This is a genomic window from Pseudomonas sp. NCCP-436 (assembly GCF_019656335.1).
Classification (GTDB): Bacteria; Pseudomonadota; Gammaproteobacteria; order Pseudomonadales; family Pseudomonadaceae; genus Aquipseudomonas.
In genome coordinates, this window is sequence record NZ_BPLZ01000013.1 from 1 (window position 1) to 54579 (window position 54579).

The 54579-nt window shown below is 61.0% G+C and carries 57 protein-coding genes and 4 tRNA genes (1 of these 61 only partly in view); 44 read left to right on the forward strand and 17 right to left on the reverse strand.

Annotated elements, in window-relative coordinates:
* Both NCCP436_RS17875 and NCCP436_RS13390 read right to left on the reverse strand, forming a co-directional pair.
* The coding region (locus tag NCCP436_RS17875) for a DUF5447 family protein (protein WP_220804595.1) at nt 1-160 on the reverse strand (160 nt) is incomplete at its 3' end.
* A 297-nt stretch (nt 161-457) separates the two neighbouring features.
* Nucleotides 458-673 carry a helix-turn-helix domain-containing protein gene (locus NCCP436_RS13390; protein ID WP_220804596.1) on the reverse strand — a complete coding sequence of 72 codons (216 nt, stop codon included), beginning with the start codon at nt 671-673 and terminating at the stop codon, nt 458-460.
* A gap of 457 nt (nt 674-1130) precedes the next feature.
* Here NCCP436_RS13390 and NCCP436_RS13395 point away from each other — a divergent pair, with 457 nt between their 5' ends.
* Both NCCP436_RS13395 and hda read left to right on the forward strand, forming a co-directional pair.
* Nucleotides 1131-1457 carry a hypothetical protein gene (locus tag NCCP436_RS13395; protein WP_220804499.1) on the forward strand — a complete coding sequence of 109 codons (327 nt, stop codon included), beginning with the start codon at nt 1131-1133 and terminating at the stop codon, nt 1455-1457.
* Between the two features lie 166 nt (nt 1458-1623).
* Nucleotides 1624-2328: a DnaA regulatory inactivator Hda gene (gene hda, locus NCCP436_RS13400; RefSeq protein ID WP_220804500.1), complete on the forward strand. Its 705-nt coding sequence runs from the start codon at nt 1624-1626 to the stop codon at nt 2326-2328.
* 113 nt (nt 2329-2441) lie between these two features.
* Here the strand turns inward: hda and NCCP436_RS13405 are convergent, their stop codons facing one another.
* The 3 genes from NCCP436_RS13405 to arsC are packed head-to-tail and all read right to left on the reverse strand — an operon-like array spanning nt 2442 to nt 3801.
* The gene (locus tag NCCP436_RS13405; protein WP_220804501.1) at nt 2442-2852 is read right to left on the reverse strand and encodes a DUF2069 domain-containing protein; all 411 of its coding nucleotides are present in this window, start codon (nt 2850-2852) and stop codon (nt 2442-2444) included.
* 2 nt (nt 2853-2854) lie between these two features.
* Nucleotides 2855-3451 carry an NAD(P)H:quinone oxidoreductase gene (wrbA, locus tag NCCP436_RS13410; protein WP_220804502.1) on the reverse strand — a complete coding sequence of 199 codons (597 nt, stop codon included), beginning with the start codon at nt 3449-3451 and terminating at the stop codon, nt 2855-2857.
* The gene (gene arsC, locus NCCP436_RS13415; RefSeq protein ID WP_220804503.1) at nt 3448-3801 is read right to left on the reverse strand and encodes an arsenate reductase (glutaredoxin); all 354 of its coding nucleotides are present in this window, start codon (nt 3799-3801) and stop codon (nt 3448-3450) included. Before arsC ends, wrbA begins: the two co-directional genes overlap by 4 nt.
* 123 nt (nt 3802-3924) lie before the next feature.
* On the opposite strand from arsC, the gene NCCP436_RS13420 reads away from it, so the two are divergent.
* Nucleotides 3925-5196: a virulence factor BrkB family protein gene (locus NCCP436_RS13420; RefSeq protein WP_220804504.1), complete on the forward strand. Its 1272-nt coding sequence runs from the start codon at nt 3925-3927 to the stop codon at nt 5194-5196.
* A gap of 424 nt (nt 5197-5620) precedes the next feature.
* Here NCCP436_RS13420 and NCCP436_RS13425 read toward each other — a convergent pair whose 3' ends face one another.
* Together NCCP436_RS13425 and NCCP436_RS13430 are read right to left on the reverse strand one after the other, a co-directional pair.
* The gene (locus NCCP436_RS13425) at nt 5621-6013 is read right to left on the reverse strand and encodes a hypothetical protein (RefSeq protein ID WP_220804505.1); all 393 of its coding nucleotides are present in this window, start codon (nt 6011-6013) and stop codon (nt 5621-5623) included.
* Nucleotides 6014-6136: 123 nt separating this feature from the next.
* A complete protein-coding gene (locus tag NCCP436_RS13430) occupies nt 6137-7546 on the reverse strand; it encodes a PilZ domain-containing protein (protein WP_220804506.1) in 1410 nt (469 codons plus the stop codon).
* A gap of 30 nt (nt 7547-7576) precedes the next feature.
* On the opposite strand from NCCP436_RS13430, the gene NCCP436_RS13435 reads away from it, so the two are divergent.
* From NCCP436_RS13435 to NCCP436_RS13450, 4 genes are all read left to right on the forward strand, one after another.
* Nucleotides 7577-8053 (forward strand): TlpA disulfide reductase family protein, encoded by a 477-nt coding sequence (locus NCCP436_RS13435; protein WP_220804507.1) that lies wholly within the window; start codon nt 7577-7579, stop codon nt 8051-8053.
* A gap of 221 nt (nt 8054-8274) precedes the next feature.
* Nucleotides 8275-9447, forward strand: coding sequence for an MFS transporter (locus NCCP436_RS13440; protein ID WP_220804508.1), 1173 nt, complete (start codon nt 8275-8277; stop codon nt 9445-9447).
* A gap of 110 nt (nt 9448-9557) precedes the next feature.
* On the forward strand, nt 9558-10235 hold the full coding sequence (locus NCCP436_RS13445; RefSeq protein ID WP_220804509.1) for a response regulator transcription factor: 678 nt from the start codon (nt 9558-9560) through the stop codon (nt 10233-10235).
* The gene (locus tag NCCP436_RS13450; RefSeq protein ID WP_220804510.1) at nt 10235-11614 is read left to right on the forward strand and encodes an ATP-binding protein; all 1380 of its coding nucleotides are present in this window, start codon (nt 10235-10237) and stop codon (nt 11612-11614) included. Before NCCP436_RS13445 ends, NCCP436_RS13450 begins: the two co-directional genes overlap by 1 nt.
* Before the next feature lie 65 nt (nt 11615-11679).
* On the opposite strand, the gene NCCP436_RS13455 is transcribed toward NCCP436_RS13450, so the two are convergent.
* A complete protein-coding gene (locus NCCP436_RS13455; RefSeq protein WP_220804511.1) occupies nt 11680-12678 on the reverse strand; it encodes an AraC family transcriptional regulator in 999 nt (332 codons plus the stop codon).
* A 195-nt stretch (nt 12679-12873) separates the two neighbouring features.
* Here NCCP436_RS13455 and NCCP436_RS13460 point away from each other — a divergent pair, with 195 nt between their 5' ends.
* Nucleotides 12874-14055 carry a CaiB/BaiF CoA-transferase family protein gene (locus NCCP436_RS13460; RefSeq protein ID WP_220804512.1) on the forward strand — a complete coding sequence of 394 codons (1182 nt, stop codon included), beginning with the start codon at nt 12874-12876 and terminating at the stop codon, nt 14053-14055.
* A 3-nt stretch (nt 14056-14058) separates the two neighbouring features.
* Here NCCP436_RS13460 and NCCP436_RS13465 read toward each other — a convergent pair whose 3' ends face one another.
* Nucleotides 14059-14553 (reverse strand): SprT family zinc-dependent metalloprotease, encoded by a 495-nt coding sequence (locus NCCP436_RS13465; RefSeq protein ID WP_220804513.1) that lies wholly within the window; start codon nt 14551-14553, stop codon nt 14059-14061.
* A 275-nt stretch (nt 14554-14828) separates the two neighbouring features.
* Here NCCP436_RS13465 and NCCP436_RS13470 point away from each other — a divergent pair, with 275 nt between their 5' ends.
* From NCCP436_RS13470 to NCCP436_RS13575, 22 genes are all read left to right on the forward strand, one after another.
* Nucleotides 14829-16532 (forward strand): amidase, encoded by a 1704-nt coding sequence (locus tag NCCP436_RS13470; protein ID WP_220804514.1) that lies wholly within the window; start codon nt 14829-14831, stop codon nt 16530-16532.
* 485 nt (nt 16533-17017) lie between these two features.
* The gene (locus NCCP436_RS13475) at nt 17018-17791 is read left to right on the forward strand and encodes an ABC transporter substrate-binding protein (RefSeq protein ID WP_220804515.1); all 774 of its coding nucleotides are present in this window, start codon (nt 17018-17020) and stop codon (nt 17789-17791) included.
* Nucleotides 17792-17975: 184 nt separating this feature from the next.
* The gene (locus tag NCCP436_RS13480) at nt 17976-18665 is read left to right on the forward strand and encodes an ABC transporter permease (RefSeq protein ID WP_220804516.1); all 690 of its coding nucleotides are present in this window, start codon (nt 17976-17978) and stop codon (nt 18663-18665) included.
* 10 nt (nt 18666-18675) lie between these two features.
* Entirely contained in the window at nt 18676-19374 is a 699-nt protein-coding gene (locus tag NCCP436_RS13485; RefSeq protein ID WP_220804517.1) for an ABC transporter permease, read from the forward strand.
* A 28-nt stretch (nt 19375-19402) separates the two neighbouring features.
* On the forward strand, nt 19403-20167 hold the full coding sequence (locus NCCP436_RS13490) for an ABC transporter ATP-binding protein (RefSeq protein WP_220804518.1): 765 nt from the start codon (nt 19403-19405) through the stop codon (nt 20165-20167).
* Nucleotides 20168-20256: 89 nt separating this feature from the next.
* Nucleotides 20257-21237, forward strand: a complete 981-nt coding sequence (locus NCCP436_RS13495) for a GlxA family transcriptional regulator (RefSeq protein ID WP_220804519.1) — start codon at nt 20257-20259, stop codon at nt 21235-21237.
* 323 nt (nt 21238-21560) lie between these two features.
* Entirely contained in the window at nt 21561-22781 is a 1221-nt protein-coding gene (locus tag NCCP436_RS13500) for an aspartate aminotransferase family protein (RefSeq protein WP_220804520.1), read from the forward strand.
* 39 nt (nt 22782-22820) lie between these two features.
* Nucleotides 22821-23846 (forward strand): arginine/ornithine succinyltransferase subunit alpha, encoded by a 1026-nt coding sequence (gene aruF, locus NCCP436_RS13505; RefSeq protein ID WP_220804521.1) that lies wholly within the window; start codon nt 22821-22823, stop codon nt 23844-23846.
* An 89-nt stretch (nt 23847-23935) separates the two neighbouring features.
* Nucleotides 23936-24952: an arginine N-succinyltransferase gene (gene astA, locus NCCP436_RS13510; protein ID WP_220804522.1), complete on the forward strand. Its 1017-nt coding sequence runs from the start codon at nt 23936-23938 to the stop codon at nt 24950-24952.
* Nucleotides 24953-25010: 58 nt separating this feature from the next.
* Entirely contained in the window at nt 25011-26474 is a 1464-nt protein-coding gene (gene astD / locus NCCP436_RS13515; RefSeq protein WP_220804523.1) for a succinylglutamate-semialdehyde dehydrogenase, read from the forward strand.
* The gene (gene astB, locus NCCP436_RS13520; RefSeq protein ID WP_220804524.1) at nt 26474-27820 is read left to right on the forward strand and encodes an N-succinylarginine dihydrolase; all 1347 of its coding nucleotides are present in this window, start codon (nt 26474-26476) and stop codon (nt 27818-27820) included. The genes astD and astB overlap by 1 nt, the downstream gene beginning before the upstream one ends.
* 75 nt (nt 27821-27895) lie before the next feature.
* Nucleotides 27896-28174: a topoisomerase II gene (locus tag NCCP436_RS13525; RefSeq protein ID WP_220804525.1), complete on the forward strand. Its 279-nt coding sequence runs from the start codon at nt 27896-27898 to the stop codon at nt 28172-28174.
* A 17-nt stretch (nt 28175-28191) separates the two neighbouring features.
* A complete protein-coding gene (gene astE, locus NCCP436_RS13530) occupies nt 28192-29208 on the forward strand; it encodes a succinylglutamate desuccinylase (RefSeq protein WP_220804526.1) in 1017 nt (338 codons plus the stop codon).
* 92 nt (nt 29209-29300) lie between these two features.
* Nucleotides 29301-30305: a low-specificity L-threonine aldolase gene (ltaE, locus tag NCCP436_RS13535; protein ID WP_220804527.1), complete on the forward strand. Its 1005-nt coding sequence runs from the start codon at nt 29301-29303 to the stop codon at nt 30303-30305.
* Nucleotides 30306-30562: 257 nt separating this feature from the next.
* Nucleotides 30563-33187 carry an alanine--tRNA ligase gene (alaS, locus tag NCCP436_RS13540; RefSeq protein WP_220804528.1) on the forward strand — a complete coding sequence of 875 codons (2625 nt, stop codon included), beginning with the start codon at nt 30563-30565 and terminating at the stop codon, nt 33185-33187.
* 103 nt (nt 33188-33290) lie between these two features.
* Entirely contained in the window at nt 33291-34529 is a 1239-nt protein-coding gene (locus NCCP436_RS13545) for an aspartate kinase (protein ID WP_220804529.1), read from the forward strand.
* A gap of 183 nt (nt 34530-34712) precedes the next feature.
* Nucleotides 34713-34898, forward strand: a complete 186-nt coding sequence (csrA, locus tag NCCP436_RS13550) for a carbon storage regulator CsrA (RefSeq protein WP_220804530.1) — start codon at nt 34713-34715, stop codon at nt 34896-34898.
* A 61-nt stretch (nt 34899-34959) separates the two neighbouring features.
* Nucleotides 34960-35050 (forward strand) — tRNA-Ser (locus NCCP436_RS13555).
* 206 nt (nt 35051-35256) lie between these two features.
* Nucleotides 35257-35333, forward strand: a tRNA-Arg gene (locus tag NCCP436_RS13560).
* Between the two features lie 105 nt (nt 35334-35438).
* Nucleotides 35439-35515, forward strand: a tRNA-Arg gene (locus NCCP436_RS13565).
* Between the two features lie 94 nt (nt 35516-35609).
* Nucleotides 35610-35686 (forward strand) — tRNA-Arg (locus NCCP436_RS13570).
* 113 nt (nt 35687-35799) lie between these two features.
* A complete protein-coding gene (locus tag NCCP436_RS13575) occupies nt 35800-36753 on the forward strand; it encodes a DMT family transporter (RefSeq protein WP_220804597.1) in 954 nt (317 codons plus the stop codon).
* On the opposite strand, the gene NCCP436_RS13580 is transcribed toward NCCP436_RS13575, so the two are convergent.
* The 3 genes from NCCP436_RS13580 to NCCP436_RS13590 form a co-directional block, all read right to left on the reverse strand.
* Complete coding sequence (locus NCCP436_RS13580) at nt 36750-37367, reverse strand: NAD(P)H-dependent oxidoreductase (RefSeq protein ID WP_220804531.1); 618 nt, start codon at nt 37365-37367, stop codon at nt 36750-36752. The genes NCCP436_RS13575 and NCCP436_RS13580 overlap by 4 nt on opposite strands.
* Complete coding sequence (locus NCCP436_RS13585; protein ID WP_220804532.1) at nt 37360-38754, reverse strand: class II fumarate hydratase; 1395 nt, start codon at nt 38752-38754, stop codon at nt 37360-37362. The genes NCCP436_RS13580 and NCCP436_RS13585 overlap by 8 nt, the downstream gene beginning before the upstream one ends.
* 81 nt (nt 38755-38835) lie before the next feature.
* The gene (locus NCCP436_RS13590; RefSeq protein WP_220804533.1) at nt 38836-39846 is read right to left on the reverse strand and encodes a DUF2804 domain-containing protein; all 1011 of its coding nucleotides are present in this window, start codon (nt 39844-39846) and stop codon (nt 38836-38838) included.
* 313 nt (nt 39847-40159) lie between these two features.
* On the opposite strand from NCCP436_RS13590, the gene NCCP436_RS13595 reads away from it, so the two are divergent.
* The 5 genes from NCCP436_RS13595 (at nt 40160) to NCCP436_RS13615 (ending at nt 44482) form a co-directional block, all read left to right on the forward strand.
* Nucleotides 40160-40654 (forward strand): DUF2059 domain-containing protein, encoded by a 495-nt coding sequence (locus NCCP436_RS13595; protein ID WP_220804534.1) that lies wholly within the window; start codon nt 40160-40162, stop codon nt 40652-40654.
* An 11-nt stretch (nt 40655-40665) separates the two neighbouring features.
* Nucleotides 40666-40971: a BolA family transcriptional regulator gene (locus tag NCCP436_RS13600; protein WP_220804535.1), complete on the forward strand. Its 306-nt coding sequence runs from the start codon at nt 40666-40668 to the stop codon at nt 40969-40971.
* Nucleotides 40972-41134: 163 nt separating this feature from the next.
* A complete protein-coding gene (locus NCCP436_RS13605; protein WP_220804536.1) occupies nt 41135-42073 on the forward strand; it encodes a rhodanese-related sulfurtransferase in 939 nt (312 codons plus the stop codon).
* A gap of 2 nt (nt 42074-42075) precedes the next feature.
* Complete coding sequence (locus NCCP436_RS13610) at nt 42076-42708, forward strand: DsbA family protein (protein WP_220804537.1); 633 nt, start codon at nt 42076-42078, stop codon at nt 42706-42708.
* Nucleotides 42701-44482: an ABC transporter ATP-binding protein gene (locus NCCP436_RS13615; RefSeq protein WP_220804538.1), complete on the forward strand. Its 1782-nt coding sequence runs from the start codon at nt 42701-42703 to the stop codon at nt 44480-44482. The genes NCCP436_RS13610 and NCCP436_RS13615 overlap by 8 nt, the downstream gene beginning before the upstream one ends.
* A gap of 253 nt (nt 44483-44735) precedes the next feature.
* On the opposite strand, the gene NCCP436_RS13620 is transcribed toward NCCP436_RS13615, so the two are convergent.
* Complete coding sequence (locus tag NCCP436_RS13620) at nt 44736-45599, reverse strand: LysR family transcriptional regulator (RefSeq protein ID WP_220804539.1); 864 nt, start codon at nt 45597-45599, stop codon at nt 44736-44738.
* Between the two features lie 93 nt (nt 45600-45692).
* On the opposite strand from NCCP436_RS13620, the gene NCCP436_RS13625 reads away from it, so the two are divergent.
* The 8 genes from NCCP436_RS13625 to NCCP436_RS17885 all read left to right on the forward strand — a co-directional run bounded on the left by NCCP436_RS13625 (nt 45693) and on the right by NCCP436_RS17885 (nt 52584).
* The gene (locus NCCP436_RS13625; RefSeq protein ID WP_220804540.1) at nt 45693-46430 is read left to right on the forward strand and encodes a CTP synthase; all 738 of its coding nucleotides are present in this window, start codon (nt 45693-45695) and stop codon (nt 46428-46430) included.
* Nucleotides 46427-46753: an antibiotic biosynthesis monooxygenase gene (locus NCCP436_RS13630; protein WP_220804541.1), complete on the forward strand. Its 327-nt coding sequence runs from the start codon at nt 46427-46429 to the stop codon at nt 46751-46753. The genes NCCP436_RS13625 and NCCP436_RS13630 overlap by 4 nt, the downstream gene beginning before the upstream one ends.
* A 223-nt stretch (nt 46754-46976) precedes the next feature.
* Nucleotides 46977-48059, forward strand: a complete 1083-nt coding sequence (gene hppD / locus NCCP436_RS13635) for a 4-hydroxyphenylpyruvate dioxygenase (RefSeq protein WP_220804542.1) — start codon at nt 46977-46979, stop codon at nt 48057-48059.
* Nucleotides 48060-48063: 4 nt separating this feature from the next.
* Nucleotides 48064-49203, forward strand: coding sequence for a homogentisate 1,2-dioxygenase (locus NCCP436_RS13640; protein ID WP_220804543.1), 1140 nt, complete (start codon nt 48064-48066; stop codon nt 49201-49203).
* 70 nt (nt 49204-49273) lie between these two features.
* Nucleotides 49274-50257 carry a fumarylacetoacetate hydrolase family protein gene (locus NCCP436_RS13645; RefSeq protein WP_220804544.1) on the forward strand — a complete coding sequence of 328 codons (984 nt, stop codon included), beginning with the start codon at nt 49274-49276 and terminating at the stop codon, nt 50255-50257.
* A 64-nt stretch (nt 50258-50321) separates the two neighbouring features.
* Nucleotides 50322-50963, forward strand: a complete 642-nt coding sequence (gene maiA / locus NCCP436_RS13650; RefSeq protein WP_220804545.1) for a maleylacetoacetate isomerase — start codon at nt 50322-50324, stop codon at nt 50961-50963.
* Nucleotides 50964-51227: 264 nt separating this feature from the next.
* Nucleotides 51228-51854, forward strand: a complete 627-nt coding sequence (locus tag NCCP436_RS17880; RefSeq protein ID WP_375709495.1) for a hypothetical protein — start codon at nt 51228-51230, stop codon at nt 51852-51854.
* 25 nt (nt 51855-51879) lie between these two features.
* Nucleotides 51880-52584 (forward strand): methyl-accepting chemotaxis protein, encoded by a 705-nt coding sequence (locus NCCP436_RS17885; RefSeq protein WP_375709496.1) that lies wholly within the window; start codon nt 51880-51882, stop codon nt 52582-52584.
* A gap of 8 nt (nt 52585-52592) precedes the next feature.
* Here the strand turns inward: NCCP436_RS17885 and NCCP436_RS13660 are convergent, their stop codons facing one another.
* Nucleotides 52593-53012, reverse strand: a complete 420-nt coding sequence (locus tag NCCP436_RS13660; protein WP_220804546.1) for a VOC family protein — start codon at nt 53010-53012, stop codon at nt 52593-52595.
* 61 nt (nt 53013-53073) lie between these two features.
* On the opposite strand from NCCP436_RS13660, the gene NCCP436_RS13665 reads away from it, so the two are divergent.
* Nucleotides 53074-53376 (forward strand): putative quinol monooxygenase, encoded by a 303-nt coding sequence (locus tag NCCP436_RS13665; protein WP_220804547.1) that lies wholly within the window; start codon nt 53074-53076, stop codon nt 53374-53376.
* Nucleotides 53377-53422: 46 nt separating this feature from the next.
* Here the strand turns inward: NCCP436_RS13665 and tsaA are convergent, their stop codons facing one another.
* The 3 genes in view from tsaA to NCCP436_RS13680 are tightly spaced (at most 58 nt apart) and all read right to left on the reverse strand, a layout consistent with a single transcriptional unit that may run on beyond the window.
* Nucleotides 53423-54133 (reverse strand): tRNA (N6-threonylcarbamoyladenosine(37)-N6)-methyltransferase TrmO, encoded by a 711-nt coding sequence (tsaA, locus tag NCCP436_RS13670; protein ID WP_220804548.1) that lies wholly within the window; start codon nt 54131-54133, stop codon nt 53423-53425.
* A gap of 10 nt (nt 54134-54143) precedes the next feature.
* Nucleotides 54144-54350 (reverse strand): hypothetical protein, encoded by a 207-nt coding sequence (locus tag NCCP436_RS13675; protein ID WP_220804549.1) that lies wholly within the window; start codon nt 54348-54350, stop codon nt 54144-54146.
* A gap of 58 nt (nt 54351-54408) precedes the next feature.
* Nucleotides 54409-54579, reverse strand: partial view of an RNA pseudouridine synthase gene (locus NCCP436_RS13680; protein WP_220804550.1) — the 3' end only. The gene runs 528 nt beyond the window's last position; only the last 171 of its 699 coding nucleotides appear in the window; its start codon lies beyond the right edge, outside the window; its stop codon occupies nt 54409-54411.

The window sequence follows — 54579 nt, forward strand, 5'->3', positions numbered from 1 at the left end:
GACCATTTACCTTGGACCATTGCGCGGGGCGGCACTCGGTGCATGGTGTGGATCGGGAGATAGCAGGCTTGGGCGGTTCCCAGGTGCGGTTTACCCAGCACACAGAGCAGTCGCAGTTTGCGGCGTGGAGTTGGCGCAGGTACTGGCTCAGGCTTTTCATTGGCCGAGTCCTGCGCAGGTAGCTTTACCGATTGTTTGCGCTCCAACTCAACCCTAAGCGGCATGACAGGGCCAGCATTAGCGGCAGCAGGAAAAGGCTCGCCAGCGTGAAAGCCAGCATTCAAAGCCAGGTCATCCAAAAGGAATTCCTGTTCGCGGGTGATAAGGCCAGCCTCATAGAGCGCCGAAGAGAACCCAAGGCAGCTCCCGACACGCAAACCGTGAGAAAACTGATCACGGAAATCACCTAGCCGAACAGCGGTAAGCAGCGATAGCAGCCGCCGAAGAATTTGAGGATTCATGCCGTCCACTCCTGATCCAGAAGCCACGCACGGAACTGGACGCAATTGATCATCCGGCGCTTGCCGAGCTTGATAGTCGGGAGAACACCGCGCTTAGCCCATGCGCGAGCCGTGTCGCAGGTGACGCCGTTGCGCTCGGCCCATTGCTCTATTAGCTCTACGTCCTTTTGCACCTCGATGAGGCGAGACGGATCGAGGGATTCCAATTCCATTGTCATGGTCATTCCGGCACTATTTGAGTCGTTGAGGTGCGTTCCATCAGGTCAATAATTGACCTGAGGTAATTATTGACGCGACATAGTGTCAGGTCAACTATTGACCTGAAATCGATTGGTGAAATTTGTCTATATGGAAAGCTCAGCCGATAGGGCTAGACTATTAATCAAGAGGGTCGGCCCAAAGAGACTTAGCGCTCTCAGCGGAACCGAGCACAGTCGCTGGCTCAACGTCAGCAAGGGAGCGGTGCGGGTAAGCACCGAAGAAATAGACGTACTGGTGAAAGTATTCCCCCAATACGCGCTATGGCTGGCAGCCGGTGTGATACACCCGGAATGCGGACAAACAAGCCCCGACTACGACGAAGCAAATTCAAAATTGCCCAGTCAAAGCGCGGGATCGAATTAACAAAGAAAGCAGCCGAACGCTGGTTTAGGCAAAGGAGTGCACAGGATGAATAAAGCAGCCGTTATTTTGGCCGCACTGCTATGCAATACCGCAGCAGCAAACAACCTAGACGCCGAAAAGAAGCTATTCAAAGACCCTAAGAGAGACTGGCTACTGATAATTAGCCACGACCCCAATAGAGACGGCATAGCGATAGCCGAATTCGAAAGCCTGGACGACTGCAATACATCATCATTCATCCTACAAGTAATGGCCGAACAAGCAGCAGATTCGCGCGGAGACAGCGAAGGAGCAGACATATACGGGAAGTGCCAGAAGAAAGGAGACACAAGCAGGAAACCGGCAGCGATCCTAAAGACCTACAAGGAATAGTGTCGAAAAAGTGTCGAAAACAAAGACCCAGACCGCCCCTTAATCGACCCAGCTAAATCGCCTAAGCCCTTGAATTGACACAAAATAGACCCGCAGTGACACCCATAGGCGAAGGGTATAAACTTTCCGGTCTTTACGGAGAGACCGGCAGTTCCGAGCCCCCTGCATGAAACCCATCCAGCTTCCTCTGGGGGTGCGTCTGCGCGATGACGCTACCTTCGCCAACTACTATCCGGGCGCCAATGCGGCGGCGTTGGGCTATGTCGAGCGTCTGTGCGAGGCTGATGCCGGTTGGACCGAAAGCCTGATCTACCTCTGGGGTGCGGAAGGTGTCGGGCGTAGTCACCTTCTGCAGGCGGCTTGCCTGCGTTTCGAGCAGCGCGGCGAGGCAGTGGTGTATTTGCCGCTTGGCGAGGTGGTGGAGCATGGTCCGGAGTTGCTCGATAACCTGGAACAGTGCGAGCTGGTGTGCCTTGACGACCTGGATGCAGTGGCAGGGCGCAGTGACTGGGAGGAAGGGCTTTTCCATCTGTTCAATCGCCTGCGTGACAGTGGCCGGCGTCTGTTGCTGGCCGGCACCGTCTCGCCACGTGAGCTGCCGGTCAAACTGCCGGATCTCAAGTCGCGGCTGACTCTGGCGCTGGTCTTCCAGTTGCACGAGCTGTCCGACGAGGACAAGCTGCGCGCTCTGCAGTTGCGCGCCTCGCGTCGGGGGCTGCAGATGAGCGACGAGGTCGGCCGCTTCATCCTGACTCGTGGCGAGCGCAGCATGAGTGCACTGTTCGAGCTATTAGAACGCCTTGATCAGGCCTCCCTGCAGGCGCAGCGCAAGCTGACCATCCCTTTCCTCAAGGAAACCCTGGGCTGGTAACATGCTTCACCTTTTCCTGCTGTGAATCGGTTAGGTGCAACAGGGTATTGCGCCGGCCAGTGCGCCGTGGGAGGCGGTGCTGCCGTTCCGACTGAACAGCAGCGCCAGACGTATCAGGTTTCCCCGGCCTTTTTACGGTCGTACTGGAAGCGCCAGCGGGTATAAAGCAGGGCGCAGCAGAACAGACTGAAGCTAATCAGGGCTTCAAATATACCGAACAGGACGCGCGATGGGTCGATGGCCGCGAGTACGCCCTGGATGAAGTAAATGTTCACTACGAAGCAGGTCCAGGCATGGGCACGGGCATTGCCCAGCAGCAGGCCGGGCGCGAGCAGGGCCAGCGGGGCCAGCTGGATCGCCAGTACCACACCGATGCGTGCGCCGTGCAAGTCGGCGAACAGCAGGTTCCAGCCCAGCAGCAGAGCCAGCAGGGCGAAGAAGCTGAACAGGCTCAGGGCCCGGCTGATTTTCAGGCGGGGCTGTAGCCATTCCAGGCTGGGCAAGGGTTTTTTCGTACGGGCCACGGTCACTGCTCCAGTTTGCCGGCGACTTGTGCCAGGCGCTTGCCCAATGCGCGGCACAGGGCGATTTCGTGTTCGTCCAGCTGGCGTTTACCATCGCTGCCTGCATGGTGGCTGGGGCCGTAGGGCGTGCCACCGCCGCGTGTCTCGAGCAAGGCTGCTTCCGCATAAGGCAGGCCGCAGAGCAGCATGCCATGATGCAACAGTGGCAGCATCATCGACAGCAGGGTGCTTTCCTGGCCACCGTGCAGGCTGGAGGTGGAGGTAAAGACTCCAGCGGGTTTGCCGACCAGTTCACCGGTGAGCCACAGGCTGCTGGTACCGTCAAGGAAGTATTTGAGCGGCGCCGCCATGTTGCCGAAGCGGGTCGGACTACCCAGGGCAAGGCCCGAGCAGTGCTTCAGATCATCCAGCGTCGCGTAGACGGCGCCTTCCTCCGGTACGGCGGGGGCAACCGCCTCGCACTCGGTGGATACCGCCGGCACTGTGCGTAGGCGGGCTTCGAGCCCGCTCATCTCCACGCCGCGGGCGATTTGCCGGGCCATTTGCGCGGTGGCGCCGTGGCGACTGTAGTAGAGCACCAGAATATAGGGTGCGCTCATGCCAGCAGCTCCAGAACCTTCTCCGGCGGCCGGCCGACTACCGCCCTGTCACCAGCGACCAGAATCGGGCGTTCGATCAGCCGTGGGTGGCTGACCATGGCCTCGATCAATTGCGCTTCACTGAGGCTGGTGTCAGCCAGCTCCAGCTCTCGGTATTCGTCCTCGCCTTTGCGCAGCAGTTCGCGGGCGCTGATGCCCAGCTTGCCGAGCAGCGTGCGCAGCTCGTCCGCGTTCGGCGGGGTTTCCAGGTAGCGAATGACGGTTGGCTGCAGGCCGCGGTTTTCGAGCAGCTCCAGCGCGCCGCGGGATTTGGAGCAGCGCGGGTTGTGATAGAGAGTCAGGTCGGTCATGGTGGCTCGCATCCGGCTTGAAGTGGCGGCTATTCTAACCGCCTGGTGCGCCGAAGTAGGTGAATATGGTGCGACTTTTTCACGCGTGATGCGGTCTGTGAGATTGAGGAGTCGGGGAAGCACATGCGCGATCGTCTGAAGGATTTGGTGACATTCTGGCTCGGTCTGTACCAGCGCTTCATGGAGAACCGCGGTGCCGGCAATGCGGCGGCGTTGACCTATACCACGCTGTTTGCCGTAGTGCCTATGATGACGGTGACCTTTGCCATGCTCTCGGCCATTCCCGCCTTTCAGGGGGTGGGAGAGGAGATCCAGGCGTTCATCTTCCGTAACTTCGTACCGTCCACTGGCGCGACGGTTCAGCAGTACCTGCGCGAGTTCACCAGTCAGGCGCGGCAGCTGACTTGGTTTGGCGTCGGCTTGTTGGCGGTCACCGCCTTCCTCATGCTGGTGACCATCGAAAAGACTTTCAACGTGATCTGGCGGGTGCACCAGCAGCGTAGGGGCATGTCCAGCTTCCTGCTCTACTGGGCGATTCTCAGTCTCGGACCAATGTTGCTTGGTGCAGGCTTTGCTGTTAGCACCTACATCACCTCGTTGTCGTTGATCTCCGGTCCGGATGCGCTGGCAGGAGCTCGTCTGTTGCTGGGTTTTTCACCGCTATTTTTCAGCATCGCGGCTTTCACTCTGCTCTATGCAGCAGTTCCCAATACTCGGGTGCCGGTGCGTCATGCACTGCTGGGCGGCCTGTTTGCGGCGATCCTGTTCGAAGTGGCCAAGGCATTGTTCGGCTTGTATGTGCGCCTGTTTCCGGGCTACCACCTGATCTACGGTGCCTTTGCCTCGGTACCGCTGTTTCTGCTGTGGATCTACCTGTCCTGGCTGATCGTGCTGATCGGAGCGGAACTGGTATACGGATTGTCCCAGCCGCGTCACTGGCGTAGGCAGCCGCTGCCTCGAATGCTATTGGTACTGGTGGTTCTACGTCTGCTGCTGCGCTGCCAGCAGAAGGGAGAGGCATTGCAGTATGGTGATCTGCCGCGGCAGGGTTGGCGCCTGCCGGAGGAAGAATGGAGCGCGGTGATGACCTTTCTCGAGGATGAGAATTTTGTCTGCCGAACTGGTCACGAAGGCTGGGTGTTGTGTCGCGACCTGCATCAGTTGTCCCTGCATCAGCTGTTAGAGCGCAGTCCCTGGCCACTGCCGAGCCTGTCGCAGTTGCCTGAGCAGCTTGAGGAACCCTGGTACCCGGCATTGTGTCAGGCGCTGGAGCACATGCAGGTTGAGCGTGAGGCGCTGTTCGGTCAGAGCCTGGCCGATTGGCTGCCGGGCCCGGAGGTGCCGATTGCTGTCGCAGATGATAGGGCGTACAGCCGGGATGAGCTTGACTATTAGCTGACAAAAATTGTCATTTTTAGGCGCTGGTCTGATCGGTCAGGGCAAATGTCCGGAGAGTAAATCCCGGGAATTCGGTCGTTGCAGAGGGTGGCACGTTTCTCGCTAAGTGTTAGTTAGTTGCCATCGCTCTGCCACCAGCTCAGGTCTCGTCAGGGAATCCAGCAGTCATGACGATCGAAAAACGCGTGATCTATCTTCACCAGCGTGCCCCCCAGGAAGCACTGACACGCCTCAATCGCATCACGGGATTGAGCTTTGCGCGCTGGCCTGAGTCACTGCTCGACCAGGTGTCTTCCGAGCAACGTGTCCGGGACGAGGAGCTTGTAGCGCCAGTGTCCTCGTCCGGCTCTGGTGTTTCTTCAGGGTAGAAACGAAAGCCCCGCGAATGACGCGCGGGATCGATACCTCGGCGGGGTGAGCCTCAGGCCAGGGCCTGGCGGCTGTCGTCCGTGGCCTGTTCGACGGCCTGAACAAAGAACTCCTCGACCACTACGCTGTGCGGCGGGACTTCCGAGCGCAGATAGACCTGCATGTCCTCAACTTTCTGGCGTACCGGCAGGCTGGCGATGCCGGACAGCAGGATCTTGCCGTGGGCATTGACCTTGCCATGATCCACACTGACTTCGCGGCGTTTGTCGCCGTCACGGTAGGTCACCAGCAGCGACACCGGCAAGTCGGCCAGGCCCGGGAGTTGCAGCCAGACGGCGATGTTGAATTCGGCCACGCGGCCGTCATAAGAAGTGACTGACAGGCGAGCGCCATTGACGATGCGTGTGGGCACCGAGCCGATCAGTTTGTCTTGCGCTTGAGACATGGTGGAAATCCAGGCTGGGTGAAACGTCAGTGGTAGAAATTATATGCAGGCAATCTTGGAAGAAACTGTGCATTCGACAGCTAGGGCGCGTGATAGGGGTCGCAGTTTCGACTTGCGGGCGACTTAGCTCAGCAGCAGGGGATGGCGGGTCACGGTGGGTGTTTTCAGATTGCTTTCGGGCAGTGACAGTCGGGTGCCGGCACTGTGATCGGCCATCTGCAGCCAGAGTGCTTCGCCAGTAGCGAATTGGTCGTTGGGCAGCCAAAGGCCGTGATGCCAGCCATTTCCCGGCTCTGGGGTGCTCTGCAGAATACCCGGATGGGCCTGGGCAGCGGGTGCCCGCCGCAACCATACCGGACGTGGCAGACCCTTGAGGTAGCGCAGGCCGAGATGCAGACCGGCCTGTCCCTGGTAGCGCCAGCAAATCAGGCCCAGAAACCGGGAACTGCCATTGAGCAGTACCAACTGGCCGATCTGCAAGTCGGCGCCTGCATCCTTGGTATAGAGCAATCGTGCGCCGCCAGGGCTGGCGTCGAGGATGCGCGCTTCGCCTGTCTTCGGCCCGCTGTCCAGCAGGTGGGCATGGATCTCCGTCAGCCCGGCCACCAGGGTGCAGCGCGAGACGCTTTCGGTGCGTTCGTGGCGGCGTTGCTCCCGTCCCTGCCAATGGCGGGAAACCCGCTCCAGCAGTTGTATTTCGTGTTGACTCTGCAGCGGTGCCGGCTCGCCAAGGGCGACCAGCAGGGCGCCCGGCTCGAAACAGCGCAGCGTGCCGGCATCGGTTTCGCCTCCGCCTGCCTCAGCACGGGCCAGAAAGGCGCGATCACTGGTGAGATCGATCAGCAGAGCGTCGTCTTCATCGCCGTTGTCCCAGGGGAGTAGTCTGGCCAGGGCTGCATGGGGAGCCAGGGCTGCAAACAGCTGAGAAATCTCGCCCTCGGCCAGATGGAAGGGGTTGCTCAGAGCCAGTAGCAACATCTGCTGATACAGTCCGCGCAGCGTTCCCGCCGGGCTGGGTTGGAAGGCGGCTGCAACCGGCTCATCCAGACATTGCTGCTGTTCGCCCAGCCAGTACAGCCGGTGGCTGTCGCGCCAGAGTGACGCTGGCGGCTCCTGATAGCACTGGTAATGAAGCAGCAGTTGCCGGGCGAGGAAGTGCAGGGCCATGTAGAAGCACCAGGCCAGGTGCGGAACCGAGGGGCGGCGTCCCTGCAGCACTTGCTGTGCCAGTCGCTTGAAGCCTGTTGCCATTTCTCCGCACAGCCCAAGGAGAGCGTGACAATGACGAGTATCTTCGCTCAGTCGGGCCATGTAGCGGCGATACTCGTCGCAGAGGTTTTGCAGCAGCCGCTGTCTTTCCAGTAAGGTCAGTTGGCTGCGATTGAGCGAAATCAGTAGTTCGAGTAGCAGTTGCAGGCCGTCTTCCGGTCTGCATTGACGAATTACGGAGAGTCGGTTGGCAACCTCGGCTCGGGACAGGTTGCTGTCCTCACAGAGATCAGGCAGTTCAAGACTCAGGGCATCCGGCGTCATATCAATCCCGAATGGACGAGGAACGAGTACATGGGTTTACGGCTCCGGGGTGTCGGCAAGATCATTCTTGGCCTCTGTGTGGTTCTGCTGCTGGACGGATGCAGCGAGGACTTCGGTCCGGATCAGTATGGACGAAAGGTAACGGCATCCAGTCTTGATGGCCAGTGGCTGATCATTAATTATTGGGCTCAGTGGTGTGCTCCGTGCCGCACGGAGATTCCCGAGCTCAATATCCTGAGTGAAGAGCTGCGGGGGGAGCCGGTGAAGGTGATCGGAGTGAACTTCGATGGTCTGCAGGGCGAGGCGTTGCTGCGAGCGGTGAAAGACTTCGATATCCGCTTCACCGTGTTGGCAGAGGATCCGGCCGTACGCTTGGGGTTGCCGCACAACGAGGTGCTACCAGTGACCTACATCGTGGATCAGCAGGGCCGGCTGCGCGAGCGGCTGCTCGGCGAGCAGACGGCGGTCGGTCTGCGTGAGCAACTTCAGCGCTTGCGCAGACCATAGCCTGTGCAGCCAACTGCCCCGTCTGTTTGGTTCAAGTACCGGTGATGTTCCGCCGTTTTTCATGAGCGACTTCTCATTGGCGGCCGCCGTGAAGTTCAGTGATCTGTAGTGGATAAGATCGGTTGTTTTCCGGCGGGTAAATGGTGCTGCTCCGACGAGCAATATCGATAGCGTGCTAATATTTCCCTGTCCTTGCACCATCTGCCGTGAGCCTTCCTCCGATGTCTACTTCCCACCTCAGCCGAGGCAGTGCCGGCTACCGGCGCGCCACTCTGGCGCTGTTCTGTGCCGGTTTTGCCACCTTTGCCATGCTCTATTGCGTGCAGCCACTGCTGCCGCTGCTGGCTGCGCACTTTCGTGTATCCCCGGCCAGCAGTAGCCTGGTGCTGTCACTGACGACCATGAGTCTGGCGCTCTGCCTGCTGGTATCCGGGGCGTTGGCGGAAAGCTGGGGGCGTAAGCCGGTAATGGCAGCAGCACTAGGGCTGGCGGCGCTGTTGGGGATTGTCTGCGCGCTGGTTGAGGAGTGGAGTAGTCTGTTGCTGCTGCGGGCGTTGCTCGGGTTGGCATTGAGTGGATTGCCAGCTCTGGCTATGGCTTATGTCGGTGAGGAGTTCGAGCCGGACGCATTGCCGGCGGCGATGGGGCTGTATATTGGCGGCACGGCGCTGGGTGGTCTGCTCGGTCGCTTGCTGGCTGGCATGCTCAGTGACCTTGGCGGCTGGACGTGGGCGCTTGGCGGTATCGCTGTGCTCGGACTGCTGGCGTTGCTGATATTCCTCTGGCTGCTGCCGCCGTCACGGCATTTCACCGCTCAGCCGTTGTCGCTGCGAGGTCTGTCGCGCAACTTCCTGCTGCATCTGGACAATCCACAACTGCGTGTGCTGTTTGTACTGGCCTTTCTGTTGATGGGAGGCTTCGTTGCGCTGTTCAACTATGTGGGCTTTCGTCTGGCTGGCGAGCCTTTCAACCTCTCGGCCACCACCATCGGCCTGTTGTTCAGTGTATACCTGCTGGGCATCTTCAGCGCCGGATGGGGCGGCCGTCTGGTTCCACGCCTTGGCGCGCGTCCAGTGCTGTATGGCGCTATTGCTCTGATGCTGTTGGGCGTCGCCCTGTGCGCCACGCCCTGGCTGGGGCTGGCAGTGACCGGGCTGGCGCTGTTCACCCTTGGCTTTTTTGCGGCACATGCAGTGGCCAGCGGGCAGATCGGCACTCATGCGAAAAGTGCCAAGGCGCAGGCTTCGGCGTTGTATCTATGCTCTTACTACTTGGGTTCCAGCTTCGTGGGCTACGTTGGCGGCTACGTCTGGGAGCATGCTGGCTGGTTGCCGTTACTGGGTGTGCTGACTTCACTGTTCGTTGTTGCAGCGGCTCTGGTACGGCGTCTGTAAATGCAATTGCCGGCGGTTCAAGCGGGGTTCAGCACGGATTCAGTAGTCTGTTGAAAGACGTATGGCCGATCCGGCCCGCAACCGATAACAGAAGTTGAAGGGGAACAGACATGAAATTGCTGGTGGTGGAGGATGAGGCGCTGCTGCGCCATCATCTGTTCACTCGCCTCAGTGAGAAGGGGCACGTTGTGGATGCCGTGCGTACCGCTGAAGAGGCTCTGTACCGGGCCGAGTCCTTCAACCACGACCTGGCACTGGTTGACCTCGGCCTGCCGGGCATGAGCGGTATCGATCTGATCCGCGAGCTGCGCAGCCAAGAAAAGACCTTTCCGATCCTGATTCTCACTGCGCGTGGTAACTGGCAGGACAAGGTCGAAGGCTTGTCCTGTGGCGCCGATGACTATGTGGTCAAGCCCTTTCAGTTTGAGGAACTGGAGGCACGATTGAACGCCTTGTTGCGGCGTTCTTCGGGCTTTACCAAGTCGACTATCGAAGCTGGGCGCCTGGTGCTGGATCTCAATCGCAAGCAGGCGCAGGTGGATGGCCAGTCGTTGCAGTTGACGGCCTACGAGTACCGGATTCTTGAGTATCTGATGCTGCATCATCAACAGGTGGTGGCTAAGGAGCGACTGATGGAGCAGCTCTACCCGGGTGACGAAGAGCGCGATCCGAACGTGATTGAAGTACTGGTTGGCCGCCTGCGGCGCAAGCTTGAGGCCGTATTGGGGAGTAAACCCATCGAAACGGTACGGGGCCAGGGCTACCTGTTCAACGAGCGCTGCAAGTAATGGGGGGGCGAGCTGTCCTGTGCCGGCTGCGCATTCGCCTGGCTTCCCTGCGACTGCGTCTGATGCTGGTCAGTGCGGGGCTGGCGATGCTGTTCATGCTGCTGTTGATGCCGGTGTTGCAGAGCATGTTCCTCGTGACGCTGGAGCAGACGGTGGAAAAGCGTCTGGCTTCTGATGCCGCCACGCTGATTTCCGCTGCGCGGATTCATAATGACCAGTTGCGTATGCCCGAAAAGATGCCGGCCGAGGAGTTCGATAACCTTGACTCCCACCTGCTGGGTTTCATCTTCGATCATGAGGGCAGGCTGCTCTGGCGTTCGCGATCTTCCCACGACGAGCATGTCTACTATCAGCCGCGTTATGACGGTCGCGGCCACCTGTTTATACGTTTTCGCAATGCTGACGGGCAGGAATACTTCGTCTACGACATCGAGGTGGATCTGCTGCGCGGCGATGCGACGGCACTGAGCATCGTCACCATGCAGCCGACGCGGGAGTACCAGGAGCTTTTCGACGACTTCGCCTGGAAACTGCGTTTCTGGCTGGGTATCGCCTTGCTGGTGCTGCTGGGATTGCTGTGGTTCGGCCTGACCTGGGGATTTCGCAGCCTGCGCGGTCTCAGTGATGAACTGGACGGGATAGAGGCCGGCACCCGTCAAAGGTTGAGTGACGACCACCCGCGTGAGCTGCTGCGTCTGACCAATTCGCTCAACCGTCTGCTGGACAGCGAGCGCCGCCAGCGCGAGCGCTATCGCGACTCCCTGGAAGACCTGGCTCACAGCCTCAAGACCCCGCTTAGTGTGTTGCAGGGGGTGGGCGAGACCCTGACGCTACAGCCGGAGACCCGCGAGCAGGCCCAGTTGATGCAGTCACAGATCGAGCGCATGAGTCAGCAGGTCGGTTATCAGTTGCAGCGAGCCAGTCTGCGCCGCAGCGGACTGGTACGTCATCGTGAGCAGGTACTGCCGTTGCTTGATGGTCTGTGTCGCTCGCTGGACAAGGTATATCGCGACAAGCGCGTGGTGGCGACGCTGGAAGTGCCAGAGCATAGCCAGGTCAGTATGGAGCGTGGTGCGCTGATGGAGCTGCTCGGCAACTTGCTGGAAAATGCCTACCGCCTGTGTCTACGGCAGGTGCGCGTGCGCCTGCAACCATTGGCAGGTGGCTGCCTGCTCACCATCGAGGATGATGGCCCGGGGGTTCCAGTTGATCAGCGCGCACGGGTGTTGAAGCGTGGCGAGCGGCTTGATGAACAGAACCCCGGCCAGGGAATCGGCCTGGCCGTGGTGGAAGACATTGTCGACAGTTACGACGGTGAGCTGAGCCTGGGTGACTCCGAACTGGGAGGCGCCTGCTTCCGTCTACGGCTGTATGACTGATGCCATGGCTCCAGAATCGCGGAGCCTGAGCGTAGGCTGTTGCGAGTATGGCGTGCTGGTTCCGTTCAGCCTTCCTGTGCCCGGTAGGTGCCAGGCGTCAGCCCGGTCCATTTCTTGAAAGCCCGGTGAAAGGCCGACGGTTCGGAGAAGCCTAGCTGTTCGGCGATGACCTGGATTGCCAACTCGTCACGTCCCAGGTGATAGATGGCCAGGTCACGGCGTAGGTGATCCTTCAGTTCCTGGAAGCTGGTGCCTTCCTCGCGCAGGTGCCGGCGCAGTGTTTGTGGGCTCATATGCAGTTGCTGGGCAACCCGCTCCAGATCCGGCCAGGTACGGCAGTCGCGCCCGAGCAGACGGCGGATTTGGCTGGTAAGACTGTTGCCACCGTCCGGTCGAGCCAACAGATCCGCCGGCGAGTGCTGGAGAAACTGCTTGAGCGTGCGTTCGTCCTGCAGCAGCGGCATGGACAGGTAGCGACCGTGGAACAGTAGGCTGGTGCTGCCGGCGGAAAAGCGTCGGACACAGGGGAACAGCAGTTCGTATTCGCGGGCATGAGCCGGCTCGGGATAGGTGAAGGTGGCTTCCTCAAGGTGGATGCGTTGGCCGATCAGCCAGCTGCCGAGACGGTGCCATATCACTAGCAGGCTTTCCTGGAGGAAATGATCCGGATCCCAAAGGGCACTGCCGTCCACGCTCAGACGTGCCCAGTCGCCCTCGTGCTGCAGGCGGATGCCTGGGGCATCCGGAAACAGTCCATAGAACAGGGCGCCGCGGGCGAGCGCCTTCTCCAGGTTGTGGCAGTGGATGATGGCGTGTCCCATCATGGCAAAGGTGCCGCGCTTGCTGGGCTGGCGACCGAAACCCAGGTATTCGTCGTCCAGCGCCTCCCAGAGCAGCTGGATTAGCCGGGCGAACTGTTCGGGGGCAATGCGGGCCCTGGGTTCGTCGAGTATTGCCGCCTGGATGCCGGCTGCGCGCAGGATGGTTTCACAGGGCAGGTTGCGGCGTTGTGCACCACGCAACGCGGCGCGGACGAAATGGCTGGAGATGGTGCGTTCGCGCATGGCCAGACTCGTCGAGGGAGAAGGGCGATGGTAGCCAGTGCCTGCCCTGGACAACAAGATCAGGCCAGACCTGGGCGAAAGGGTCAACCTGGTGTGAGCGCATGGGTCATTGAGGCATCTGCACTGGCGCACCTACCCTGCATGTTGAACCGTCGTCCAGGCGGCCTGCTTCCCATCTGTGCCACAGGAGTCATCATGTCCGGACCGCTGTCCTCTTTGAAGATACTTGACTTCTCCACCCTGCTGCCCGGGCCGTTTGCCTCATTGTTGCTGGCCGATATGGGGGCCGAGGTGCTGCGGGTGGAATCCCCCACCCGTATGGATCTGGTTCGTGTGTTACCTCCACACGAGGGCGGCACTTCCACCAGCCATGCCTACCTCAACCGGAACAAGCGTAGTATCGCCCTCGACCTGAAGCGTCCCGAGGCGGTTGAGATCGTCAGGCAACTGATACTCGACTACGACATCGTGCTGGAGCAGTTTCGCCCGGGTGTGATGGACAGGTTGGGCCTGGGCTACGAGGCGCTCAAGGAGATCAATCCGCGGCTGATTTATGTCTCGATCACTGGCTACGGGCAGAGCGGGCCCTATCGGGAACGCGCCGGCCATGACATCAACTACCTGGCGCTGTCCGGTATTGCCAGTTATACCGGCCGTCGCGATAGCGGACCGCTGCCGCTGGGCGTACAGCTGGCCGACCTGGCCGGCGGCTCGCTACACGGGGTGATCGGTCTGCTGGCTGCAGTAGTGCAGCGTCAGGTCAGCGGTCGCGGGCAGCAGGTCGACGTAAGCATGACAGACTGCGCCTTCAGCCTGCATGGAATGGCCGGTGCCGGCTATCTGGCCGCCGGTGTGGAGCCGGAGATGGAAAATCAGGTGCTCAATGGCGGCAGTTTCTACGACTACTACCGGACTCGCGATGGCCGCTGGTTTTCCGTCGGTAGTCTGGAGCCCCAGTTTATGCAGGCGTTCTGCGCTGCCATCGGCCGACCGGAGCTGGTCGCCCGTGGCCTGTCGCCCAAGCCTGAGGATCAACGGGCACTCAAGTATGAGATCGCCATAGAATTTGAGAAGCGCGACTTTGTTGACTGGCAGCAGTGTTTTGCTGGTCTTGATGCCTGTGTCGAACCCATGTTGCCGCTGTCCGAGGCTGTCGAGCATCCGCAGATCCGGGCGCGTCAGCTGGTGGTACAGGTGCCGCGCGAGGGGGGGCAGGCGCAACCCCAACTGGCTTGCCCGCTGAAGTTCTCTGAAGGTCTGCCGCCGCCTCGGCATACTGGCACGGCAGTAGGGGTGCATACTGAGCAGGTGTTGGCGGAGCTGGGCTACGATGCCGAGCGGATCGCAGCGTTGCGGGCGGCACGGGTGTTTGGCTAGGGCTCAGTCCAGGCGCTGCTGACCGGTGAACTGCAGCGTTGTCCGGCAGCGCCGGCAGTAGTAGCGCCGTCCCTCGGCAACCAGCCGGTGACGCTGAGCGGAGAAGGGGAACTCGCCGTCGGGGCAGGCGCAGCGATAGATGAAGCGGTTCGCCTGACGGCGTGCTACTTCGTAGTTGTGGCAGCGCTGTGCTGGTAGCTCAAAGACCCCGAGCATGATCAGTTGCCATTCCTCACCATGGGGGCGGATGCGCGGGCCGAACAACTGATGGGCAACCATATGCGCCACTTCATGGGCCACTGTCTGACGCAGGAAGTCCTCACGGTTCTCGCGGTAAAGCTGCAGGTTGAAACGCAGCAGATTTTCCGTCAGGTGTGCCACTCCGGCCTTCTGCCCACGCAGCCGGAAGCTCACTTGCGGGCGGGGAAAAGGCTGCTGGAAGAATTTTTCGGCCAACTGATAGCAGGCCTCGACGCGGGCATGGAGCAGTTCAGGCATGGGCAGGCACTGGTTGATGACTAACCGATTATGCCGCAAGCCGTTTGCTCCTGCAGGCTTCAGTCGCTGCGCGACAGGGCCAGAGTCAACCGGTACAAGCAGACTGCAGCCAGGATCGAAGGATGAGTGTTGACCCCTCACCGGCAGGCTGCTGAAAGGCTGCAGCGGGATGTATCATCCGACTCAGCCGCTTGCGCCTGGTGCAGGGCAAGAAGGCGCCGTTTTCGTATCCGGGCCGCGAGATTAGCGGTCCGCCACCTGCGAGTGATGACACCATGATCGAGGTAACCGAAGTTTCCATTGCCGAGTTGCGTGCCGCGCTAGAGTCCGGACGTACCACGGCGGTCGAGCTGGTCAAGGCCTATCTGGCCCGTATCGATGCCTACGACGGACCGGACACGCCGACCCGGCTCAATGCCGTGGTGGTGCGCAACCCCGATGCGCTGAAGGAGGCCGAGGCTTCCGATGCGCGGCGTGCCCGTGGCGAGACTCTGGGGCCGCTCGACGGCATTCCCTACACCGCCAAGGACAGTTACCTGGTCAAGGGGCTCACGGCGGCTTCCGGCAGCCCGGCTTTCAAGGATCTGGTAGCGCAGCGCGACGCCTTCACTATCGAGCGGCTGCGCGCCGTCGGCGCCATCTGCCTGGGCAAGACCAACATGCCACCGATGGCCAATGGCGGCATGCAGCGTGGCGTCTATGGTCGTGCCGAGAGTCCATATAACGCAGACTATCTGACCGCGCCGTTTGCTTCCGGCTCCTCCAATGGCGCGGGTACTGCCACGGCTGCCAGCTTCGCCGCTTTCGGTCTGGCCGAGGAAACCTGGTCGAGCGGCCGTGGGCCGGCCTCGAACAACGGACTGTGTGCTTACACTCCGTCACGTGGGGTGATATCCATCCGTGGTAATTGGCCGCTGACGCCGACCATGGACGTGGTAGTTCCCTATGCCAGAACCATGGCCGACCTGCTGGAGGTGCTGGAGGTGATAGTCGCCGACGACCCGGATAGCCGTGGCGACCTCTGGCGCATGCAGCCTTGGGTGCCGATTCCCAAAGCCTCGGAAGTGCGGCCCGAGTCCTACTTGCAGTTGCAGGCTTCTGCTGAAGCGCTTCGCGGCAAGCGTCTGGGTGTGCCGAAAATGTTCATCAACAAGGATGAGCAGGCCGGTACCAGCGAAAATCCGGGGATCGGTGGTCCGACCGGTCAGCGCATCCATACCCGGCCTACAGTGATCGAGCTGTGGGCGGCAGCGCGGCAGGCTCTGGAGGCCGCTGGTGCAGAGGTGGTGGAGGTGGACTTCCCGCTGGTGTCGAATTGCGAGGGTGATCGTCCCGGCGCGCCGACTGTCTACAACCGTGGCATTGTCAGCCCCGAGTTCCTGCATGACGAGCTGTGGGAACTCAGCGGCTGGGCTTTTGACGACTTCCTGCGGGCCAATGGTGATCCGAATCTCAATCGCCTGGCCGATGTCGACGGGTCGCAGATTTTTCCTCATGAACCGGGCACTCTGCCCAACCGTGAGGGGGATCTGGCCGCCGGCATGGACGAGTACGTCAATATGGCCAAGCGCGGCATCAAACCCTGGGATCAGATTCCCACGGTGCCGGATGGTCTGCGTGGCCTGGAGAAGACCCGCAAGCTCGACCTCGAGGACTGGATGGACAAGCTTGGCCTTGACGCTGTGCTGTTCCCAGCGGTAGCTGATGTGGCTCCAGCCGATTCCGACGTCAACCCGGTATCCAACGATATCGCCTGGAGTAATGGTGTGTGGGTGGCCAACGGCAACCTGGCGATTCGCCATCTGGGCGTGCCCACCGTCACGGTGCCGATGGGGGTGATGGCCGATATCGGCATGCCGGTAGGCCTGACCTTTGCCGGCCGGGCATACGACGACTCGGCTCTGCTGCAAATGGCTGCAGCCTTCGAGTCCACCGGCAATCGCCGCACGATCCCGCCGCGCACGCCGCCGCTGAGCTGACCGTTCAGGCCCTGCCCTCCGGGCGGGCTTCATGCTCAAGTCCAGTCTGGACTGCGTGCTGGGCAGTAACCCGGCACGCTTATGCGCTGAAATAGGTAACACTGCCCGTCAGCATGGGCGATTTGGAAACACGGGCGCACGATCCGAGGCTGCTAGGCAGCTTTGAAATCCGGCTGCAGGCCTTGAAATACCGGTGGTTTGTATTCTGTGGCCTGTATATTGCTTTTGTTATCTGTTTTAGTCTTTTTCTCTTGATCATTTGTTTTCGGGGCTGTCAATATCTGCGCCCGGCGCATCCTGTGCTTCTGTAATTACTTGTCGCATTGAGGAAATATCACCTCACTGCCTGTCGCTAGAATGCCGCACACTTACCCAGAGCCCCTGTCGCTCGTCCTACCGGAGAGTGCTGTGCCGCCTTTCATGACCCCTAAAAGGCCTGGGCCTTCACTGCCATCGATGTCATACCCAATTCGAAGGAGCAAAGAATGAACAAGATCGCACTGCTTGGCGCCCTGGCGCTGTCCTTGATGTCGCCCCTGGCGATGGCCGAGAAACCGCTGCGCATCGGCATCGAGGCCGCTTACCCACCCTTTGCCTTCAAGACTCCGGATGGCCAGATCGCCGGTTTTGACTATGACATCGGCAATGCCCTGTGCGAAGAGATGAAGGTTGAGTGCAAGTGGATCGAGCAGGAGTTCGACGGCCTGATTCCGGCGCTGAAGGTGCGCAAGTTCGACGCCGTGCTGTCGTCCATGTCGATTACTGAGGATCGCAAGAAGTCCGTTGACTTTACCGGCAAGTACTACGCCACGCCGGCCAAACTGGCGATGAAGGCCGGTACCGAGATCAAGGATCTGCTGGTTGATCTCAAAGGCAAGAAGGTTGGTGTGCAGCGTTCCTCCGTGTATGACCGTTACGCCACCGATATCTTTGCTCCCGCTGGCGCCGAGATCGTGCGCTACAGCTCGCAGAACGAAATCTTCCTCGACATGCAGTCCGGTCGCCTGGACGCCACCCTGGCCGATTCGGTGAACATTGATGACGGCTTCCTTAAGACCGAAGCAGGCAAGGGCTTTGCTTTTGCCGGTCCGGACTTCACCGATGTGAAGTACTTTGGTGAAGGTCAGGGCATCGCTGTGCGCAAGGGCGACAAGGCGCTGGCCGACCGCATCAGCGCTGCCATTCTGGCCATCCGCGCTAACGGCAAATACAAGGAAGTACAGGACAAGTACTTCGATTTCGACGTTTACGGCGAGTAAGCGCTCCAGAACAGATGAAGTGGCACTAACCTTTACTGAGGTTGTGCCACTTTTTTCTTGGCTCATTCTGTGGGAATCGGTCTCTGTTCGCCCGTACTGGCGTTCATGCTTTGTTCGCCGTTTGGGTCATATCCATTTCCTTTGTGCTATGCGGCGCCACAGGGTGCCTGAGGGGTATTAGCGCATGCTTCAAGGCTACGGCTCGACCATACTCGATGGCGCCTGGCTTACCGTGCAGTTGGCATTGCTGTCGATGGCGGTGGCTGTCGCGCTTGGCCTGCTTGGCGCAGCTTTTCGTTTGTCGCCGGTGAAGTGGCTGGCCTTGCTGGGCGAAACCTATGCCACGGTGATTCGTGGCATTCCCGAGTTGGTATTGATCCTGCTGATTTTCTTCGGCGGTCAGGATCTGGTGAACCGTATTGCTCCGCTGCTGGGTTACGAGGATTACATCGACATCAATCCGTTCGTGGCGGGTGTCGGCACTCTGGGCTTTATCTATGGTGCCTATCTTTCGGAAACCTTTCGTGGCGCCTTTATGGCCATTCCCAGGGGGCAAAGCGAAGCGGGTATGGCCTATGGCATGAGTCCGTTGCGGGTTTTCTTTCGCATTCTCGTGCCGCAGATGATTCGTCTGGCAATTCCCGGTCTGACCAATAACTGGCTGGTACTGGTCAAGGCTACTGCGCTGATTTCCCTGGTCGGTCTGCAGGACATGATGGCTCGCGCCAAGAGTGCCGGTGATGCGACCCGCGAGCCCTTCACCTACATCCTTCTGGCTGCGGCGATTTATCTGGCAATCACCAGTGTGTCGCTACTGGTGCTGCGCTATCTCGAGCGCCGCTATTCGATTGGCGTGAAAGCCGCCGATATTTGAGGGAGTCGCCATGCTTTTCGATTACAACGTGGTGCTTGACAGTCTGCCGCTGTATTTCAGCGGTGTGCTGGTGACCCTCAAGCTGTTGTTGGTTGCCCTGGCCGTGGGGTTGTTGCTCGCAGTGCCGCTAGCGGTGATGCGGGTCTCCAGGCAGAAGTCGATCAATTTCCCGGCCTGGCTCTATACCTACGTGATTCGTGGCACGCCAATGCTGGTGCAACTGTATCTGCTGTACTACGGGCTGGCCCAGTTCGAAGTGGTGCGTGAGAGTTTTCTTTGGCCTTATTTGTCCAGTGCCACCTTTTGCGCCTGTCTGGCTTTTGCCATCAATACCAGCGCCTATACGGCCGAGATCCTTGCAGGTAGCCTCAGGGCTACTCCGCCAGGTGAGATCGAGGCCGCCAAGGCCATGGGCATGTCGCGCGCCAAGCTCTACCGGCGAATCCTGCTGCCGTCGGCGCTGCGCCGGGCGTTGCCGCAATACAGCAACGAAGTGATCATGATGCTACACACCACCAGCCTGGCCTCGGTGGTGACCCTTATCGACATCACCGGTGCTGCCAAAACCGTCAGTTCCCAGTACTACCTGCCGTTTGAGGCCTACGTTACCGCTGGTCTGTTTTACCTGACACTGACCTTCATTCTGGTGCGCCTGTTCAAGCTGGCTGAATGCCGCTGGTTGGCTTACCTGGCGCCGCGCAAGGCCTGATGCCATGACGATTCAAGAGAGTCCGAACATGTACAAACTCGAAGTGCAGGATTTGCACAAACGCTATGGCGCCAATGAGGTGATCAAGGGCGTATCGATGGCCGCTAAGGCTGGCGACGTGATCAGTATCATCGGCTCCAGTGGCTCGGGCAAAAGCACTTTCCTGCGCTGTCTGAATCTGCTGGAGCAGCCTCATGCCGGGCGCATCCTGCTTAACGGCGAGGAGCTGAAGCTGGTGCCGACCAAGGATGGTTCGCTACGTGCCGCCGATGCCCGGCAGCTGCAGCGCATGCGCTCGCGTCTGACCATGGTGTTCCAGCATTTCAACCTGTGGTCGCATATGACGGTGCTGGAAAACGTCATGGAGGCGCCGGTGCATGTGCTGGGTGTGAGCAAGGCCGAAGCCCGTGACAGGGCCGAGCACTATCTGGCTAAGGTTGGTGTGATGCATCGCAAGGAGGCCTATCCGGCGCATATGTCCGGTGGCGAGCAGCAGCGCGTGGCCATCGCCCGTGCTCTGGCGATGGAGCCGGAGGTGATGTTGTTTGACGAGCCGACCTCTGCGCTGGATCCGGAGCTGGTCGGCGAGGTGCTCAAGGTGATGCAGGATCTGGCTACTGAAGGTCGCACCATGGTGGTGGTGACTCACGAGATGGGTTTTGCTCGCGAGGTGTCGAACCAGTTGCTGTTCCTGCACAAGGGGTTGGTGGAGGAGAGTGGCTGCCCGCGCGAGGTGCTGGCCAATCCGCAGTCGGAGCGACTGCGCCAGTTTCTGGCTGGCAGTCTCAAATAACGCGATGGAGAGTCGGGCTGTGTGTCGACCGCGGGAAGTGGGTAGACTCCGCCCTGAGTTGGTGCATAGCAGACTGTGAGCAGGTACTCATGACCCCTCATCGAATCGGCTTTCTCTACTGGCCCGGAACCAGGGCGCTGACCCTTTCCCTGGCCGAGGAAGCGCTGCGTGTGGCACAACGCGTGCACCCGGAGGTGGTGTACGAACTGGTGTTTCTTCAGGCAGAGGACTCTGCTGGAGATGACTGGCGCCTGCCCGGGCAGTCCTGGGTTGGGCAGATGGACGGACTGGGCAAGCTGTTTTTGCTGGCAGACGAGCCTTCTATGCAGGTATCCGCCTCGCTGGCGGCGGCCCTCAAGCAACTGGTGCGCGCTGGTTGCCAGGTTGGCGGATTGTCGGCCGGGGTTTATCTGCTGGCGCAGCTTGGCCTGCTTGACGGGTACCGGGCAGCGGTGCACTGGCGCTGGCAAGACGATTTTGCCGAGCGTTTTCCCAAGGTCATCGTCACCAGCCATTTGTTCGATTGGGATCGTGACCGGCTGACGGCCTGCGGTGGACTGGCGGTGCTGGATCTGCTGCTGGCGGTACTGGCGCGCGACCATGGTGCCGAGCTGGCCGGGGCGGTGAGCGAGGAGCTGGTGGTCGAGCGTATCCGCGAGGGCGGTGAACGCCAGCGTATTCCGCTGCAGAACCGACTGGGCTCCAGTCATCCCAAGCTTACCCAGGCGGTGCTGCTGATGGAGGCCAACATTGAAGAACCGCTGACCACCGACGAAATCGCTCAGCACGTCTGCGTCTCGCGCCGCCAGTTGGAACGGATTTTCAAGCAGTACCTCAATCGTGTGCCGAGTCAGTACTATCTGGAACTGCGCTTGAACAAGGCTCGCCAGCTCTTGATGCAGACCAGCAAGTCGATCATCCAGATTGGCTTGTCCTGCGGTTTCTCCTCAGGTCCGCATTTTTCCAGCGCCTACCGCAACTTCTTTGGTGCCACTCCGCGTGATGACCGCAACCAGAGACGCAGCAATAGTCCCTTCGAATTGAGTTCGCCTCCGCTTGAGCGTGGTTGAATGCTGGGGTCGGCGAATTTATGCAGGCAATAGACGCGGCGTTTCGTGTCCAGGCGGGGCGGATCGGGTAGAACTGCCTGGTCAGTCCGTGGAGAATTTTCCGCAAGCGTGTTGCAGGTAACGATCTGCGTTTAAACTGCGCCTTTCCGACGCTTTCTGTCGCTTGGACGAAAACCTGCGGAGAACCTGGGGTGGCGCTATAAGAAGTTGTCGCATGGCGACAATGCCAGCCCCGAATCAGTCCCTACAATCCTTGCATTCTGTGCTGCTGCTGGTGTCCTTTCGCCTGTTCGCAGCCGGCATTGCCCATCAGGAGAGCTTCGATGTCCGTTCAGCACGATGCGGTGCAACGCGCCGATTTCGACCAGTTCATGGTTCCCAACTATGCCCCCGCTGCCTTCGTTCCGGTACGCGGTCAGGGTTCGCGCGTGTGGGATCAGAGCGGTCGAGAGCTGATCGATTTTGCCGGCGGCATTGCCGTCAACGTGCTGGGGCACTGCCATCCGGCCCTGGTGTCGGCGCTGACCGAGCAGGCCGGCAGGTTGTGGCACATCTCCAACGTCTTTACCAACGAACCTGCGCTGCGCCTGGGACGCAAACTGGTCGAGGCAACCTTTGCCGAGCGCGTGTTCTTCTGCAACTCCGGTGCCGAGGCCAACGAGGCCTGCTTCAAGCTGGCTCGCCGTGTCGCCCATGACCGTTTCGGGCCGCAGAAGTACGAGATCATTGCCGCCACCAACAGCTTTCACGGGCGTACGCTGTTTACCGTCAACGTCGGTGGTCAGCCGAAGTATTCCGACGGTTTCGGGCCGAAGATCGAAGGCATTACCCACGTTCCCTACAATGATCTGGAAGCGCTGAAGGCCGCCATTTCCGACAAGACCTGCGCCGTGGTGCTGGAGCCGATTCAGGGTGAGGGTGGCGTGCTGCCTGCCGATCAGACCTACCTGCAGGGCGTTCGCGAGCTGTGCGATGCGCACAATGCGCTGCTGGTGTTCGACGAGGTGCAGACCGGCATGGGACGTACCGGCGAGCTGTTCGCCTACATGCACTACGGTGTGGTGCCAGATGTGCTGTCCAGCGCCAAGAGCCTGGGCGGAGGTTTCCCCATTGCCGCCATGCTGACCACCGCTGCGCTGGCCAGCCACTTCACGCCGGGAACCCATGGCACTACCTATGGCGGCAATCCGCTGGCCTGTGCGGTGGGCGAGGCAGTGCTGGACATCGTCAACACTCCCGAGCTGCTGTCCGGGGTAAAGGCGCGTCACCAGGCGTTTCGTACCCGTCTTGAGGCCCTGGGCCAGCAGTACGGACTGTTCGATCAGGTACGCGGCCTCGGTCTGCTGCTCGGCTGTGTGCTGAACGATGCCTGGAAGGGTAAGGCCAAGCAGGTACTCGACGCTGCAGCTGCGGAGGGGGTGATGGTGCTGCAGGCCGGCCCAGACGTTGTGCGCTTTGCGCCGAGCCTGGTAGTCGAGCCGGCAGACATTGAGGAGGGTCTGGCGCGCTTTGAGCGGGCTCTGAACAAGCTTACGGCGGCCTGACCGGCCATTCTCCGACAGAGAAACGAGAAGGAGTTATCCATGCTGGTGATGCGCCCCGCGCAAATGGCGGATCTGGCCGAAGTGCAGCGTCTGGCGGCGGACAGTCCGGTAGGCGTGACCTCGCTGCCGGATGATGCCGGTCGCCTGGGCGACAAGATTGCCGCATCGGAGGCTTCCTTCTCGGCTGAAGTCAGCTTCAATGGCGAGGAAAGCTATTTCTTCGTCCTTGAGGACAGCGAGAGTGGGCGGCTGGTCGGTTGTTCCGGCATCGTTGCCTCGGCCGGTTATTCCGAACCCTTCTACAGCTTCCGCAATGAAACCTTTGTTCACAACTCCCGCGAGCTGAAGATCCACAACAAGATTCATGTGCTGTCACTGTGCCATGATCTGACTGGAAACAGTCTGTTGACCAGTTTCTATGTGGAACGGCCACTGGTGGGAACCCCATACGCCGAGCTCAATTCGCGCGGTCGCCTGCTGTTTATGGCGACGCATCCGGAGCGTTTCGCCGATGCCGTGGTGGTGGAAATCGTCGGCCACAGTGACGAGCAGGGCGACTCGCCGTTCTGGGATGCCGTGGGTCGCAATTTCTTCGACATGTCCTACGCCGAGGCTGAGCGCCTGTGCGGTCTGAAGAGCCGAACCTTCCTGGCCGAGTTGATGCCCCATTACCCCATCTATGTGCCACTGCTGTCGGATGCGGCGCAGGAAGCCATGGGCCAGGTACATCCGCGAGCCCAGATCACTTTCGACATTCTTATGCGTGAGGGCTTCGAGACCGACCACTACATCGACATCTTCGACGGCGGGCCGACCCTGCATGCGCGCACCTCAAGCATCCGCAGCATTGCCCAGAGCCGGGTGGTGCCGGTGCATGTGGCGGCGGCCGGCGAGCCTGCGCCCAGCGGTCGGCAGTACCTGGTCAGCAACGGCCAGCTGCAGGATTTCCGCGCCATCGTCGCGGAGTTGGACTGGGTGCCGGGCAAGCCCGTGGTGCTCAGTCAGGAAGCTGCTGATGCGCTGGATGTGGGCGAGGGCAGTACGGTGCGGCTGGTTGCGGTCTGAGTCGCCGGGCTAGTCATGTGCTGCAGGCCGGCTTGTCCCGCTGAGTGCCTGCCTGTTGCTTGAAGTTAATAGTTGATCCGGAGGATCCCATGATCGTTCGTCCTGTGCGCAGTGCCGACTTGCCGGCGCTGATCGACCTGGCCCGCAGTACCGGTGCCGGGCTGACAACGCTGCCGGCCAATGAGGAACGACTGGCGCACCGGGTCGGTTGGGCAGAAAAGGCCTTTCGTGGCGAGGCCGAGCGTGCCGATGCCGACTACCTGTTCGTGCTTGAGAACGACGACGGCCGAGTGGTGGGGATTTCCGCCGTGGCCGGCGCCGTCGGTCTGCGCGAGCCCTGGTACAACTATCGGGTTGGCCTGACGGTCAGTGCATCTCAGGAGCTGAACATCCACCGGCAGATCCCGACGCTGTTCATGGCCAATGACCTAACCGGCAACTCCGAGCTGTGCTCACTGTTTCTGCATGCATCCTGCCGCAATGGGCTCAACGGCCGGCTGCTGTCGAAGGCACGCTTCCTGTTCGTCGCAGAGTTCCGCGAGTTGTTCAGTGACAAAATTATCGCTGAGATGCGTGGTGTGTCCGACGAGCGTGGTCGCTCGCCGTTCTGGGAAAGCCTTGGGCGTCATTTCTTCAAAATGGAGTTCTCCCAGGCGGACTACCTTACCGGGGTGGGCAACAAGGCCTTTATCGCCGAGCTGATGCCCAAATTCCCACTCTATACCTGTTTTCTCTCCGAGGATGCGCGAGCCGTGATCGGTCGCGTGCACCCGGATACCGAGCCGGCACTGGCCATGCTCAAGGCCGAAGGGTTCAGCTACCAGGGGTATGTCGACATTTTCGACGCCGGGCCGGCCATTGAAGCGGAGACCGGGAAGATCCGTGCGGTGCAGAACAGCCAGGTGCTGGTGCTGGCCATAGGTACACCGGGCGACGATGCGGAGCCGTATCTGGTTTACAACCGCAAGCGCGAGGATTGTCGTATTACCGCTGCGCCGGCGCGCCTGGCCGCCGGCACTCTGGTGGTCGATCCGCTGACGGCCAGGCGCCTGCGGCTGTCGGCCGGCGATCTGGTTCGTGCCGTGGCGCTTTCGGCACGGACTTGAGTCCTGCTTGTGTGACAGGCCGTGTGCCTGTGAATTAATGCTGGAGACTGATAACAAGATGAGCACCCACTACATTGCCGGTCACTGGCTGGATGGTCAGGGCGAGCCGCTGGAATCCCTCGATCCGGTTACCCAGGCCGTGCTCTGGCACGGGCGAGGTGCCAGCGTAGCGCAGGTCGATGCGGCCGTGTCCGCCGCCCGCACGGCGCTCTCTGCCTGGGCCGCGCAGTCGCTCGACAGCCGCATCGCACTGCTGGAGCGTTTTGCCGTGCGTCTGAAGGAGCAGACCGAGGTGCTGGCCTGCGCCATTGGCGAGGAAACCGGCAAGCCGTTGTGGGAGGCATTCACCGAAGTCAATAGCATGATCGGCAAGGTAGCCATCTCCATCCAGAGCTACCGCGAGCGTACTGGTGAAAAAAGTGGCGTGCTAGCCGATGCCATGGCCGTGTTGCGGCACAAACCGCATGGGGTGGTAGCAGTCTTTGGCCCGTACAACTTCCCTGGCCATTTGCCCAACGGGCATATCGTGCCGGCGCTGCTGGCCGGCAATACCGTGGTGTTCAAGCCCAGCGAGCTGACCCCGAAGGTTGCCCAGCTTACAGTGCAGTGCTGGATCGACGCCGGGCTGCCGGCAGGAGTGCTCAATCTGGCGCAGGGCGCTCGCGAAACCGGCGTGGCCCTGGCCGCCCATGCGGGCATAGACGGGCTGTTCTTCACCGGCTCGAGCCGCACTGGCAACCTGCTGCATGCACAGTTCGGCGGACGCCCGGAAAAGATCCTGGCGCTGGAAATGGGCGGCAATAACCCGCTGATCGTGGATCAGGTGGCTGATGTCGATGCGGCGGTCTACACCATCATTCAGTCCGCCTTCATCAGCGCCGGTCAGCGTTGTACCTGTGCGCGCCGCCTGTTGGTACCGCAGGGCGACTGGGGAGATGCGCTGCTAGCGCGCCTGGCTCAGGTGGCTGGGCAGGTGCAGGTGGGGCGCTTCGATGCTCAGCCGGCGCCGTTCATGGGCGCGGTAATTTCCCTGCAGGCTGCGCAGCAGTTGCTTAAGGCGCAGGAGGATCTGCTTGCTCGCGGTGCCACAGCGCTGCTGCCGATGACTCAGCCTCAGCCTGGTGCAGCCCTGCTGACTCCGGGCATTCTCGATGTTACTGGCGTGGCTGAGCGGGGCGACGAGGAGTTCTTCGGTCCGCTGTTGCAGGTCATTCGCTATGGCAGCTTCGAGGCCGCCATTGATGAGGCCAACGCTACGGCCTTCGGTCTGGCGGCAGGCCTTTTGTCCGATTCGCGCGCACGCTACGAGCAGTTCTGGCTGCACAGCCGGGCCGGTATCGTCAACTGGAACAAGCAACTGACCGGCGCCGCCAGCAGCGCACCGTTCGGTGGCATCGGTGCATCCGGGAACCATCGCCCCAGCGCCTACTACGCGGCCGATTACTGCGCCTATCCGGTGGCCTCGCTGGAGTGCGAGCAACTGGTGCTACCTGCGACCCTTACTCCGGGAGTGACCCTCTGATGTCCGCTTATGAAATGAATTTCGACGGCCTGGTCGGGCCGACTCACAACTATGGCGGATTGTCCTACGGCAATGTCGCCTCGCAGAGCAACAGTCAGGCTCTGTCCAACCCGCGTGAGGCGGCGCGGCAGGGGCTGGCGAAGATGAAGGCGCTAATGGATATGGGCTTCAAGCAGGGCGTGCTGGCTCCGCAGGAGCGTCCGGCGGTGAACGTGCTGCGCAGCCTGGGTTTCAGCGGCAGCGACACCGAAGTAATCAGTCGTGCAGCGCGCGAGGCGATGCCGCTGCTGGTAGCCAGTTGCTCGGCTTCGAGCATGTGGACGGCCAACGCCTGCACCGTCAGTCCCAGCGCCGATACTGCCGATGGTCGCGTGCATTTCACTGCGGCCAACCTCAACTGCAAGTTCCATCGCAGCATTGAGCATCCGACCACCAGTCGTATCCTGCAGGCCATGTTCGCCAGTGAGGCGCACTTCGCCCATCACCCGGCGTTGCCGGCAGTGACCCAGTTTGGCGACGAAGGTGCCGCCAACCACACGCGCTTCTGCCGCAGCTATGGCGATGCCGGCGTGGAATTCTTCGTTTATGGTCGCAGCGCCTTCGACAGCCGTTACCCGGCGCCGTCCCGTTACCCGGCCCGGCAGACGCTGGAGGCCAGTCAGGCCGTGGCGCGGCTGCACGGACTGAGTGAGCAGGGCGTGGTCTATGCCCAGCAAAACCCGGCAGTGATCGACCAGGGGGTGTTCCACAACGACGTTATTGCAGTGGGCAACGCTGAGGTGCTGTTTTATCACCAAGATGCCTTCCTCGATAGCGACAGGGTACTGGCCGAACTGGCCGACAAGCTGACGCGCTGCGGCGGTCGGCTGCAGTCTGTATGCGTGCCGCGGGCAGCGGTGAGTGTGCAGGACGCCGTCAGTTCCTACCTGTTCAACAGCCAGCTGCTTAGTCGTGCCGATGGCAGCATGCTGTTGGTGGTGCCGGAGGAGTGTCGCAACAACGCCAGTGTCTGGAATTACCTGCAACAGCTCATCAGCGGCAGAGGGCCGATTTGCGAGGTGCTGGTGTTCGATCTCAAGCAGAGCATGCAGAACGGCGGCGGGCCTGCTTGTTTACGCCTGCGTGTGGCCCTGAATGAGCGGGAGCTGGCGGCGGTCAACCCGGGCGTGATACTGACTGCTGAATTGCACGCCACGCTGCTGGCATGGGTCGAGAAGCATTACCGCGACCGCCTCAGCGAGGCCGACCTGGCCGATCCGCAGCTGTTGATTGAATGTCGTACGGCATTGGATGAACTGACGCAGATCCTTAAACTGGGCTCGGTCTATCCTTTCCAGATGAACTGAAATGACCGGCCGCCACGTGCTGTGGCTGGCTGCAACCCTTGATTAGCCTTCCCTGCACCTGTCTCCGGAGACTTTATGAGCGACGCCCTGCAACTGATTCTTGAAGATAGCGACGGCACCCAACTGGAAACCTCATGCAGCCGCTTTGCCGTGGTCTGGCAGGGCAAGGAGGTGTGGGTTCAGGCAGTTGGCGACCAGTTGCTGATTGGTGTCGACGTGGAGGAGGGCGATACCGAGTATGCCAACCTGCTGCTGCGCCCACAGGCCACCAATCTGGTCAGTCTGCAGTTGGAGATGGAGCCGGCACTGGCTGATGACGATGATCATGTCCATGGTCCGGACTGCAATCATTAAGTCCTGAGGAGTACCCGATGCTTGCCCTCGGCAAACTGCTTGAGCTGACCCTGGCCGGCCACGAGCCTGCGGCGAAGATTCAACTGACTCCCGATGGCACGCGTCTGCGCTGGCTGGATGAAGGGGCGCTGGAGGTGACGCCGCCGGCGGACCGTGACAGTGGCCTTGATCTGTTGCTGTCGGCGGGTATCCATGGCAACGAGACGGCGCCGATCGAACTGCTCGATCGCCTGTTGCGTGCGATTGCCCGCAACGAGCTGCATCCGGCGGCGCGTCTGCTTTTCCTGTTCGGCAATCCCGAGGCTATCCGTCGTGGTGAGCGCTATGTCGAGCAGGATCTGAACCGCCTGTTCAGTGGCTGTCATGCGCAAACCAGTGGTTTCGAAGCGATTCGTGCCTGTGATCTGGAGCACCTGTGCGCCACCTTCTTCGGCAAGTCCAGTGAACGCATTAGACTGCACTACGATCTGCATACGGCAATCCGTGGTTCGCGGATCGAGCAGTTTGCGCTCTATCCCTGGCAGGAGGGGCGCCGTCACTCGCGCCGCGAGCTGCAGCGCCTGCAGCGTGCCGGCATTGAGGCGGTACTGCTGCAGAATCGGCCGTCGACTACCTTTAGCGCATACACATACGCCGAACTCGGGGCTGAGGCCTTTACCCTTGAGCTGGGCAAGGCCCGGGCTTTCGGGCAGAACCAGATGGTCAATCTCGATCGTCTGGAGCAATTGCTGTGCGAGTTGATTGAGGGGCGTGAGCCTGTCGACGAGGCTGAGGGCAGTCTCGACGGTCTGCAGCTGTTCTCGGTATCTCGCGAGATCATCAAGCACAGTGACGAGTTCCGTCTGCACTTGCCGGCCGATATCGAGAACTTCAGCGAGCTGCTTCCCGGTTACCTGCTGGCCGAGGATATTGCCGGCAGCCGCTGGGTGGTCGAGGAGCAGGGGGCGCGCATCATCTTCCCCAATCCGCGGGTGAAGAACGGTCTGCGTGCCGGGCTGCTCGTGGTTCCTCACGACGGTGCCGGACTGGTCTAGCTGAACGGCGCCTTTGGCGTTCAACTGTACCTTGTGGCTGTAGTCACGCTCTCCGTAGCATGCTGGCTTCACCCTCAACCGGAAGCTATGTTATGGCTCTGATCGATCTGCGCAGCGACACTGTCACTCAACCCACTCCCGGCATGCGCGAGGCCATGATGGCGGCCGAGCTGGGCGATGACGTCTATGCCGAAGATCCTTCGGTGAATCGTCTGGAGGCCTGGCTGGCTGACGAGCTGGGCTTTGACGCAGCTTTGTTCGTACCCAGCGGCACCATGAGCAATCTGCTCGCGCTGATGGCGCACTGCGAGCGTGGTGAGGAATACATCGTCGGTCAGCAGGCGCACACCTACAAATACGAAGGTGGCGGGGCGGCGGTACTAGGCTCGATCCAGCCGCAGCCACTGGATAACGAAGCCGACGGCTCGCTGGATCTGGCCCGGGTCGAGGCGGCTATCAAGCCGGACGATTTTCATTTTGCCCGTACCCGGCTACTGGCTCTGGAAAACACCATGCAGGGCAAGGTGCTGCCGCTCGACTATCTGGCTGCTGCGCGTGAGCTGACACAGCGCCGCGGCCTGAACCTGCACCTGGACGGGGCGCGACTGTACAATGCCGCGATTCGACTGGGTGTGCCGGCGCGCGAGATCACTCGTTATTTCGACTCGGCCTCGGTCTGCCTGTCCAAGGGGCTTGGTGCGCCAGTTGGCTCGGTGCTTTGCGGCAGCTCTGCGCTGATTGCTCGCGCTAGGCGTTTGCGCAAGATGGTTGGTGGAGGCATGCGCCAGGCCGGTGTGCTGGCGGCAGCCGGACTTTATGCCCTGCAGCACCAGGTTGCCAGGCTGGCCGAAGATCATGCCAATGCCGCCCGGCTGGGAGAGGCGCTGGCAGGGCTGGGCTATGCCGTCGAGCCTGTGCAGACCAACATGGTCTACGTCCAGCTAGGTGAACGTGCTGCGCGGCTCAAGGCTTTCATGGCCGAGCGTGCTATCGCCGTCAGCGCCGCGCCGCGTCTGCGTCTGGTCACCCACCTGGGCGTGAGCCCGGTAGACATCGAGCGGGTGATCGCCGCTTTCGCCGCTTTTCGCGACCATTGAGCGACAGTTGGCTGCCTCATAGCGGCCCGCTATCAACAAGGCACTAGCCGCCGCCGCCGGGGCCTATATAATGCGTGCCTTTCAGACCGTGTGTAAGCGACCGTGCTCGGTCATGCCGCCGCAGGGCGGCGTGTGCCGTTACGTTCGTGCCTGGGGGCTGCAGCGGCTAGTGCCGTGTGTGTTTCCTTGCTCGCCACGTTTTCACCTTGTCTGCTTCGCCGGCCTTGTCGTGGTCGCCTGATTCCTTGGATATCTCTATGAAAAGCGCAGAAATCCGTGAAGCCTTCCTGAGCTTCTTCGAAGAAAAAGGACACACCCGTGTCGCTTCCAGCTCGCTGATCCCGGCGAATGACCCGACCCTGCTGTTCACCAACGCCGGGATGAACCAGTTCAAGGACTGTTTCCTTGGCCTGGAGAAGCGCGCCTATACCCGTGCCACTACCAGCCAGAAGTGCGTGCGTGCCGGCGGCAAGCACAACGACCTGGAGAACGTCGGCTATACCGCGCGTCACCACACCTTCTTCGAGATGCTGGGCAACTTTAGCTTCGGCGACTATTTCAAGCGTGATGCCATCCATTACGCCTGGGAGTTTCTGACCAGCGAGAAGTGGCTGAACCTGCCCAAGGAGAAGCTCTGGGTCACCGTCTACGCCACTGATGACGAGGCCTATGACATCTGGAACAAAGAGATCGGCGTCCCGGCCGAGCGGATGATCCGTATTGGCGATAACAAGGGCGCTCCTTACGCCTCCGATAACTTCTGGGCGATGGGCGACACCGGACCATGCGGCCCCTGCACCGAAATTTTCTACGATCACGGCGAGCACATCTGGGGCGGCCCGCCCGGCTCCCCGGAAGAAGACGGTGACCGCTACATCGAGATCTGGAACAACGTGTTCATGCAGTTCAATAGAACTGCCGATGGTGTGCTGCACCCGCTGCCGGCGCCGAGCGTGGACACCGGCATGGGCCTGGAGCGCATCAGCGCCGTGCTGCAGCACGTCAATTCGAACTACGAAATCGACCTGTTCCAGAACCTGCTGGCCGCTTCGGCGCAGGCCATTGGCTGCGCCAACGATGGTCAGGCCTCGCTGAAGGTGGTGGCCGATCACATCCGTTCCTGCGGTTTCCTAATCGCCGACGGCGTCACTCCGTCCAATGAAGGGCGCGGTTATGTGCTGCGTCGCATCATTCGCCGCGCCTGCCGGCATGGCAACAAACTGGGCGCCAAGGGTACCTTCTTCCACAGGATCGTCGCTGCGCTGGTGGCCGAGATGGGCGGTGCCTTCCCTGAACTCAAGCAGCAGCAGGCACACATCGAGCGTGTGCTGAAAAACGAGGAAGAGCAGTTCGCCAAGACCCTGGAGCAGGGCCTGAAGATCCTTGAGCAGGATCTGGCCGAACTCAAGGGCAGCGTGATTCCCGGTGATATCGTGTTCAAGCTGTACGACACCTACGGCTTCCCGGTCGACCTGACTGCCGACATTGCCCGTGAGCGCGAACTGAGTGTCGACGAGGAAGGCTTTGAGCGCGAGATGGAGGCCCAGCGCGAACGTGCTCGGGCGTCCAGCGCCTTTGGCATGGATTACAACAGTCTGGTCAAGGTTGACGCCGACACCCGCTTCATCGGTTACGAAGGCACCAGCGGCAGCGGAACCATCATTGCTCTGTTCAAGGCCGGTGCTGCCGTCGACAGTCTCGCCGAGGGCGAGGAGGGCGTAGTGGTACTGGATCAGACGCCGTTCTACGCCGAGTCTGGTGGTCAAGTGGGTGACTGCGGCTATCTGGAGGGCGCCGGCGTGCGCTTCGATGTGCGCGACACCACCAAGGCCGGCGGTGCCTTCCTGCACCACGGTGTGGTCGCTCAGGGCGGCCTTGTCGTCGGCACCAGCGTCAAGGCCGAGGCTGACGCCAGTGTGCGTCAGGCCACTGCCCTGAACCACTCGGCAACTCACCTGCTGCATGCTGCGCTGCGTCAGGTGCTTGGCGAGCACGTACAGCAGAAGGGATCGCTGGTCGATAGTCAGCGTCTGCGTTTCGACTTCAGTCACTTTGAAGCGATCAAACCTGAGCAGATCCGTCAGCTGGAGGATCTGGTCAACTCCGAGATCCGCCGTAACACCGCTGTCGAGACCGAAGAAACCGACATCGAGACGGCCAAGGCCAAAGGCGCCATGGCACTGTTTGGTGAGAAGTACGGTGACCAGGTGCGCGTGCTGAGCATGGGCGGTGACTTCTCCGTTGAGCTGTGCGGCGGCACCCATGTTTCGCGTACCGGCGATATCGGCCTGTTCAAGATCACCAGCGAAGGCGGCGTGGCTGCTGGCGTACGTCGCATTGAAGCAGTTACCGGCGCGGCTGCACTGGCCTGGCTCAATGTTGCCGAGGAGCAGCTCAAGGAGGCGGCCAGTCTGGTCAAAGGCAGCCGCGACAACGTGCTGGACAAGCTGAGTGCGCTGGTTGAGCGCAATCGTCAGCTGGAGAAGGAGCTGGAGCAGCTCAAGGCCAAGGCAGCCAGCGCTGCGGGCAACGACCTGGTCGCTTCGGCCATTGAGGTCAAGGGCGTCAAGGTACTGGCGGCGCGAGTCGATGGCCTGGATGGCAAGGGCCTGTTGGCACTGGTCGATCAACTGAAGAACAAGTTGGGCAGTGCAGTAATCCTGCTCGGCGGCGTACTCGACGACAAGGTCGTGCTGGTAGCCGGTGTGACTCAGGATCTGACCGGTAAGCTCAAGGCTGGCGAGCTGATGCGTCAGGCCGCCGCAGCGGTTGGCGGCAAAGGCGGTGGTCGCCCGGATATGGCTCAGGGTGGCGGTGTCGATGCCGGTAAGCTCGACGAGGCTCTGGGGCTGACGTCGGGCTTCGTCGAACAGGGTTTGTAACGGCTGGAAAAGACAGGGCCGGCGTTGCGCCCGGCGGGCCTTGGCAGCATAACCCGATGCGGGTTTAATGGGCGCCCTTCGAGGAATCAGGCGGCTTTTTGAAATGGCTTTGATCGTACAGAAGTTTGGGGGCACCTCCGTCGGCAGCATCGAGCGCATCGCGCAGGTGGCCGAGAAGGTGAAGACGTTCCGCGAGAAAGGTGACGACGTCGTCGTCGTGGTTTCCGCCATGAGCGGCGAAACCAACCGCCTGATCGATCTGGCTAAACAGATCACCGACGGTGAACCGGTTGCGCGCGAGCTGGACGTAATGGTTTCGACTGGCGAGCAGGTGACCATCGGCCTGCTGGCCATGGCGTTGATTCGCCGTGGAGTGGAGGCAGTGTCCTTCACTGGCAGTCAGGTGCGGATTCTTACTGACAGCGCGCATAACAAGGCGCGCATTCTGCACATCGATGATCAGAAGATCCGCTCCCATCTGCAGGCCGGGCGTGTGGTGGTGGTGGCTGGCTTCCAGGGCGTGGACGAGCAGGGCAATATAACCACCCTCGGTCGCGGCGGCTCGGATACCACGGCGGTGGCCCTGGCTGCGGCACTGAAAGCCGATGAGTGTCAGATCTACACCGACGTCGATGGCGTCTATACCACTGATCCGCGTGTGGTGCCGCGTGCCCAGCGTCTGGAGAAAATCACCTTCGAGGAAATGCTGGAAATGGCCAGCCTTGGCTCCAAGGTGCTGCAGATTCGCTCGGTGGAGTTCGCCGGCAAGTACAACGTCCCGCTGCGCGTGCTGCACAGCTTCCAGGAGGGGCCGGGCACCCTCATTACCCTTGATGAAGAGGAATCCATGGAACAGCCGATCATTTCCGGCATCGCCTTCAATCGCGACGAAGCCAAGCTGACCATCCGTGGGGTACCGGATATCCCCGGCGTTGCTTTCAAGATTCTCGGTCCGATCAGTGCCGCTAATGTCGAAGTGGATATGATCGTGCAGAACGTGGCGCATGATAACACCACCGACTTTACCTTCACGGTGCATCGCAACGACTACAGCAATGCTCTGGCTGTGCTGCAGAAAACGGCCGACGAACTGGGTGCCCGCGAGGTGGTGGGTGACACCGAGATCGCCAAGGTATCTATCGTCGGTGTCGGCATGCGTTCGCATGCCGGTGTTGCCAGCCGCATGTTCGAGGCCCTGGCCAAGGAAACCATCAACATCCAGATGATCTCCACTTCGGAAATCAAGGTGTCTGTGGTGATTGAAGAGAAGTACCTCGAGCTGGCTGTGCGTGCCCTGCACACTGCCTTCGAACTCGATGCGCCTGCACGACAGGGTGAGTGATGCCTTTCCGAAAGGCGCGGCAGGTTCCGCGCCTTTCGTCTTTTTGACCAGAGTGCGGGGACTTTCTTTACGCATTGGCTGGTCAATACTTGGGTGGGGTGTCGGGCCTAGTATGGCCGGAACCATCACCATTTTATTTTTTGCAGACTGTTGTCCTGAAATGTAATCCGTGAGGAGAAAGGAATGTTGATTCTGACTCGCCGGGTCGGAGAGACCCTGATGGTCGGTGATGATGTGACTGTCACCGTGTTGGGTGTAAAGGGAAACCAGGTGCGTATTGGTGTCAATGCGCCCAAAGAGGTAGCCGTACACCGTGAGGAAATCTACCAGCGCATCCAGAAAGAAAAGGATGACGAACCAAGCCACTAATTTTTCTACAAATTTTTGTTTGCAAACGGGGAAAACATGTTTATCATGCGCCCCGTGTTGCGGAGAGGTGGCCGAGTGGCCGAAGGCGCTCCCCTGCTAAGGGAGTACACCTCAAAAGGGTGTCGGGGGTTCGAATCCCCCCTTCTCCGCCATTTTCAGCCAGTCGGGTGTAAGCCGGGCAGGCAGATCAACCAGAGGTGATCTGGTATAAAAGCACCAAGAATCTCGCGAAAGCGTAGCGAGCGAAGGGTAAATGAGGCAAAGCGAGCGAAGAAACGCAGTTTGGTTTTCTAAACGGGCATTCTGAGTTCACTTTCAACGCATTGCCAATCGCAGTAGCTTTCGAGTGGTCTGTAACGGACTCATAGCTCAGCTGGATAGAGTACTCGGCTACGAACCGAGCGGTCGGAGGTTCGAATCCTCCTGAGTCCGCCATATTTAAATGGCTTGCAGTACTGCAAGCTATTTTGTTTCAAACCAGTGGTGACCTGGTCTAAAAGCACCGTAAGGGTCGAACGGATTTTCCGAATGGCCTGCAACGGACTCATAGCTCAGCTGGATAGAGTACTCGGCTACGAACCGAGCGGTCGGAGGTTCGAATCCTCCTGAGTCCGCCATCTTCAATAGTTTTCACGCTATTGTGTTTCAACCAGTGGTGATCTGGTCTAAAAGCACCGTAAGGGTCAGACGGATTTCCGGATGATCTGCAACGGACTCATAGCTCAGCTGGATAGAGTACTCGGCTACGAACCGAGCGGTCGGAGGTTCGAATCCTCCTGAGTCCGCCACACCCAAAGGGCCTGCATTCATGCAGGCCCTTTTTTCATTTGTGCCGCCGGCCCAAAGCGGCCAGAGCGGACTGTCGCTGACTCGCCTGGCCGGCTTCCTGCGCGAGGTCATCATGCACATCTCTTCCGGCCGCTGGTTGTATGGTCTGTTCCTTGCTCTGAGTACCTCGCTGTTGTGGGGTGTCCTGCCGATTCAGTTGAAGGAAGTGCTGCAGGTGATGGACCCGGTCACGGTCACTTGGTATCGCCTGGCTCTGGCCGGTTCGTTGCTGCTGGCCTACCTGGCCGCGGCGCGGCGGCTGCCAAGCTTTGCGGCGCTGGGGCGCAGGGGGTGGGGCCTGTTGGTTCTAGCGGTCGTCGGACTGACGGCCAACTATGTGCTGTATCTGATGGGGCTCGAACTGCTTAGCTCGGGAACAACGCAGCTGGTGATTCAGGTGGCGCCCATCCTGCTCCTGCTTGGCAGCGTATTCATCTTTCGCGAGCGTTTCAGCCTGGGGCAGGGTGTGGGGCTGTTGCTGATGCTGCTGGGCTTCGCGTTCTTCTTCAATCAGCGGCTGGGCGAGCTGCTGACTTCGCTGAGCAATTACACCGTCGGAGTGCTGACTGTTCTGGCAGCGGCCTTTGTCTGGACTTTCTATGGTTTGGCGCAGAAACAGTTGCTGGTGGTCTGGAATTCGGTGCAGGTGATGATGGTGATCTATTTGGCCTGCGCCCTGTTGCTGACGCCCTGGGCTCAGCCGCTGCAGGTGCTGCGGCTTAATCCATTACAGGGATGGCTGCTGCTGGCCTGTTGCCTGAATACGCTGGTGGCCTACGGCGCCTTTGCTGAGGCGCTAGCGCACTGGGAGGCTTCACGGGTCAGTGCCACTCTGGCTCTGACACCGCTGGTGACTTTCGTTTCGGTGGCACTGGCAGCTAGCTGGTGGCCGGAGTACGTGCAGCCGGAGCAGGTCAATGCGATAGCCTACGCCGGTGCCGTTATTGTCGTGCTGGGCTCTGCACTGACTGCGCTGGGGCCATCGCTGCTGGAGGCGTGGCGGCAGAAGAGGGCTCGCGTCTGCTAAGCAGTGGCTCCGAGATGCTCGGCCTTGCGTAGCCAGTTCTGGCGTTTTTGTTCGCTGGACTGGCGCACAGGGGCGAATTCCTGGAGGCGGCGGGTGCGGATGCCGCAGAAGCCAAGTACGGTGCGCACCACCTGGCGGTGTGCTGGAGCACCATAGATCCAGCGGAAGTACCAGGGCGGGGTGTCCATGGTTACCAGCAGGTCGGCGCTGCGACCGCTAAGCAGCTTGTCCCACAGCTGGGAGCCGCTGCGGTATTTAAAGGCGAAGCCGGGTAGGAATATCCGGTCGAAAAAACCCTTCAGCAGGGCAGGGACACCACCCCACCAGACCGGGTAGACCAGTACCAGGTGTTCGGCCCAGTGGATCAGGCGCTGGGCTTCGAGCAGATCCGGCTCTAGGCTCTGACTGTGTTCGTAGCCGTTGCGCAGTACAGGATCGAACTGCATCTCGCCCAGCCTCAACTGGCGAACTACATGACCGCGGTTGCGGGCACCCTGGCTGTAAGCTTCGGCCAGGGCATGACAGAGGCTGTGACGTTTCGGTGTGCCGAGGATCAGCAGAATGCGCTTGCCATCACCCTCCAGCGGTGTTGCCCCACTTTTACCCTCATTCATGATGATCGATTCCCAGCATGGTTCCGGGTTGAACCCAGTCTTCGAATTGTTCTTCGTTTAGGTAGCCGAGTTGCAAAGCTGCCTGACGCAGGGTACTGCCCTCGGTGTAGGCTTTTTTGGCGATTTCGGCTGCCTTGTCATAGCCGATGTGCGGGTTCAGGGCGGTCACCAGCATCAGCCCTCGTTCCAGATGCTCGGCCATTCTCGCGGCATCCGGCTGCAGGTCGGCTATGCAGTGTGTCTGGAAATTGCGGCAGCCGTCGCTGAGCAGTCGGATTGACTGCAGCAGGTTATGGATGATCACCGGCTTGAACACGTTCAGCTGCAGATGGCCCTGACTGGCAGCGAAGCCGATGGTGGCGTCGTTACCCAGTACCTGGCAGGCGAGCATCGACAATGCTTCGCATTGGGTTGGATTGACCTTGCCCGGCATAATCGAGCTGCCCGGTTCGTTGGCAGGCAGGCGCACTTCGGCAAAGCCGGCTCTCGGGCCGGAGCCGAGCAGGCGCAAATCGTTGGCCAGTTTCATCAGGGCCACTGCCAGGGTTTTTAAGGCTCCCGACAACTGCACCAACGGCTCGTGGCCGGCCAGAGCAGCAAACTTGTTCGGTGCGCTGGTCAGCGGTAGGCCAGTCAGTGCGGCAAGTTCGGCAGCGATGGCTTCGGCGAAGCCGGCTGGCGCATTGAGCCCGGTACCCACTGCGGTACCTCCCTGGGCCAGTTCGCAGACGCCAGGCAGGGCGGCGCGTATGGCAGCCTCGGCATGGTTCAGTTGGCTGACGAAGGCGGACAGCTCCTGACCGAAGGTGATCGGTGTGGCGTCCATCATATGAGTACGTCCGGTCTTGATCAGGCTGGCATGTCGCTCGGCTTGTTCCTGCAGGCCATCGCGTAATTCGGCGATGGCCTGCAGCAGGTTGAGCTGTACCGCCTGCGCAGCGGCGATGTGCATGGCGGTGGGGAAGCAGTCATTGGAGCTTTGCGCACGGTTGACGTGATCGTTGGGGTGTACCGGGCTCTTGCCCCCGCGCTGACCACTGACCAGTTCATTGGCGCGGCCGGCGATCACCTCATTGACGTTCATGTTGCTCTGGGTGCCGCTGCCGGTCTGCCAAACCATCAGGGGGAATTGCTCGTCATGACGGCCTTCCAGCACCTCATCGGCGGCTTGCTCGATCAGTCGGGCTATTTCGATCGGTAGCTCTCCGTTGCGACTATTGACCCGGGCGGCGGCTTTCTTGATCAGGGTCAGGGCATGCAGCACTGGTAGTGGCATGCGTTCGCTGCCGATGGCAAAGTTGATCAGCGAGCGCTGCGTCTGGGCGCCCCAGTAGGCATTGCCGGGGACTTCGATCGGGCCAAGACTGTCGGTTTCGGTGCGGCTCATAAGGTACTCCACGGGATGGATTGCTTGGCAGTTTAGGCCGTCCTGTCACTGAGGGGTTCCACGTGTTTTCTATCGCACCGATTACCAGCGCGCGTGAGTTTCTCCGAGCCAGCCGAGGGTGTTTTCCAGCGGCACACGCTCTCCGTTCGGGCCGCGCAGCACGCCACTGTAATAGCCGAGCCATTGCAGGGTGTCGGCATACAGAGGGCCGAGGCGAGGACAGGTGCGATGGATTCTGCGCGGGGTAAAACGTAAGGTTACGCTGCCGTCCTCACTTTCCAGGCACCACGGGGCGAGTGGTGCGTGGGAGCTGCGCTGAAGTTGCAGGGGGCTTTGCAGTTGGTGTACTTGGCCACCGAACCAGAGGGCATTGTCGGACAGGCCGCTGTAATCCAGCCAGCCAGTGCTGAAGTTGCCAGCGACTCCTCCGCAACCAGTGAAGACGGCGCGTCGCCAGTGACTGCGGAGTGGCCATACGCCACGGCCGAAATCCAGTGAGGCGAAACTTTGTCCGGGGGGGCAATGGTAGTTGCGGCGACCCAGTTGCAGCGTGCCGCTGGCGGTCAGGCCGAGCCAGCGGCTGGTGGCATGGAAACCACCGTCAGGCAGGGGGGCGACCAGGTTGGCTGACTGCAGGTGGGCGGGGCGCAGTATATCCAGGGCAGCGAGTAGCGGCTGGCCGCCGATATCCGGGATGCTGACGGTCAGGCGCAGTCGTCCCGGATGCTCCTCTGCCTTGAGCTGCAGTCGCGGGTGGTTGAAGGCGTGACTTTGCAGTGGCCGGCCGGGCAATTGGCAGCCGCTGGCAAAAAGGCTGAAGCGCGAGTGAGAGGAGGCCTGACCGCTGTCAAGGTCGAGAAAGTAGGTAGCGCCGTAGCCCAGGTAGTCGAGGTCGGCCAGGGTCAATGTAAGTATCCAGCGCGGCGTGGTGATACACCAGTGGTTCCAGCGCTTGCGCCGGCCCTGATGGCCGTGCAGGGTGCAGTCCACTTGTAGCTGGTCGGACCAGCCGACTGATTCGGGCAATAGTCGACCTTTGCTGTCGCAGAGCGGCTGTAGCAGGGCGGTGGCGTAGCGGGGGAGGCTCGTCATCGGGCACGTCCATGTGTGCTGCGCCGGCGGGCAGTCGATTGCCTGAATGGAAATCCGGTTGGTCCGCACTTCCGGCGGGCGGCAGAATGCCGGCCTGCGTTAGCATGGCCAAGCGCCCATGATTTGACAACCGCTTCGAGATTTTCGGCAGAGCAAATGCCGGTAATACACGCAGCCTGTGAGCCTATGCTTGAGCAGCGGGCGATTCAGCGCACAAAATGCACCTGTCGTGGTCTATTTGCAGTGACCCGCTCCCGTGTTGCACACATTGCAGCGAGTCTCCTGTCCTTTCCTCACTTCCGGAATCCCGTCCATGTCCCGTATCTCCCGACTGTGCTGCGCTGTTTTGCTTGGCGCCTCCAGCTCACTGGCACTGGCCGATGCTGCCAGCCATGCCGCCGATGCCGAGCGTTTTCTCAAGCTGGCCCATGCCGACAAGCTGACTGTGCCAGTGTATGCTCAGGTGCAGCAGATGTTCGCTCAGCGTTTTGCCCAGGCACCTGATGGCAATCGGGCCGTGCTGGAGCGTTATCAGGCCAAGGCTGATACAGCGCTGGATCGGGCGGTGGGCTGGGATCGGCTCCGTCCCGATATGGTGCGGTTGTATACCAGCCATTTCAACGAGCAGGAGCTTAAGGATCTGATCGCCTTTTACGAGTCGCCGCTCGGCCAAAAGGTGCTGCTGAAGATGCCGACGCTTACCGCGCAGTCCGCGCAAATCACCCAGAGCAAGCTGGAAGCCGCCGTGCCCGAGGTGAACCGGCTGCTGGCCGAGATGAGCGACGAGATCGGCGTGAAACAACCCTGACGGAGCCCATGATGTCCAAGCAAGACCTTCTTATCGCCGCCCTGACCACCCTGCAGCCGCAGCACCTGGAGGTACAGGACGAGAGCCACATGCACAGCCGGGGCACGGAAACCCACTACAAGGCGGTGATCGTCAGCGAGCAGTTCAGCGGGCTCAGTCCGGTGCGCCGGCACCAGAAGGCTTATGCCGCCGTCGGCGCGCTGATGGAGCAGATCCATGCGCTGGCCCTGCACACCTATACACCGCAGGAGTGGGCCGGGCAGGGTGCTGCACCGGCCTCGCCGACCTGTCATGGTGGCAGCAAGTTCGACCATTGAGCCGGCGCCTGCACGGGTGCGGGAGGGCAGTCACTGAGGTAGAATCGCTGCTGCGCCGGCCACCGCCGGCGCTTTCGTTTTAACGGCCGACAGGTTCGGGCTGCTGCCGTCTGTTTGGCCTCGGTCCGCCCTTTGCGTGGGCGACTACTGAGAGAAAACCATCATGACCGACAAGATCGTCGTCGCGGCGCTGTATAAATTCGTTTCCCTGCCGGATTACCAGGCGCTGCGCGAACCATTGCTCAACACTCTGCTGGATAACGGCATCAAAGGCACTCTGCTGCTTGCCGAGGAAGGTATCAATGGTACGGTCTCCGGCAGCCGTGCCGCCATCGACGCGCTGATGGCCTGGTTCCGCTGCGACGAGCGTCTGGCCGACATCGATCACAAGGAGTCCTACTGCGACGAGCAGCCGTTCTACCGAACCAAGGTCAAGCTGAAGAAGGAGATAGTCACTCTCGGCGTGCCGGGTGTGGATCCCAACCAGCGGGTCGGTACTTACGTCGAACCGAAGGACTGGAATGACCTGATCTCTGATCCTGAGGTGCTGCTGATCGACACCCGCAACGACTATGAGGTGGCCATCGGCACCTTTGAGAGGGCCATCGACCCGAAGACCAAGTCATTCCGCGAGTTTCCGGATTACGTCCGCCAGCATTTCGATCCTGCCCGGCACAAGAAGGTAGCGATGTTCTGCACCGGCGGAATCCGCTGCGAAAAGGCCTCCAGCTACATGCTCGGCGAGGGGTTTGAGGAGGTTTATCACCTCAAGGGCGGTATCCTCAAATACTTGGAGGAAGTGCCGCAGGAGCAGAGCAAGTGGCAGGGCGAGTGTTTCGTCTTCGACAACCGCGTGACCGTACGTCATGACCTTTCCGTGGGCGACTATGACCAGTGCCACGCCTGCCGCAACCCGATCTCCGTGGAAGACCGTCAATCCGAGTTCTACAGCCCGGGAGTAAGTTGCCCGCACTGCTGGGACTCGCTGCCGGAGAAGACCCGGGCCAGTGCCCGTGAGCGGCAGAAGCAGATTGAACTGGCCAAGGCGCGCAACCTGCCGCATCCCATCGGACGTGATCCGCGTCAACTGAAAGAGGATTGATCATGGCAAGCCGCCTGCTCTACGTGATGGATCCGATGTGCTCTTGGTGCTGGGGCTTCGCTCCTGTGGCCGAGGCTCTCGCCGAGCAGGCAGCCGGGGCCGGCGTGGCCACCGAACTGGTGGTCGGCGGCCTGCGCCGCGACCGGCAGCCGGTGGATGACGCCGCGCGGGCGCGTTACCTGGGCTACTGGCAGGCGGTCAATGCTGCCACGGGGCAACACTTCGACTACCAGCTGGGCTTGCCGGACGGCATGGTCTATGACACTGAGCCGGCCTGTAGGGCGCTTGTTGCGGCGCGGCGAGTTGATGACGGTGCAGCCTGGGGCCTGCTCCGGGAGATCCAGACCGCTTTCTACACTCGCGGAGCCGACGTAAGCCGCGCCAGCGTACTGGTGCAACTGGCCGAGCGAGCCGGAATTAAGCGTGCTGCTTTCGCCGAGGCTTTCGACAGTCCGGCGGTTTATCAGGCGACTCTGGACGAGTTTGGCTGGGTGCAGGATCTTGGGATTGCCGGTTTCCCCACCCTGTTGGCTGAGCGCGATGGACAACTGGCGCTGCTGACCAATGGCTATCAGCCGCTGGAGCGGCTGGCCCCCTTGCTCGGCCGCTGGCTGGAGCGTGCCGCCCATGTCTGATCGCCTGAGCTGGACAGAGATTCGCCGGCTGGCGCTGCGTCACAGAAAATCGCTGATCTTCGCCAATCTGCTGGCCGTGCTGGCCACTTTGTGCAGTGTTCCGATTCCGCTGCTGTTGCCGTTGCTGGTGGACGAGGTTTTGTTGGGTGAGGGGGATGCGGCCCTGCAGGTGATGAACCATTTCCTGCCCTCTGGCTGGCAGCAGGCCGCCGGCTATATCGGCCTGATGCTGCTACTGACCCTGCTGTTGCGCTGCGCCGCCTTAGTGTTCAACGTGCTGCAGGCGCGGTTGTTTGCACGTTTGTCGAAGGACATCGTCTACCGCATCCGCATCCGTCTGATCGAGCGACTCAAACGCATTTCCCTCGGTGAGTACGAAAGCCTTGGCGGCGGTACGGTAACCACTCACCTGGTCACGGACCTGGACACTCTGGACAAGTTCGTTGGCGAGACACTCAGTCGCTTCCTGGTGGCGGTGCTGACGCTCTTGGGCACCTCGGCAATTCTTATCTGGATGCACTGGCAGCTGGCGCTCTTGATCCTGCTGTTCAATCCGCTGGTGATCTATGCCACGGTGCAGCTGGGCAAGCGCGTCAAGCACCTGAAGAAACTGGAGAACGACAGTACCGCGCGCTTTACTCAGGCGTTGACCGAAACCCTGGAGGCGATTCAGGAGGTACGTGCCGGCAACCGTCAGGGCTACTTCCTGGGAAGGCTCGGCAATCGTGCCCGCGACGTGCGCGATCATGCCGTGGCCTCGCAGTGGAAAAGCGATGCCTCCAACCGCGCCAGTGGCTTGCTGTTCCAGTTTGGAATCGACGTGTTCCGTGCTGCGGCCATGCTCACGGTGCTGTTCTCGGATCTGTCCATCGGCCAGATGCTCGCGGTATTCAGCTATCTGTGGTTCATGATCGGGCCAGTGGAGCAACTGCTTAACCTGCAGTACGCCTTCTATGCTGCCAGCGGTGCGCTGACACGCATCAACGAGTTGCTGGCGCGTCGTGACGAGCCACGGTATCCAGCCCGGGTTGACCCTTTCGCCGGGCGCGAGACGGTAGGCATCGAGGTGCGCGGGCTGACCTTTGGCTATGGCGAGGAGCCGGTGCTGAGCGGCCTCAACCTGTCTATCGCGCCGGGAGAGAAAGTGGCCATCGTCGGTGCCTCCGGCGGTGGCAAGAGCACGCTGGTGCAATTGCTGCTCGGTCTTTATACGCCGCAGGCCGGCACTATCTGCTTCGGCGGTTGCAGTCAGGAGCAAATCGGCCTGGACTGCGTTCGCGATAACGTCGCTGTGGTATTGCAGCATCCGGCACTGTTCAACGACAGCGTACGGGCCAACCTCACCATGGGGCGTGAACGCAGTGATGAGGAATGCTGGGAGGCACTGCGCATTGCCCAATTGGCCGAGACCATCAGGCAGCTACCGCAGGGTCTCGACAGTGTGGTGGGGCGCTCCGGTGTGCGCCTGTCTGGCGGCCAGCGTCAGCGTCTGGCGATCGCCCGCATGGTGCTGGCTCGTCCGCAGGTAGTGATTCTCGATGAAGCCACCTCGGCGCTTGACGCTGCTACCGAATATGCCTTGCACGAAGCACTTGCGCAGTTTCTTCAAGGGCGCACCACACTGATCATTGCTCATCGCCTCTCGGCTGTTAAGCAGGCCGACCGGGTGCTGGTGTTCGATGGCGGCAGCGTTGCCGAGGATGGCGACCATCAGCAACTGATCGCCGACGGCGGGCTGTACGCCAAGCTGTATGGGCATCTTCAGCAGGGTTGAAGTGTCCATTCTTGACGGCTGAATCGGAATGTCCCTCAACCGCGTTCGGCAATAGTCGGGCATCTGAAACCGCTGCTACGGAATAGCTAGGAACGGCTTCAGCCGCGATGCTCTTTTGCGTAACTCATGTTCCCGGATTGCATCCGGTCAACACCGCTTCTTCTACAGTCGCGATTAAAGCCCCTCTCAACTGGTTGCGTTATGTTGGGCTGCCGAGGCTCTGTGGGAGGCGTTTCAGCGGCGAGGTTCTTCCTCAGCCATGGCTGGCCAAGGCTTCACTTAATTCCTCGAACAGCGTCTGCACCGAGCGCAAGGCGCGGCAGTCGGGCCGGGTCAGCAGCCAAAGTTCGGTGTCGCAGCCGGCCAGGGGCGGGCCGAGTGCCTTGAGGTCGGGATGGGCGCGCAGCACGAAGTCGGGCAGGGCGGCAACGCCCAGTCCGGCGCGGGTCAGTTGGGCCACGGCGTACATGCTGCTGCAGCGATAGTTGGGCGTGACGCCCGGCAGTTCGCGCAGGCGCCAGAGCACCGTGCTGTGATCCGGCATCGCCTCGTCCGGGGCGATCCAGCTCTGACGTGTCAGGTCGCTGCGGTCCTGATCGTCGTCACGGGCGCAGATCCGGTAACTCACCCTGGCCAGGCGCCGGCCCACCAGATGTTCCGGTGGCTCATTGGTCAGGCGTAGGGCCAGGTCCGCGTCGCGCCGGCTGAGATTGGCGAAGTCATTGGAGGTTACCAACTCCAGCGCCAGAGCCGGGTAATTGGGCATAAAGCGCGCCATGGCCGGTAGCAGCAGGCTGCTCAGTACCGCATCGGTGCAGGTCAGGCGCACCGTACCGCTGACCACCTGCTTGCCCAGTTCCAGGGCCACGCGCGCGGCATCCAGCGCCTGCTCGGCGCGTTCGGCCTGTTCGGCCAGGGCGCGTGCGGTTTCGCTGGGTTCGTAGCCGCGACGGCTTTTCTCGAACAGCGCCACTCCCAAAGCAGCCTCCAGCCGGCGCACGGCGCGGAACACGGTGGAGACGTCCACCTGCAGCAGGTCTGCGGCCCGCGCCAGGGAACGACCACGCACCAGGGCGAGCACCAGGGAGAGGTCGGCGTGCTCGATTCTATATTGCATGCGTGCAATCTCTGCTTGTCTATTTGCCAATTATTATTGCGCGAGCGCCATCTTATAGTGGTGTACAGACCGCCAAGCAATAGGGGAGCGCGCATGTACAGCAAGTGTCGAGTCAAGATTGCCCTTGTCGGGGATTACAACCCGGTGATTACCGCCCATCAGGCCATTCCCGAGGCGTTGCGCCTTGCCAGCGAGGCCCTGGGTGTGGCAGTCGAGCACGATTGGTTGGCGACCGACAGCATTCTCGATGATGCGGGCCTGATGGCTTATGACGGTATCTGGTGCGTACCGGGCAGCCCTTATGTGGCCACCGAGGGCGCGCTACGCGCCATTCGTTTTGCCCGCGAACAGGGTGTGCCGTTTCTGGGTACCTGTGGCGGCTTCCAGCATGCGCTGCTTGAATACGCGCGCAATCGCCTGGGCTGGATCGATGCCGAGCACGCCGAACTGTCGCCGCAGGCGCAGACACAGCTGATCGCGCCGCTGGCCTGTGCCTTGCTGGATGTCAGCGAACATGTGCACCTGGTGTCCGGTTCACGTATCGCCGAGCTGTACGGGGTGCGCGAGATCAGCGAGCAGTACCTGTGCCGTTATGGCCTTGCTGACGCCTTCGTCGAGCCATTGATGGCACAGGCGCTGAAGGCCTCCGGGCATGACGAGTCCGGGGCGGTGCGTGCCATCGAGCTGGAAGATCATCCGTTCTTCATTGCCACTTTGTTCCAGCCCGAGCGTGCGGCGCTGGAGGGGCGTCTGCCGCCACTGGTCGCCGGTCTTGTCGGTGCCTGTGCGGTGCAGTCGGTGCATGAGGCGCACCTGGCCATGGCCTCATGATCGCCGCTACACCGCAGCCACCCTATTACGTGGTGATCTTCACCTCGCAGCGCACCGAGGTGGACGCCGGTTATGCCGAGGCGGCGCAGCGCATGCTGGAACTGGCCGCGCAGCAGCCCGGCTTTCTCGGTGTGGAGTCGGCGCGCAGTGATGGCCTGGGTATCACACTGTCCTACTGGCAGAGCGAGGAGGCCATCCGTGCCTGGCGCGAGCATGCCGAGCACAGCGTCGTGCGTGAACAGGGACGAGCCGACTGGTACGCCGCCTTTGCTACGCGGGTGGCCAAGGTCGAGCGCGCCTACAGCTTCTCGCGTTCTGCTTGAGCGACAGCGGCAAGTCGGCAGACCGGAGTGTAAGGTTTTTCTTACGATAGGCGGGGCGTTGCCTGCCTTACGCACCTGGCGTAACGAAAGTTTGCCACTGCTGCGCTCGACTGCTGTGTCGAAGTGTCGCAAGCCATCTTGAGAGCGCGTCTGCACTCGGTTGTCATGGGGTTGTCCGCAGCGCATTCGTGCACTGCCATAACAATGACAATCAGGAGGCAAGATGAACGCCGTGGCCAAGATCGAGCAGCACAATCCCATCGGAACCGACGGTTTCGAGTTCGTTGAATTCACCGCACCGACTGCCGAAGGTATCGAGCAACTGCGTCAGTTGTTCACCGCCATGGGTTTCACCGAAACCGCCAAACACCGCTCCAAGCAGGTCTGGCTGTTCCAGCAAAACGACATCAATCTCGTCCTCAACGGCAGCCCGAGCGGGCATGTCCGCGAGTTTGGCGAAAAGCACGGCCCCAGTGCCTGCGCCATGGCCTTCCGGGTCAAGAACGCCGCCCAGGCTGCGGCCTACGTCGAGCAGCAAGGGGCCAAACTGGTGGGCAGCCACGCCAACTTCGGCGAGCTGAACATTCCATGCGTCGAAGGCATCGGCGGCTCTCTGCTGTATCTGGTCGACCGCTATGGCGACAAGAGCATCTATGACGTCGACTTCGAGTACATCGAAGGCCGCGGCCCCAACGACAATGCTGTCGGTCTGCAGTGCATCGACCACCTGACCCACAACGTGCGCCGCGGGCAGATGGACGTGTGGTCCGGCTTCTACGAACGTATCGCCAACTTCCGCGAGATCCGCTACTTCGATATCGAAGGCAAGCTCACCGGTCTGTTCTCCCGCGCCATGACCGCGCCGTGCGGCAAGATCCGCATCCCGATCAACGAGTCGGCCGACGACAAGTCGCAGATCGAGGAATTCATCCGCGAGTACCACGGTGAAGGCATCCAGCATATCGCCCTGTCGACCGACGACATCTACGCCACCGTGCGCCAGCTGCGCGCCAATGGCGTGGATTTCATGACTACCCCGGACACCTATTACGAGAAGGTCGATGCCCGCGTGCCCGGCCACGGTGAGCCGCTGGACGAGCTGCGCGAACTGAGCATCCTGATCGATGGTGCACCGGGGGACGACGGTATCCTGCTGCAGATCTTCACCAATACGGTGATCGGCCCGATCTTCTTCGAGATCATCCAGCGCAAGGGCAACCAGGGCTTCGGCGAGGGCAACTTCAAGGCCCTGTTCGAATCCATCGAGGAAGACCAGCTGCGTCGCGGCGTGATCTCCGAGGAGTGATGCCATGAGCCGCCAATGGATCCGCTTTCCCCTGCGTGAAGGTGAGTGTTCACGTCAGGCGCACTGCGATCTGCCGCAGGGCACTTATGAACGCGAGATGGGCCGCGAAGGGTTCTTCGGGCCGACTGCGCACCTGCATCACCGACATCCGCCCACTGGCTGGATCGACTGGGAGGGCCCGCTGCGCCCGCATGCCTTCAACTTCAACCACATCCCGAGCGAGCGCGATTGTCCGCTGGCGGCGCCGCTGTGTCTGCACAACGCCGATGTCAAGCTGCGGGTCTGGCGCGCCCATGGCGCCATGCGTCATCTGGTGCGCAATGCCGACGGCGACGAACTGCTGTTCGTGCATGAAGGCAGCGGGCATTTCTACTGCGACTTCGGCCACCTGGAGTATCGCGACGGCGACTACCTGCTGATTCCGCGCGGCACCGCCTGGCGCATCGAGGCTGCCGAGCCGAGCTACTTCCTGATGATCGAAAGCACGGACGGCGCCTATCACTTGCCGGACAAGGGCCTGCTCGGCCCGCAGGCGATCTTCGACCCGGCAGTGCTCGACCATCCGCGCCTCGACGAGGCCTTCCGTGCGCAGCAAGACGAGAACAGCTGGCAGATCCGCATCAAGCGGGGCAACCAGATCAGCACCGTCACCTATCCCTACAACCCGCTCGATGTGGTCGGCTGGCACGGCGACAACACCGTGGTTCGGCTGAACTGGCGTGACATCCGCCCGCTGCTCAGCCATCGCTACCATCTGCCGCCGTCGGCACATACCACCTTCGTCGCCAGCGGCTTTGTGGTCTGCACCTTCACTCCGCGGCCGGTGGAGTCTGATCCGGGGGCGCTCAAGGTGCCCTTCTATCACAACAATGACGACTACGATGAAGTGCTGTTCTACCACCGTGGCAACTTCTTCAGCCGCGACAACATCGAGCAGGGCATGGTTACCCTGCATCCGTGTGGTTTTCCGCATGGGCCGCATCCCAAGGCTCTGAAGAAAAGCCAGACCGATCCGGCCACTTTCATCGATGAAGTGGCGGTGATGATCGATAGCCGACGTGCTCTGGAGGTAGCCGAGGCTGCTGTTGCGGTGGATGTCCCGGAATACGTGAACTCCTGGCGAGCGCCGGGGAAGCAAGGTTAAACAGGTACGACAAGCCTCCTTACTTCTCACCGGGAGGAGGGAGCGCTGCTCAACGAACAGGATCTACCCGATGAAACTCGCATCATTGAATCAGAGCCGCGACGGCGTACTGGTTGTCGTTTCCCGCGATCTCTCGTGTGCCGTCAAGGTGCCGCAGATCGCCGCCACTCTGCAGGCGGCGCTGGATGACTGGGCGCAGGCCCGGCCGAAGCTGGAAGCGGTCTACCAGCGCCTCAATGACGGCCTGGAAGCCGGTGCCTTTGCCTTCGAGCAAAGCGCCTGCCACAGTCCGCTGCCGCGTGCCTTTCACTGGGCTGACGGCAGTGCCTACGTCAACCATGTGGAGCTGGTTCGCAAGGCCCGCGGTGCGGAGATGCCGGAATCCTTCTGGCACGATCCGCTGATGTACCAGGGCGGCTCTGATGCCTTTATTCCGCCGCATGGGCCGATTCGCCTGGCTGATGAAGCCTGGGGCATCGATCTGGAGGCCGAGCTGGCGGTAATTACCGACGATGTGCCGATGGGGGTGAGCGCTGCCGAGGCCGGTGAGCGCATTCGTCTGCTGATGCTGGTCAACGACGTGTCACTACGCAACCTGATTCCGGGTGAACTGGCCAAGGGGTTCGGTTTCTACCAGAGCAAGCCGTCGTCGAGCTTCTCGCCGGTAGCGGTCACGCCGGACGAGCTGGGCGAGGCCTGGAAGGACGGCAAGGTGCACCGGCCGCTGGTATCGCACATCAACGGCGAGCTGTTCGGCCAACCGGATGCCGGTGTCGACATGACCTTCAACTTCCCCACGCTGGTGGCCCATGCTGCCAAAACCCGGCCACTGTGCGCCGGCAGCATCATTGGCTCGGGCACCGTATCCAACTACGATCGCAGCGCCGGTTCATCCTGCCTAGCCGAAAAGCGCATGCTGGAGCTGATCGAACAGGGTGAGGCGAAGACGCCCTTCCTGCGTTTTGGTGACCGGGTACGTATAGAGATGTTCGATGCCGCCGGGCAGAGTATCTTTGGCGCCATTGACCAGTTGGTAGAGCGCTACGACGGCTGAGGCTGAGGTGTTTCAACGTCATTCTGTCTGGCTGCGACCTGGTACGAGCAAGGGAACCATTGTCATGTTGAGACTCTACAGCTACTGGCGCTCCAGCGCTGCCTACCGTGTACGCATCGCTCTGAACCTCAAGGGGCTGGCCTACGAGCAGGTACCGGTGCACCTATTGCGCGACGGCGGCGAGCAACATTCGGCCGCTTACCGGGCACTCAATCCGCAGGGGTTGCTGCCGTTACTGGTTGATGGTGACAGGCATGTCGCCCAGTCGCTGGCAATTCTCGAGTATCTCGATGAGGCTTATCCAGAACCGGCGCTGTTGCCGGCCGCCCCATGGGCGCGGGCACAGGTTCGCAGTCTGGCGCTGCATATCGCCTGCGATGTGCACCCACTGAACAATCTGCGAGTACTGCAGTATCTTTCCACCCAACTGAGCGTGGACGAAACCGCCCGTACAGACTGGTACCGACACTGGGTAGGTTTGGGCCTGGCAGCTGTCGAGGCCGGTCTGGCTCCTTTGCAGGGGCGCTTTTCGCTGGAGGGACGGCCCGGATACCTGGAGGCTTGTCTGATACCGCAAATCTACAATGCGCAGCGTTTTGCCTGCGATCTTTCCGGATTTCCACGCATTCTTGATTTGGTTGCGCGCTGCCAGGCGCTGCAAGCCTTCCAACAGGCCAGTCCAGAGGCTCAGGCCGACGCGCAATGAGTGCATTGCCCTTGCACTGAGCTGAGTATATTGTGCGCCAGTTCACCTCTGAGGAGTGGTGGCCGTGGCGATCAGGCGCAACTTTTGCCTGCACAAAGCCTGTGCCCGTTTTCGCTTCGCAAGCATCTTCGGCCTGAATGCCCTGTCACCTAGCTTATAACGTTACCCATTCACTGGGTTTGGTCATATTGCCTGCCTGGGTTTGATTGCGGAGGTGTGCTCGTTAAGGCAATGAAACAATAAGAAGATTTTGGAGTACCTCTTATGTTCGGGGCTGTTGCGCATCTTTTCGTTAACCTCGGTGTTGGGAAAAAGCTGTTTATTGGCTTTGGTCTGGTGCTGCTTCTCACGGTAGCCATGACGGTTACAGGCTATATGGCTGTTCAGGCGGTACTTGTTGGGCATGAGCAGGTCAGCCAACTAGGGCGGGTTAATCAGGAAATTCTCATGGCGCGCGCCCAGGAGCGCACTTTTGCCGTGGAGCAGACCCAGGAGAACGCCCAGCGTATGCAAGACAGTCTGCGTCTTGTGCAGGAGCGACTGGAGGAGCTGGCGAATATCGCTGAAGAGCGCGAGGGCGCGCCAATTCAGACACTGCAGCAGGGGGTCAAACAGTATCAGCTGCAGTTCAATAGCTATGTCGAGTTGCAGACCCGCGCACGACAGGCTCGCCAGCAGATGCGGGAGGCGGCAGGGTCAGCTCTGGAGCGTTTCGAAGTCATTGAGCTGGGTATGTACGATGCAGTGCGTGCGCTGCGCCTGCAGGCGGACTACCTGCGTGGCAATGACCCTTTGACTCTGGCCGAAGCAACTTCCGGGCTCAGTAAGCACATGCTCGATCTGCGCAGCCATGAAAGTCTATTCATCATTGATGGTGAAGATGGAAGTTGACCACTCGGCGACGGCCATGCACCAGATGGCTGCCACTGTACAAGAGGTGGCGCAGAGTGCCGAGCGTGCTTCGCAGGCAGCGCGCGATGCTGACCAGGAGGCCCAGCAGGGCAACCGGGTGGTGCAGAAAGCGGTCGAGCAAATCGACAGCTTGGCCCAGGAGGTGGAGCAGTCGGTCGAGGCGATAGCTGCTTTGAATCAGGAAAGTGCGCGCATTGGCAATGTATTGGAAGTGATTCGCAATGTGGCCGAGCAAACTAATCTGCTGGCCTTGAATGCTGCCATCGAAGCGGCGCGTGCGGGTGAACAGGGGCGCGGATTTGCCGTGGTTGCTGATGAAGTGCGGGCGCTGGCCAAGCGGACGCAAGACAGCACCGAGGAGATCGAGGGGCTGATTGCCGGTCTGCAGCAAATGGCCCGGGCGGCTGTACAGCAAATGGACAGTAACCGCGAACTGTCGCAGCGGACCGTCGGTCTGGCCGGTGAGGCTGGCGATGCCCTTGGCCGGATCACCCAGGTGGTCAGTACCATCGAGCAGATGAACCAGCAGATCGCCGCTGCCGCCGAGCAGCAAAGCGCGGCGGCTGAAGCGATCAGCGAGAGCGTCACCCGCGTACGTGATATTGGTGAGCAGAGCGCTACTGCCTGTGAGCAGACAGCAGCTTCGAGCGCCGAACTGGCCCGACTTGGCCAGGAGCTGCAAGGACTGGTGCTGCAGTTCCGTATCTGACTGGTGGCTTACCCGGCCCACGGCGGCGTGAAGCGCTGTCCGGAAATGGCCGGGTGATACAGCGGCTGGATCTTGTTGCCGGCTGGATCCAGCAGGTGAAAACTGCGGGCACCATCACCATGATCGAAGGGGCGATCCAGCAGGGTTGCCCCGCATGCCTTCAGGTACTCATACCAGGCATCGAGCTCCTCAACACTATCGACGATGAAGCCGTAATGATCGACCAGGGGGACACCGTGGCTTTTGGCATAGGCGCGGCCAAGCGAAAGGTTGTCGTTGCCGCAGGTCAGGTAGACCAGATCCTCATTGGCGCGATGTAGTACCTGCATACCCAGAACATCCACGTAGAAGCGTTCGCACTCTTCCAGATTGTCTACCAGCAGGGCCAGGTGTCGCAGGCCGTTAAGGCGTGATGGACGTTCGAGCATGTTTTTGTACTCCATTATGTATACAATTATTTTTTAAATATAAAACATAATGGAGCCTGCTGTGTACGTTCTATTGCTCAAGACCCGGCTTAAACCCGGCAGTTTCGGTGCCTTTATGCAAGCCATGCGGGTCAACGCCGCCGCTTCGGTGCAGGATGAGCCCGGCTGCCTGACCTTCGATGTAATGCGCGATCGCAGTGATCCCGATCTGGTCTGGCTGTATGAGGTATATCTCGATGAGGCAGCTTTCGAGGCGCATATGCAGACGCCGCATTTCCTTGCCAGCCGGCCGCTGGTGGAACCGCTGATAGAACGTCAGGACGCTATCGAAGCCGACATGCTGGCGCTCAACCCGGCACGTTGAAGGATGATGGCAGCGGGGGCGGCATCATGCCCGACGGAATCACGCTTCAGACATCTGGAGGTGTGGCTGCTGGCTGCACGTCCAGCACGCGGATATGTCCAGGCTCCGGGTAATGCCAGTGCACCTCCAGATCCCACAGGCACACGCCGTAGCGTCGCTCAGGGGCCGGCTGCTGATAGGCCGGGCGCGGATCCTGGGCAAGGCACTGCTCGATCAGCTCCACCAGCGGCTCGGCCAGACGCAAGGCGTGCTGACGGGCCTGCATCAGCGCATCTTCCTGCCAGTCCACGGCAATCAGGGGCGGCGGAGCCTCGGCCATGTTGTTGCGTGCGTCGCTAACGGCATCGGCATAAGGCACATAGGGTTTGATATCGAGTACTGGCGTGCCGTCGAGCAGATCAATGCCCGATAGATGCAGGCGACCAGGCTCCACGCGCTCCAGGCGTACCACTGACTGGCCGATGCCGTTGGGGCGATGGGTGGCGCGGGTGCTGAATACACCGATGAAGCGGTTGCCGCCCAGTCTCGGCGGGCGCACCTTCAAGCGGGGTTTATCCTCCAGTGCCTGGTGAAAGAGAAACAGAAGCCAGACATGGCTGACCTGCTCCAGGCCCTGTACAGCCTCGCCCTGGTCGAAGGGCGGCAGCAACTCCAGTACACCGCGTGCGGCTGGAGCCAGGTGCGGTTGGCGGGGAATGGCGAATTTTTCCTTGAAACAGGAGCGGATAATACCAACTGGGGAAACCAGATGCTGCATGCTGTCCTACTTAGCGGCTGCGCACAGGTGTGTCGAGCGCCACCCGGCAGCCGGCGTCACGGAACGGCCCGGTGAAGCGAATCCAGCCTTCGCCGGGGCTGACCTGGGCGCAGGTCAGATGGCCGTCGATCGTGCTCTGCCAGAGGAAGAATGGCGCAGGTGCGGCGAGGGCGGGCAGACTAAGGGTCAGCAGAGTGGTCAGAAGCAGGGTACGCATGGTGACGATCTCCTGTGCGTGAGAGGTAAACCCTAACACGGGCGTGCGGGGGCAGTCCTCAGAAGCGCTCCTTGTCGCCAAGGTAGCGCCATTGTCCGGCTGGCAACTTGGCCATCGGCACACCACCAACGCGGATGCGGCGCATGCCCAGCAGCTCCAGGCCGAGGGCTGTGCTCATCTCGTGCAACAGGGTGGGCGGCGGATTTTTTACGGCTACGCGCAAACGCTG

Coding starts and splice junctions, on each gene's coding strand:
- NCCP436_RS13605 (WP_220804536.1), top strand. CDS start 41,135: ATGACCGACAAGATCGTCGTCGCGGCGCTGTATAAATTCGTTTCCCTG.
- NCCP436_RS13485 (WP_220804517.1), top strand. CDS start 18,676: ATGCTTTTCGATTACAACGTGGTGCTTGACAGTCTGCCGCTGTATTTC.
- NCCP436_RS13465 (WP_220804513.1), bottom strand. CDS start 14,553: ATGCCTGAACTGCTCCATGCCCGCGTCGAGGCCTGCTATCAGTTGGCC.
- NCCP436_RS13480 (WP_220804516.1), top strand. CDS start 17,976: ATGCTTCAAGGCTACGGCTCGACCATACTCGATGGCGCCTGGCTTACC.
- NCCP436_RS13660 (WP_220804546.1), bottom strand. CDS start 53,012: ATGCTCGAACGTCCATCACGCCTTAACGGCCTGCGACACCTGGCCCTG.
- tsaA (WP_220804548.1), bottom strand. CDS start 54,133: ATGCAGCATCTGGTTTCCCCAGTTGGTATTATCCGCTCCTGTTTCAAG.
- NCCP436_RS13545 (WP_220804529.1), top strand. CDS start 33,291: ATGGCTTTGATCGTACAGAAGTTTGGGGGCACCTCCGTCGGCAGCATC.
- astA (WP_220804522.1), top strand. CDS start 23,936: ATGATCGTTCGTCCTGTGCGCAGTGCCGACTTGCCGGCGCTGATCGAC.
- NCCP436_RS13470 (WP_220804514.1), top strand. CDS start 14,829: ATGATCGAGGTAACCGAAGTTTCCATTGCCGAGTTGCGTGCCGCGCTA.
- astD (WP_220804523.1), top strand. CDS start 25,011: ATGAGCACCCACTACATTGCCGGTCACTGGCTGGATGGTCAGGGCGAG.
- NCCP436_RS13425 (WP_220804505.1), bottom strand. CDS start 6,013: ATGTCTCAAGCGCAAGACAAACTGATCGGCTCGGTGCCCACACGCATC.
- NCCP436_RS13420 (WP_220804504.1), top strand. CDS start 3,925: ATGCGCGATCGTCTGAAGGATTTGGTGACATTCTGGCTCGGTCTGTAC.
- NCCP436_RS13490 (WP_220804518.1), top strand. CDS start 19,403: ATGTACAAACTCGAAGTGCAGGATTTGCACAAACGCTATGGCGCCAAT.
- NCCP436_RS13645 (WP_220804544.1), top strand. CDS start 49,274: ATGAAACTCGCATCATTGAATCAGAGCCGCGACGGCGTACTGGTTGTC.
- NCCP436_RS13590 (WP_220804533.1), bottom strand. CDS start 39,846: ATGACGAGCCTCCCCCGCTACGCCACCGCCCTGCTACAGCCGCTCTGC.
- NCCP436_RS13440 (WP_220804508.1), top strand. CDS start 8,275: ATGTCTACTTCCCACCTCAGCCGAGGCAGTGCCGGCTACCGGCGCGCC.
- maiA (WP_220804545.1), top strand. CDS start 50,322: ATGTTGAGACTCTACAGCTACTGGCGCTCCAGCGCTGCCTACCGTGTA.
- NCCP436_RS13475 (WP_220804515.1), top strand. CDS start 17,018: ATGAACAAGATCGCACTGCTTGGCGCCCTGGCGCTGTCCTTGATGTCG.
- csrA (WP_220804530.1), top strand. CDS start 34,713: ATGTTGATTCTGACTCGCCGGGTCGGAGAGACCCTGATGGTCGGTGAT.
- NCCP436_RS17885 (WP_375709496.1), top strand. CDS start 51,880: ATGGCTGCCACTGTACAAGAGGTGGCGCAGAGTGCCGAGCGTGCTTCG.
- NCCP436_RS13460 (WP_220804512.1), top strand. CDS start 12,874: ATGTCCGGACCGCTGTCCTCTTTGAAGATACTTGACTTCTCCACCCTG.
- NCCP436_RS13675 (WP_220804549.1), bottom strand. CDS start 54,350: ATGCGTACCCTGCTTCTGACCACTCTGCTGACCCTTAGTCTGCCCGCC.
- NCCP436_RS13620 (WP_220804539.1), bottom strand. CDS start 45,599: ATGCAATATAGAATCGAGCACGCCGACCTCTCCCTGGTGCTCGCCCTG.
- NCCP436_RS13630 (WP_220804541.1), top strand. CDS start 46,427: ATGATCGCCGCTACACCGCAGCCACCCTATTACGTGGTGATCTTCACC.
- NCCP436_RS13595 (WP_220804534.1), top strand. CDS start 40,160: ATGTCCCGTATCTCCCGACTGTGCTGCGCTGTTTTGCTTGGCGCCTCC.
- aruF (WP_220804521.1), top strand. CDS start 22,821: ATGCTGGTGATGCGCCCCGCGCAAATGGCGGATCTGGCCGAAGTGCAG.
- NCCP436_RS13430 (WP_220804506.1), bottom strand. CDS start 7,546: ATGACGCCGGATGCCCTGAGTCTTGAACTGCCTGATCTCTGTGAGGAC.
- NCCP436_RS13600 (WP_220804535.1), top strand. CDS start 40,666: ATGTCCAAGCAAGACCTTCTTATCGCCGCCCTGACCACCCTGCAGCCG.
- ltaE (WP_220804527.1), top strand. CDS start 29,301: ATGGCTCTGATCGATCTGCGCAGCGACACTGTCACTCAACCCACTCCC.
- NCCP436_RS13585 (WP_220804532.1), bottom strand. CDS start 38,754: ATGAGCCGCACCGAAACCGACAGTCTTGGCCCGATCGAAGTCCCCGGC.
- NCCP436_RS13450 (WP_220804510.1), top strand. CDS start 10,235: ATGGGGGGGCGAGCTGTCCTGTGCCGGCTGCGCATTCGCCTGGCTTCC.
- NCCP436_RS13525 (WP_220804525.1), top strand. CDS start 27,896: ATGAGCGACGCCCTGCAACTGATTCTTGAAGATAGCGACGGCACCCAA.
- NCCP436_RS13390 (WP_220804596.1), bottom strand. CDS start 673: ATGGAATTGGAATCCCTCGATCCGTCTCGCCTCATCGAGGTGCAAAAG.
- alaS (WP_220804528.1), top strand. CDS start 30,563: ATGAAAAGCGCAGAAATCCGTGAAGCCTTCCTGAGCTTCTTCGAAGAA.
- NCCP436_RS13455 (WP_220804511.1), bottom strand. CDS start 12,678: ATGCGCGAACGCACCATCTCCAGCCATTTCGTCCGCGCCGCGTTGCGT.
- astE (WP_220804526.1), top strand. CDS start 28,192: ATGCTTGCCCTCGGCAAACTGCTTGAGCTGACCCTGGCCGGCCACGAG.
- wrbA (WP_220804502.1), bottom strand. CDS start 3,451: ATGAGCGCACCCTATATTCTGGTGCTCTACTACAGTCGCCACGGCGCC.
- NCCP436_RS17880 (WP_375709495.1), top strand. CDS start 51,228: ATGTTCGGGGCTGTTGCGCATCTTTTCGTTAACCTCGGTGTTGGGAAA.
- hppD (WP_220804542.1), top strand. CDS start 46,977: ATGAACGCCGTGGCCAAGATCGAGCAGCACAATCCCATCGGAACCGAC.
- NCCP436_RS13495 (WP_220804519.1), top strand. CDS start 20,257: ATGACCCCTCATCGAATCGGCTTTCTCTACTGGCCCGGAACCAGGGCG.
- NCCP436_RS13445 (WP_220804509.1), top strand. CDS start 9,558: ATGAAATTGCTGGTGGTGGAGGATGAGGCGCTGCTGCGCCATCATCTG.
- NCCP436_RS13500 (WP_220804520.1), top strand. CDS start 21,561: ATGTCCGTTCAGCACGATGCGGTGCAACGCGCCGATTTCGACCAGTTC.
- astB (WP_220804524.1), top strand. CDS start 26,474: ATGTCCGCTTATGAAATGAATTTCGACGGCCTGGTCGGGCCGACTCAC.
- NCCP436_RS13625 (WP_220804540.1), top strand. CDS start 45,693: ATGTACAGCAAGTGTCGAGTCAAGATTGCCCTTGTCGGGGATTACAAC.
- NCCP436_RS13610 (WP_220804537.1), top strand. CDS start 42,076: ATGGCAAGCCGCCTGCTCTACGTGATGGATCCGATGTGCTCTTGGTGC.
- NCCP436_RS13435 (WP_220804507.1), top strand. CDS start 7,577: ATGGGTTTACGGCTCCGGGGTGTCGGCAAGATCATTCTTGGCCTCTGT.
- hda (WP_220804500.1), top strand. CDS start 1,624: ATGAAACCCATCCAGCTTCCTCTGGGGGTGCGTCTGCGCGATGACGCT.
- NCCP436_RS13580 (WP_220804531.1), bottom strand. CDS start 37,367: ATGAATGAGGGTAAAAGTGGGGCAACACCGCTGGAGGGTGATGGCAAG.
- NCCP436_RS13395 (WP_220804499.1), top strand. CDS start 1,131: ATGAATAAAGCAGCCGTTATTTTGGCCGCACTGCTATGCAATACCGCA.
- arsC (WP_220804503.1), bottom strand. CDS start 3,801: ATGACCGACCTGACTCTCTATCACAACCCGCGCTGCTCCAAATCCCGC.
- NCCP436_RS13640 (WP_220804543.1), top strand. CDS start 48,064: ATGAGCCGCCAATGGATCCGCTTTCCCCTGCGTGAAGGTGAGTGTTCA.
- NCCP436_RS13615 (WP_220804538.1), top strand. CDS start 42,701: ATGTCTGATCGCCTGAGCTGGACAGAGATTCGCCGGCTGGCGCTGCGT.
- NCCP436_RS13575 (WP_220804597.1), top strand. CDS start 35,800: ATGCACATCTCTTCCGGCCGCTGGTTGTATGGTCTGTTCCTTGCTCTG.